General features: G+C 67.6%; 53 protein-coding genes and 1 riboswitch (1 of these 54 running past the window's edge). Of the genes, 26 read left to right on the top strand and 27 right to left on the bottom strand.

Features of this window, described 5'->3' with window-relative positions; translation table 11 throughout:
• The first annotated feature begins 8 nt into the window (after positions 1–8).
• The 5 genes from QX204_RS30305 (at position 9) to QX204_RS30285 (ending at position 3566) form a co-directional block, all read left to right on the top strand.
• Positions 9–572 (top strand): TetR/AcrR family transcriptional regulator, encoded by a 564-nt coding sequence (locus tag QX204_RS30305; protein WP_301903886.1) that lies wholly within the window; start codon positions 9–11, stop codon positions 570–572.
• Positions 573–693: 121 nt separating this feature from the next.
• Positions 694–2214 (top strand): MFS transporter, encoded by a 1521-nt coding sequence (locus tag QX204_RS30300; RefSeq protein WP_301903885.1) that lies wholly within the window; start codon positions 694–696, stop codon positions 2212–2214.
• A gap of 78 nt (positions 2215–2292) precedes the next feature.
• Positions 2293–2724, top strand: coding sequence for an SRPBCC domain-containing protein (locus QX204_RS30295; RefSeq protein ID WP_301903884.1), 432 nt, complete (start codon positions 2293–2295; stop codon positions 2722–2724).
• Positions 2714–3043, top strand: coding sequence for an ArsR/SmtB family transcription factor (locus QX204_RS30290; protein ID WP_301903883.1), 330 nt, complete (start codon positions 2714–2716; stop codon positions 3041–3043). Before QX204_RS30295 ends, QX204_RS30290 begins: the two co-directional genes overlap by 11 nt.
• A 16-nt stretch (positions 3044–3059) precedes the next feature.
• Positions 3060–3566 carry an SRPBCC family protein gene (locus QX204_RS30285; protein WP_301903882.1) on the top strand — a complete coding sequence of 169 codons (507 nt, stop codon included), beginning with the start codon at positions 3060–3062 and terminating at the stop codon, positions 3564–3566.
• Here QX204_RS30285 and QX204_RS30280 read toward each other — a convergent pair whose 3' ends face one another.
• The 8 genes from QX204_RS30280 to QX204_RS30245 form a co-directional block, all read right to left on the bottom strand.
• Positions 3567–4361, bottom strand: a complete 795-nt coding sequence (locus QX204_RS30280; RefSeq protein ID WP_301903881.1) for a thioesterase family protein — start codon at positions 4359–4361, stop codon at positions 3567–3569.
• A 115-nt stretch (positions 4362–4476) separates the two neighbouring features.
• A complete protein-coding gene (thiC, locus tag QX204_RS30275) occupies positions 4477–6120 on the bottom strand; it encodes a phosphomethylpyrimidine synthase ThiC (protein WP_301903880.1) in 1644 nt (547 codons plus the stop codon).
• Positions 6113–6239, bottom strand: a riboswitch (TPP riboswitch). It overlaps the preceding gene by 8 nt.
• A gap of 73 nt (positions 6240–6312) precedes the next feature.
• Entirely contained in the window at positions 6313–8568 is a 2256-nt protein-coding gene (locus tag QX204_RS30270; RefSeq protein ID WP_301903879.1) for an MMPL family transporter, read from the bottom strand.
• Positions 8569–8704: 136 nt separating this feature from the next.
• Positions 8705–9883: a fumarylacetoacetase gene (gene fahA / locus QX204_RS30265; RefSeq protein WP_301903878.1), complete on the bottom strand. Its 1179-nt coding sequence runs from the start codon at positions 9881–9883 to the stop codon at positions 8705–8707.
• On the bottom strand, positions 9880–11082 hold the full coding sequence (locus QX204_RS30260) for a homogentisate 1,2-dioxygenase (RefSeq protein ID WP_301903877.1): 1203 nt from the start codon (positions 11080–11082) through the stop codon (positions 9880–9882). Before QX204_RS30260 ends, fahA begins: the two co-directional genes overlap by 4 nt.
• A gap of 73 nt (positions 11083–11155) precedes the next feature.
• Entirely contained in the window at positions 11156–11965 is an 810-nt protein-coding gene (locus QX204_RS30255; protein WP_301903876.1) for an exodeoxyribonuclease III, read from the bottom strand.
• A 22-nt stretch (positions 11966–11987) separates the two neighbouring features.
• Complete coding sequence (locus QX204_RS30250; RefSeq protein ID WP_301903875.1) at positions 11988–12947, bottom strand: N-acetylglutamate synthase, CG3035 family; 960 nt, start codon at positions 12945–12947, stop codon at positions 11988–11990.
• Positions 12937–13527, bottom strand: coding sequence for a peptide deformylase (locus QX204_RS30245; RefSeq protein ID WP_301903874.1), 591 nt, complete (start codon positions 13525–13527; stop codon positions 12937–12939). Before QX204_RS30245 ends, QX204_RS30250 begins: the two co-directional genes overlap by 11 nt.
• Before the next feature lie 172 nt (positions 13528–13699).
• Here QX204_RS30245 and QX204_RS30240 point away from each other — a divergent pair, with 172 nt between their 5' ends.
• From QX204_RS30240 to QX204_RS30220, 5 genes are all read left to right on the top strand, one after another.
• The gene (locus QX204_RS30240; RefSeq protein ID WP_301903873.1) at positions 13700–14035 is read left to right on the top strand and encodes a nucleoid-associated protein NapA; all 336 of its coding nucleotides are present in this window, start codon (positions 13700–13702) and stop codon (positions 14033–14035) included.
• A 42-nt stretch (positions 14036–14077) separates the two neighbouring features.
• Positions 14078–14635: a LytR C-terminal domain-containing protein gene (locus tag QX204_RS30235; protein ID WP_301903872.1), complete on the top strand. Its 558-nt coding sequence runs from the start codon at positions 14078–14080 to the stop codon at positions 14633–14635.
• 89 nt (positions 14636–14724) lie between these two features.
• On the top strand, positions 14725–15420 hold the full coding sequence (locus QX204_RS30230) for a superoxide dismutase[Cu-Zn] (RefSeq protein WP_301903871.1): 696 nt from the start codon (positions 14725–14727) through the stop codon (positions 15418–15420).
• 12 nt (positions 15421–15432) lie between these two features.
• Positions 15433–16575: a glutamate--cysteine ligase gene (locus QX204_RS30225; protein ID WP_301903870.1), complete on the top strand. Its 1143-nt coding sequence runs from the start codon at positions 15433–15435 to the stop codon at positions 16573–16575.
• 50 nt (positions 16576–16625) lie between these two features.
• Positions 16626–17978, top strand: coding sequence for a phosphatase PAP2 family protein (locus tag QX204_RS30220; protein WP_301903869.1), 1353 nt, complete (start codon positions 16626–16628; stop codon positions 17976–17978).
• Here QX204_RS30220 and mnhG read toward each other — a convergent pair.
• From mnhG to QX204_RS30180, 8 genes are all read right to left on the bottom strand, one after another.
• Positions 17975–18277, bottom strand: coding sequence for a monovalent cation/H(+) antiporter subunit G (gene mnhG, locus QX204_RS30215; RefSeq protein ID WP_056814841.1), 303 nt, complete (start codon positions 18275–18277; stop codon positions 17975–17977). The genes QX204_RS30220 and mnhG overlap by 4 nt on opposite strands.
• Positions 18274–18534 (bottom strand): monovalent cation/H+ antiporter complex subunit F, encoded by a 261-nt coding sequence (locus QX204_RS30210; protein WP_301903868.1) that lies wholly within the window; start codon positions 18532–18534, stop codon positions 18274–18276. The genes mnhG and QX204_RS30210 overlap by 4 nt, the downstream gene beginning before the upstream one ends.
• Positions 18535–18536: 2 nt before the next feature.
• Positions 18537–19073, bottom strand: a complete 537-nt coding sequence (locus tag QX204_RS30205) for a Na+/H+ antiporter subunit E (protein ID WP_301908155.1) — start codon at positions 19071–19073, stop codon at positions 18537–18539.
• An 8-nt stretch (positions 19074–19081) separates the two neighbouring features.
• On the bottom strand, positions 19082–20677 hold the full coding sequence (locus tag QX204_RS30200) for a Na+/H+ antiporter subunit D (protein ID WP_301903867.1): 1596 nt from the start codon (positions 20675–20677) through the stop codon (positions 19082–19084).
• Complete coding sequence (locus QX204_RS30195; protein ID WP_301903866.1) at positions 20674–21057, bottom strand: Na(+)/H(+) antiporter subunit C; 384 nt, start codon at positions 21055–21057, stop codon at positions 20674–20676. Before QX204_RS30195 ends, QX204_RS30200 begins: the two co-directional genes overlap by 4 nt.
• Positions 21054–23843 (bottom strand): Na+/H+ antiporter subunit A, encoded by a 2790-nt coding sequence (locus QX204_RS30190; RefSeq protein WP_301903865.1) that lies wholly within the window; start codon positions 23841–23843, stop codon positions 21054–21056. Before QX204_RS30190 ends, QX204_RS30195 begins: the two co-directional genes overlap by 4 nt.
• Before the next feature lie 114 nt (positions 23844–23957).
• Positions 23958–25235 (bottom strand): hypothetical protein, encoded by a 1278-nt coding sequence (locus QX204_RS30185; protein WP_301903864.1) that lies wholly within the window; start codon positions 25233–25235, stop codon positions 23958–23960.
• A 76-nt stretch (positions 25236–25311) separates the two neighbouring features.
• Positions 25312–27561 (bottom strand): AAA family ATPase, encoded by a 2250-nt coding sequence (locus tag QX204_RS30180; RefSeq protein WP_301903863.1) that lies wholly within the window; start codon positions 27559–27561, stop codon positions 25312–25314.
• Positions 27562–27638: 77 nt separating this feature from the next.
• On the opposite strand from QX204_RS30180, the gene QX204_RS30175 reads away from it, so the two are divergent.
• A complete protein-coding gene (locus QX204_RS30175) occupies positions 27639–28103 on the top strand; it encodes a hypothetical protein (RefSeq protein ID WP_301903862.1) in 465 nt (154 codons plus the stop codon).
• 4 nt (positions 28104–28107) lie between these two features.
• Here QX204_RS30175 and QX204_RS30170 read toward each other — a convergent pair whose 3' ends face one another.
• The 5 genes from QX204_RS30170 to QX204_RS30150 form a co-directional block, all read right to left on the bottom strand.
• Positions 28108–28455, bottom strand: coding sequence for a UBP-type zinc finger domain-containing protein (locus tag QX204_RS30170; protein ID WP_301903861.1), 348 nt, complete (start codon positions 28453–28455; stop codon positions 28108–28110).
• On the bottom strand, positions 28448–29914 hold the full coding sequence (locus QX204_RS30165; protein ID WP_301903860.1) for an ATP-binding protein: 1467 nt from the start codon (positions 29912–29914) through the stop codon (positions 28448–28450). The genes QX204_RS30170 and QX204_RS30165 overlap by 8 nt, the downstream gene beginning before the upstream one ends.
• 3 nt (positions 29915–29917) lie before the next feature.
• Entirely contained in the window at positions 29918–31585 is a 1668-nt protein-coding gene (locus QX204_RS30160) for an NAD(P)/FAD-dependent oxidoreductase (RefSeq protein WP_301903859.1), read from the bottom strand.
• A 160-nt stretch (positions 31586–31745) separates the two neighbouring features.
• On the bottom strand, positions 31746–31937 hold the full coding sequence (locus QX204_RS30155; RefSeq protein WP_301903858.1) for a hypothetical protein: 192 nt from the start codon (positions 31935–31937) through the stop codon (positions 31746–31748).
• 191 nt (positions 31938–32128) lie between these two features.
• Positions 32129–33154 carry a beta-ketoacyl-ACP synthase III gene (locus QX204_RS30150; RefSeq protein ID WP_301903857.1) on the bottom strand — a complete coding sequence of 342 codons (1026 nt, stop codon included), beginning with the start codon at positions 33152–33154 and terminating at the stop codon, positions 32129–32131.
• 237 nt (positions 33155–33391) lie between these two features.
• Here QX204_RS30150 and QX204_RS30145 point away from each other — a divergent pair, with 237 nt between their 5' ends.
• The 5 genes from QX204_RS30145 to QX204_RS30125 all read left to right on the top strand — a co-directional run bounded on the left by QX204_RS30145 (position 33392) and on the right by QX204_RS30125 (position 37382).
• Positions 33392–33664 (top strand): GlsB/YeaQ/YmgE family stress response membrane protein, encoded by a 273-nt coding sequence (locus QX204_RS30145; RefSeq protein ID WP_301903856.1) that lies wholly within the window; start codon positions 33392–33394, stop codon positions 33662–33664.
• A gap of 70 nt (positions 33665–33734) precedes the next feature.
• Positions 33735–34448, top strand: coding sequence for a phosphatidylserine decarboxylase (locus QX204_RS30140; protein WP_301903855.1), 714 nt, complete (start codon positions 33735–33737; stop codon positions 34446–34448).
• Complete coding sequence (locus QX204_RS30135; protein ID WP_056814803.1) at positions 34445–35314, top strand: CDP-alcohol phosphatidyltransferase family protein; 870 nt, start codon at positions 34445–34447, stop codon at positions 35312–35314. Before QX204_RS30140 ends, QX204_RS30135 begins: the two co-directional genes overlap by 4 nt.
• 25 nt (positions 35315–35339) lie before the next feature.
• Positions 35340–36215, top strand: a complete 876-nt coding sequence (locus tag QX204_RS30130) for an RNA polymerase sigma-70 factor (RefSeq protein ID WP_301903854.1) — start codon at positions 35340–35342, stop codon at positions 36213–36215.
• An 84-nt stretch (positions 36216–36299) separates the two neighbouring features.
• Entirely contained in the window at positions 36300–37382 is a 1083-nt protein-coding gene (locus tag QX204_RS30125; protein ID WP_301903853.1) for an NAD(P)/FAD-dependent oxidoreductase, read from the top strand.
• On the opposite strand, the gene QX204_RS30120 is transcribed toward QX204_RS30125, so the two are convergent.
• Positions 37363–38622: a hypothetical protein gene (locus QX204_RS30120; RefSeq protein WP_301903852.1), complete on the bottom strand. Its 1260-nt coding sequence runs from the start codon at positions 38620–38622 to the stop codon at positions 37363–37365. The genes QX204_RS30125 and QX204_RS30120 overlap by 20 nt on opposite strands.
• A 72-nt stretch (positions 38623–38694) precedes the next feature.
• Here QX204_RS30120 and QX204_RS30115 point away from each other — a divergent pair, with 72 nt between their 5' ends.
• The 3 genes from QX204_RS30115 to QX204_RS30105 all read left to right on the top strand — a co-directional run bounded on the left by QX204_RS30115 (position 38695) and on the right by QX204_RS30105 (position 41902).
• Positions 38695–39426 carry a Clp protease N-terminal domain-containing protein gene (locus QX204_RS30115; protein WP_301903851.1) on the top strand — a complete coding sequence of 244 codons (732 nt, stop codon included), beginning with the start codon at positions 38695–38697 and terminating at the stop codon, positions 39424–39426.
• Between the two features lie 243 nt (positions 39427–39669).
• Positions 39670–41298 carry a chaperonin GroEL gene (gene groL, locus QX204_RS30110; protein ID WP_056816261.1) on the top strand — a complete coding sequence of 543 codons (1629 nt, stop codon included), beginning with the start codon at positions 39670–39672 and terminating at the stop codon, positions 41296–41298.
• 166 nt (positions 41299–41464) lie between these two features.
• Positions 41465–41902, top strand: a complete 438-nt coding sequence (locus QX204_RS30105) for a hypothetical protein (RefSeq protein WP_301903850.1) — start codon at positions 41465–41467, stop codon at positions 41900–41902.
• Positions 41903–42134: 232 nt separating this feature from the next.
• Here the strand turns inward: QX204_RS30105 and QX204_RS30100 are convergent, their stop codons facing one another.
• The gene (locus QX204_RS30100; protein ID WP_301903849.1) at positions 42135–42935 is read right to left on the bottom strand and encodes a DUF6585 family protein; all 801 of its coding nucleotides are present in this window, start codon (positions 42933–42935) and stop codon (positions 42135–42137) included.
• A gap of 243 nt (positions 42936–43178) precedes the next feature.
• Here QX204_RS30100 and QX204_RS30095 point away from each other — a divergent pair, with 243 nt between their 5' ends.
• Positions 43179–43958: an alpha/beta fold hydrolase gene (locus tag QX204_RS30095; RefSeq protein ID WP_301903848.1), complete on the top strand. Its 780-nt coding sequence runs from the start codon at positions 43179–43181 to the stop codon at positions 43956–43958.
• Here QX204_RS30095 and QX204_RS30090 read toward each other — a convergent pair.
• Positions 43945–44889: an SMP-30/gluconolactonase/LRE family protein gene (locus QX204_RS30090; RefSeq protein ID WP_301903847.1), complete on the bottom strand. Its 945-nt coding sequence runs from the start codon at positions 44887–44889 to the stop codon at positions 43945–43947. The genes QX204_RS30095 and QX204_RS30090 overlap by 14 nt on opposite strands.
• A 115-nt stretch (positions 44890–45004) precedes the next feature.
• Between QX204_RS30090 and QX204_RS30085 the strand changes: the two genes are divergently transcribed.
• Positions 45005–45454, top strand: coding sequence for a MarR family winged helix-turn-helix transcriptional regulator (locus tag QX204_RS30085; RefSeq protein ID WP_301903846.1), 450 nt, complete (start codon positions 45005–45007; stop codon positions 45452–45454).
• A 49-nt stretch (positions 45455–45503) separates the two neighbouring features.
• Here QX204_RS30085 and QX204_RS30080 read toward each other — a convergent pair whose 3' ends face one another.
• Together QX204_RS30080 and QX204_RS30075 are read right to left on the bottom strand one after the other, a co-directional pair.
• The gene (locus QX204_RS30080) at positions 45504–45956 is read right to left on the bottom strand and encodes an SRPBCC family protein (protein ID WP_301903845.1); all 453 of its coding nucleotides are present in this window, start codon (positions 45954–45956) and stop codon (positions 45504–45506) included.
• 253 nt (positions 45957–46209) lie between these two features.
• Positions 46210–46662, bottom strand: coding sequence for a hypothetical protein (locus tag QX204_RS30075; protein WP_301903844.1), 453 nt, complete (start codon positions 46660–46662; stop codon positions 46210–46212).
• Positions 46663–47567: 905 nt separating this feature from the next.
• Here QX204_RS30075 and QX204_RS30070 point away from each other — a divergent pair.
• The gene (locus QX204_RS30070; RefSeq protein ID WP_301903843.1) at positions 47568–48200 is read left to right on the top strand and encodes a TetR/AcrR family transcriptional regulator; all 633 of its coding nucleotides are present in this window, start codon (positions 47568–47570) and stop codon (positions 48198–48200) included.
• Positions 48200–49069: an alpha/beta hydrolase family protein gene (locus QX204_RS30065; protein WP_063054515.1), complete on the top strand. Its 870-nt coding sequence runs from the start codon at positions 48200–48202 to the stop codon at positions 49067–49069. Before QX204_RS30070 ends, QX204_RS30065 begins: the two co-directional genes overlap by 1 nt.
• Before the next feature lie 3 nt (positions 49070–49072).
• Here the strand turns inward: QX204_RS30065 and QX204_RS30060 are convergent, their stop codons facing one another.
• A complete protein-coding gene (locus QX204_RS30060; protein ID WP_301903842.1) occupies positions 49073–51133 on the bottom strand; it encodes a prolyl oligopeptidase family serine peptidase in 2061 nt (686 codons plus the stop codon).
• A gap of 190 nt (positions 51134–51323) precedes the next feature.
• Here QX204_RS30060 and QX204_RS30055 point away from each other — a divergent pair, with 190 nt between their 5' ends.
• The 3 genes in view from QX204_RS30055 to narH are tightly spaced (at most 52 nt apart) and all read left to right on the top strand, a layout consistent with a single transcriptional unit that may run on beyond the window.
• Complete coding sequence (locus QX204_RS30055; RefSeq protein WP_301903841.1) at positions 51324–52520, top strand: MFS transporter; 1197 nt, start codon at positions 51324–51326, stop codon at positions 52518–52520.
• A gap of 52 nt (positions 52521–52572) precedes the next feature.
• Complete coding sequence (locus tag QX204_RS30050; protein ID WP_301903840.1) at positions 52573–56259, top strand: nitrate reductase subunit alpha; 3687 nt, start codon at positions 52573–52575, stop codon at positions 56257–56259.
• On the top strand, positions 56259–57671 hold the 5' portion of the coding sequence (gene narH, locus QX204_RS30045; protein ID WP_301903839.1) for a nitrate reductase subunit beta. The gene runs 237 nt beyond the window's last position; 1413 of the gene's 1650 nt are visible here — the first part of the coding sequence; its start codon is at positions 56259–56261; the stop codon falls past the right edge of the window. The genes QX204_RS30050 and narH overlap by 1 nt, the downstream gene beginning before the upstream one ends.

Raw genomic sequence — 57671 nt, 5'->3', positions numbered from 1 at the left:
GTCAACCCATGGCCCGTCCTCTCGACCACCGCAAACGCGCCGAATTGCTGGCCGGCGTCGTCACCTTCATCGCGTCGCGCGGGTTGGCCGAGCTGTCGCTGCGCCCGCTCGCCGCGGCGCTCGGAACCAGCTCGCGCATGCTGATCTACTACTTCGGCACCAAGGAGGAACTGCTGGTCCAGGCCTTGGCGACGCAGCGGCCGGATCTGGCCGCGGTCTTCGCCGACGTCACCGACCCCGGACAGCTGCGTGATCGACTCATCTCCTTCTGCGAACTGAACACCGCGGGTGCCGAGTCGGAGAGTGTGCGCGTGTTGTTGCAGGTGCTCGGAGCGGCGTGCGCGCCGGATTCGCCCTATCAGGGCTACGCGAACGACGCGATCGCCGCCTTTGTCGCAGAACTCGCCGCGGCGCTACGGCGAGCCGGCCTGGTGAGGGATCCGGAGGTAGTCGCCACGCTGCTCATCTCCGGGCTGCGCGGAATCATCCAGGACCATGTGATCACCGGTGACCGCGAGCGCACCCAGCGTGCCGCGCGTGCGCTCGTCGATCTGGCGCTACCCGCGCGCTGAAAGTTCGCTGCCGCGCTGCGCTGTCGGTGCTGGTAGCCCGGATCGCTCGGTAGGTTGAGTGGCGGATCGAGTGCCACGGATCCGAAAACCGGTCACGACCAGGAATCGGCGGTGAGGCGGCATGGTGGACGAGGGCACGCAGACCTACGGGTCGGTGCGTTGGCTGATGCTCGGGGTGTTGTGCGCCAGTCTGTTGCTGGTGGCGATGGATGCCACGATCCTCAATGTGGCGCTGCCGTCGCTGATCGACGACCTCCAGGTCGGCCCGCTGGAGCAGTTGTGGATCATCGACATCTACGGGCTCGTGCTCGGCGGGCTGCTCATCACCACCGGTGCGCTCGGTGATCGGGTGGGGCGAAAGCTGTTGTTCATCAGCGGTTTCGTGCTGTTCGGTATCGCCTCGGTGGTCGCCGCTACCGCGGGGAGCGCGGCGCAGTTGATCGGTGGGCGGGTGCTGCTCGGGATCGGCGGTGCGATGGTGATGCCGTCGACGCTGTCGCTGATCCGCAATATCTTCACCGATGTGCGCGAACGCACCATGGCCATCGGGATCTGGGCGGCGGTCGCGGGCGTCGGTGCGACGGTGGGGCCCATCGTCGGCGGGTTCCTCGTCGAGCATTTCGGGTGGTCGTCGGCATTCTGGCTCAATGTGCCGGTGGTCGTCGTGACGGTGGTGGTCGGGCTGTGGGTGTTGCCGGAATACCGCGCGCCACAGGCGGGCAGCCTGGACTGGTTCGCCGCGGCGCTGTCGGTGGCGGGCATCGTCTGCCTGGCGTGGGGCGTCAAGCATCTCGCGAAAGGTGAAGCGAGCACGGTCGACTGGACCATCCTGGTCGTCGGCATCGCCGCGCTGACCTGGTTCACCCGGCGTCAGCTCACCGCCACCGACCCGCTGCTCGACGTGCGCCTGTTCCGCAACGGCGCGTTCACCGCGGCGGCTGTCGCGACCCTGCTGGCCATGATGGCGATCGGCGCGGCCATGTTCCTGATCTCGCTGTGGCTGCAATACGTCCACGGCTACAGCCCCTCGCAGGCGGGAATCCGGATGTTGCCCGCCGCGCTCACGCTCCTCACCGCCTCCCTGCTCACGCCGATGCTGATGGAGAAATTCGGTGTCCGCGCGGTGCTCGGCTTCGGGCTCGGCGCGGTCGCGCTCGGCTTCCTGCTGCTGGCGATGAGTCCGGAACCCACCACCTATCCGGTGGTCGCGCTGGTCCTGGTGTCCTTCGGCCTCGGCGACGGGATGGCCGTGACCGCGGCGGCCGCGGTCCTCGTCGGCGCCGTTCCGGCGGACCGCGCCGGTCAGGCGGGCGCGGTGGAGGAGACCAACTACGAGGTCGGAGTCGGTTTCGGCGTCGCGCTGCTCGGCAGCCTGCACGCCAGGATCTTCAGTCAGCACATGACAGGCCTGCCCGTCCCCGCCGACAAGCAGGAGCAGGCGAGCGGTTCGATCGGCGGGGCGGCCGAGGTGGCCACCGAGCTGCCCGAACCCGCCCGCGACCAGCTCGCCCACGCGTCGAGCCACGCCTTCGACGTAGCGCTCACCACCACGTCCTATATCTCGGCCGCGGTCGTCGCGGTGGTGGCCGTCGGAACGGTCTGGCTGGTCCCGAAAGGCTTTCGCGTCACCGGCGACCATTGACGCTTCACCCTTGACGCAACCAGTAGGTTGCAATACTCTGAGTTGCAATCAGTCAGTTGCAATACATGAGGAGGCGTCATGGGATTCCCTGATCAGATAGTCCGGACCGTCGAGCTCGCGCATCCGCCCGCCAAGGTGTGGGCGGCGATCACCACCGCGGAAGGGCTGGGGAGCTGGTTCGGCAACACCGCCGAGATCGACCTGCGCCCCGGTGGCGACATGCGGATGACCTGGAAGGAAGGGTTCGCCGCGGACATGCGGGTGGAGCGGGTCGAGGAGCCCTCGGTGTTCGGCTACACCTGGCCGATCAACGGTCTGCCCGACGACGACCCGCGACGCACCTATGTCGAGTTCAGCCTCGAGCCCCACGGCGACGGAACCCGGCTGACTGTCACCGAGACCGGCTTCGCGCAGCTGCCCGACGAGGCGCACAAGGAAGCGTTCGAGGGCAATGTCGGCGGCTGGAAGAGCGAGCTGGGCGAGCTCGTCGAGTACCTCGATGCGGCCTGAGCTGGAGGCCACCGCCGAACGGGTCTTCGTCGCGCTGGCCGATCCGAGCAGGCGGTCGGTCTTGGCCGCACTCGCCGCGCACGGTCCGGCCACCGCGACCGACCTCGCCGATCGCCTGCCCATCACCCGGCAGGCGATCGCGAAACACCTTGTCCTGCTCGCGGACGCGGGCCTGGTGATCGCGGAACCGGGGGAGCGGCGTCGCGTGCGCTACCGCCTCGATTCCGCCCCGATGCAAGTGGCACAACAATTCCTGGCCGCCCTGTCCCGTGACTGGGACGGCCCCCTCGACGCGCTCCGCCGCCATCTCGACGGCTGAACCGGAAGGAAACGCAATGAGCGACAACGACTTCACCGCGACCATCACCGTCGACAAGACTCCCGACGAGGCCTTCGCGGCCATCAACAACGTGTGGGCCTGGTGGTCGGAGACCATCGAGGGCAGTACCGGCGCGGTCGGCGACAGCTACCTCTTCGAGGTCCCCGGCCTGCACCGCTGCACCATGACCACCACCGAATCGATCCCCGGCGAGCGCCTGGTCTGGCACGTCACCGACTCGCACCTGTCGTTCATCACCGACACCGCCGAGTGGGAAGACACCGACGTCGTCTTCGAGATCACCGAGAACGCGCACGGCACCGACATCCGTTTCACCCATGTGGGTTTGGTCCCCGCCGGAGAGTGCTTCGAGGTGTGCGCCAACGCCTGGGGCGCCTACATCACCAGCAGCCTGCGCGGCCTGCTCACCACCGGCGAAGGTGATCCGTTCCGGCGCACGAGCACCGGGGAGTCGGAGTTGCTCAAGCACGGCAACGCCGATTTGGTGAAGCCGCGTCCCTGATCAGCCCCGCGGCGCGATGAGCAGCGTCTGGGTGCTGCGCCCGATCGGCCCGGTCTCGTCGAACAGCGCGGATTCGGCGAGGCCGATGCCGTGCGGCTGCGGATGGGTCACCGCGTCGAGGCACACCCACTCGCCGACCGGCTGACGATGCAGGGTGACGATGAGGTCGGTATTGATGAACAGGTATTTCGCCCAGTCGAGGACCGAGCTGACCCCGTTGCCCGAATCGGCGGCGGCAAGTGCGCGTTCCAGCGGACTCGGGGTGGTGCCCGCGACAATCGGGTACTTCAACCTGATCCAGCAGACCGCAGGGCCCGGCGCGGCGAACGAGCCGGCGCTGAAACGGTATTCGATTCCGGTGTGGAAACCGATCTCCTGATCGGACGGAAACCGCTCCGGCTCGGCCGCCGTGGGCAGCGGCCTGGTCCCGGTCGGCAGGAACTCGGTGGGCAGATCGAGCGGCGTCTCGGCGAGCTTGAGCCGCCACGCGTTGGCCTGCATCACCGGCCCGCGCTCCGACGACAAGGTCGCCTCGATCAGCTCGACACTGCGCCCCGACCGCACCACCCTCGCCTGCGCGGTGAGCGGAGCCAGCGGCACCGGCCCGAGAATCTCGACGGCGACCCGTCCGACCTGGAATCCCGGCCGCGGCTCGCATCGCTCGATCACATGCCCGAGCAGAGCTGACGGCGGTCCGGCATGCTGCGCGTCCGGCGACCACGGCCCTCGGGTCAGCTCGGTCGAGAGGTACCGGTTCGGGTCCGCGGGGTCTTGGCGGTAGAAGGCATCGGCCACCCGGCCGACGTTACCCCGCGCGTCGATGCGGGGCAGCCGCGGTGCTCGGAGTGAGCGGTCGACGCCCGTCCGATCTGCGAGATCGGGCGGGCGTCGACGATGGTGGAGCGGTGGGTCAGGAGACGACCGGGAGGTACACCTTGCTGCCATGGTCGGCGAACTCGGCGGACTTCTCGGCCATGCCCGCCTCGATCGCGGCCACATCGGTGAGTCCCTGCTTCTCCGCGTACTCGCGCACGTCGGCGGAGATGCGCATCGAGCAGAACTTCGGACCGCACATCGAGCAGAAGTGGGCGGTCTTGGCGGGCTCGGCGGGCATCGTCTCGTCGTGGTACTCGCGGGCGGTGTCGGGATCGAGCGAGAGCGCGAACTGGTCGTGCCAGCGGAATTCGAAACGGGCCTTGGACAATTCGTTGTCGCGGTCCTGGGCGTGCGGGTGCCCCTTGGCCAGGTCGGCGGCGTGGGCGGCGATCTTGTAGGTGATCACGCCGACCTTGACGTCGTCGCGGTTGGGCAGGCCGAGGTGCTCCTTGGGTGTGACGTAGCAGAGCATCGCGGTGCCCGCCTGGGCGATGATCGCGGCGCCGATGGCCGAGGTGATGTGGTCGTAGGCGGGCGCGATATCGGTGGCCAGCGGGCCGAGGGTGTAGAACGGCGCCTCTTCGCAGAGCTCTTCCTCGAGCTTCACGTTCTCGACGATCTTGTGCATCGGCACGTGGCCGGGGCCTTCGATCATCACCTGCACGCCATAGGATTTCGCGATCTTGGTGAGCTCGCCGAGCGTGCGGAGTTCGGCGAACTGGGCCTCGTCGTTGGCGTCGGCGATGGAGCCGGGACGCAGGCCGTCTCCGAGGGAGAAGGTCACGTCGTACTTCGCCAGGATCTCGCACAGCTCACGGAAGTGCGTGTACAGGAAAGATTCCTGGTGATGCGCCAAACACCAAGCGGCCATGATGGATCCACCGCGCGAGACGATGCCGGTGACGCGCTTGGCGGTGAGCGGGATATAGCGCAGCAGCACGCCCGCGTGCACGGTCATGTAGTCCACGCCCTGCTCGCACTGCTCGATCACGGTGTCGCGGTACATCTCCCAGGTGAGCTTGGTGGGATCGCCGTTCACCTTCTCCAGCGCCTGATAGATCGGAACGGTGCCGATCGGGACCGGGGAGTTGCGCAGGATCCACTCGCGGGTCTCGTGGATGTTCTTGCCGGTGGACAGGTCCATGATGGTGTCGGCGCCCCAGCGCGCGGCCCACACCATCTTCTCGACCTCTTCGGCGATCGACGACGACACCGCCGAGTTGCCGATATTGGCATTGATCTTGACCAGGAACTTCTTGCCGATGATGGTCGGCTCCAGCTCCGGGTGGTTGTGGTTGGCCGGGATCACCGCGCGTCCGAGGGCGACCTCGTCACGCACCAGTTCGGGCGAGACACCCTCGCGGGCGGCGATGAACCGCATCTCGGGGGTGATGATGCCCTGGCGTGCCCAGGCGAGCTGGGTCGGCGGGCCGTCGACGGCGGGGGTGTCCCATTCGTCACGCAGTTTCGGCAGGCCCGCTTCGAGGTCGATCACCGCGTTGTCGTCGGTGTAGGGGCCTGAGGTGTCGAAGACATCGAAGCTGTCCCCGTTGGTGAGGTTGATGCGACGAACCGGGATGCGCAGGCCGTCTACCTCCTGGTAGTGCTTGACGCTGCCCTGGATCGGACCGGTGGTGACGGTGTCGACCGTTCTGTCAGAAGACGTGTTCGAGCCCACGGTAGTTCCTCCCTACGCCGGCATTACCCGGTCAGGTTCATACGGTCGACGGCCCTGAGCGCCCGATATGGGCTAGCCATCCTCTCAGCCCGCTGGTGCGAGCCCCCGTTGGTGTGAATTGCCCCGCCGACGTTACCCGCCGGGGATCGCGACCCGCCCGGGGACAGCCGGACGGGTCGCGCGCGAGGCTCGCTACACCGACGCCGAGTCGAGCTGTTTCGGCGCGTCGGGTGTGCTGTCCTCGGCCTCGTCGAGCCCGAACTTGTTGTGCAGCACCACGAGCGGCTTCGGCGCCCACCAGTTCCAGGTGCCCATCATCCGCATGAGCGCGGGGGCGAGCAGGCCGCGGATCACTGTCGCGTCGCTGATCACCGCGAGCGCGCAGCCGAGGCCGAACAGCTTCATCATCGACACACCCGAGGCGGCGACGCCGAGGAACACGATGCTCATCAGCAACGCGGCGGCGGTGAAAATTCGCCCGGTGCGGGCCACGCCCATCGCGACGGCCTCGGTATTGCCCTCGGTGGTCTTCGGCCCGGCCAGCCATTCCTCGCGAATCCGCGACAGCAGGAAGACCTCGTAGTCCATGGACGCGCCGAAGGCCAGGCTGAACATGAGGATGGGCATGGCCAGGTTGAGGGTGCCGGTGGCGGTGAAGCCGAGCAGCCCCGACAGGTGGCCTTCCTGGAAGATCCACACCATCGCGCCGAAGGTCGCCGCCAGCGACAGGATGTTGAGGATCAGCGCCTTCACCGGCAGCACCACGCTCCCGGTGAACAGGAACAGCAGCACCAGCGTGGTGAGCGCGATCAGCGCGCCCGCCAGCGGCAGTTTGCCGGTGATTGCGTCGACCGAGTCCTGGTTCAGCGCGGCCGGGCCGGTGATCAGGGCTTTCGACGGGGCGGGCACGGTGCGCAAGGTGTCGAGCTGGGCGCCGCCCGCGTCGGAGTAGGGGTCGAGTGTGGTGGCCACCGACAGGTAGGCGCCGTGCTGGGCGTCGGTCATCTCCGGCACGCCCGCCGCCACCCGCAGCCCGTTGCGATACACCGCCGCGCTGCTGAGAACGGCCGGTACGTCGGGCACCTTGGACAGGTCGCGGGCGTAGGTCTCGAGTTCCGCTGTACTGCCACGGAATTCGGGCAGCACGATGGTCGCACTCGACGCGAGGTCGGCGTCGAATTCGGTGCGAAGGATGTCGCCCACTTCGCGACTGGCGACATCGGTGGGCAGCGACCGGTCGTCGGGATAGCCGAACTGGACACCGAGGAACGGCGAGCCGAGCAGCAGCAGGAACGCGGTGGTGGCCAGCGCGATCGACAGCGGCCGTTTCATCACGCCGGTGACCAGGCCGTACCAGAACGTCTGACGCGGCGCCTTCTCCGTGCCCGGAGCCAGCCGGAACAGTCGGCGCATCGGCGCGCGCAGGTCGCCCGCGTCGATGCGATCGCCGACCAGGATGAGCAGGGCGGGCAGCACGATCACCGCGGCGGCCGCCGCCGCGGCGACCACGGCGATGCCCGCGTAGGCGAAGGACTTGAAGAAGTACTGCGGGAACACCAGCAGTGCCGACAGCGACAGCGCGACGACCAGCGCCGAGTACACGACCGTGCGACCGGCGGTCTGGATCGCGCGGGTCACCGCCGCGATCGGGGTAGCGCCTCCGGTCAGTTCCTCGCGATAGCGGCTGACGATGAACAGGCTGTAGTCGATCGCCAACGCCAGTCCGAGCGCGGTGGTCATGTTCAGCGCGAAGATCGACACGTCGGTGAGGGCGGTCAGCACGCGCAGAATGCCCAGCGAGGCGGCGATGGCGAACAGCCCGATCGCCACCGGCAACGCGGCGGCCATGAGGCTGCCGAACACCAATGCCAGCAGCAGACCGGTGATCGGGATCGCGATCGCCTCGGCGATGATCAGATCCTTGCTGATCTGGGTGTTGATGTCGGCGAAGGTGGCGGCGAGCCCGCCCGCCTTGATCGTCACCGGACCGCTTTCGACCTGCAGTTCTTCGGTCAGCTTCGCCGCCCGAACGGGCAGTTCGGCGTCGTCGCCCTCGATGCTCGCCAGGATCAGCGCATGGTTGTGATCCTTGCTGAGCATGGCCTGTTTGAGATCGGGCCGCGCGGTCCAGTACGACTGCACCCCGCTCACCTCGGGATGCGCGCGCAGGACGGCGATCGCCCGGTCGGCGGCCTCGCGCGCGGCGGCGGAGTTCGCGACATCGTCGGTGGAGACATCGAGGACGTAGTTGGGCTCGCTACCGGGGAAGTGCTCGCTCAGGTATTGGCTGGCCTGCACGGAATCGAGATCGGCGGTGACGAACCCGCCCGATTTCATGTGCGAGTGCACCGTGGCGCCGATCGCGCCACACAACACCATCAGTAACACTGCGACCGCGACCACCAACCGTGGTCGGGCAACGGCGGTGCGGGCGATTCTCGTCAACATCGTCGGGTGCCCTCTGTTCGGAAACGTTCGAACCGTCACCGTAACCCTGATCGATTCCGCCCGATACCGCCTCGGGGTGGAGGTGTGTCAAGTATCATCTCCGCCCCAGGGTGGACGCGCGACAGATCCGCTGGGGCTAGCCGGAAGTGGGCAGGATTCGGCCACCGACCTCGCCGAGGCCGATCCGTCGTCTCTCGGTGCCCGGCGCGGTGGCGGTGATCGTCACCTGGTCACCGTCGGCCAGGAACGTGCGTGCCTGGCCGCCGACGGTGATGGATTCGGTGCCACCCCAGGATAATTCGATGAAAGACCCGCGTTGCGACGGCTCCGGTCCGGAAATCGTGCCGGAGGCGTAGAGGTCACCGGTGCGGATCGACGCGCCGTTGGCGGTGAGGTGGGCCAGCATCTGGGCGGGGGACCAGTACATGCGCGAATAGGGCGGGCGCGCTACGACTTCGCCGTTCCAGGCGACCGTGAGGTCGATATCGAGGCCGTAGTCGTCGGCGCCGCGCAGGTACGGCAGCGGCTCGGGATCCTGTGCCGGGAGCGGCACCCGTGCCCGCGTCAGCGCGGAAAGAGGCGTGATCCACGCCGACATCGACGTGCTGAACGACTTGCCGAGGAACGGCCCGAGCGGCTGGTACTCCCAGGCCTGGATATCGCGGGCCGACCAGTCGTTGACCAGGGCGACGCCGAAGACGTGCTCGGTGAACTCGTCGACGGTGACCGGTACGCCGAGCGTGGAGCCGGTACCGACGACGAAGCCTAATTCGGCCTCGATGTCCAGGCGCTCGGACGGTCCGAAATCAGGTGTGCCGGACGCTGCGCGGCGCTGTCCTCGCGGCCTGATGACCGGCGTCTCCGAGACGACGACGGTGCCCGCCCGGCCGTGGTAGCCCACCGGTAGGTGGCGCCAGTTCGGTAGCAGCGGTTCACTATCCGGACGGAAGAGTTTGCCGAGGTTGGTGGCGTGGTCGATGCTGGCGTAGAAGTCGACGTAATCGCCGATCCGCACCGGCAACGCCATCCGCACCGAGGACACGGGGTGTACCGCATCGACCGGCAGCGCGGTGTCGGCGAGTTCGCGCAGCCTGTCGCGGACTTCGCGCCATCGGTGACGACCCTGTGCGAGAAAGGCATTCATGTCCGGACGGGCGAACACCGAATCGTCCAGCAGTGCGGCCAGATCGAGCACAGCATCGCCCAATCGGGCCCCGACCCGGAATTCGCCGCCGGGCGGTGCGAAAACGCCGTAGGGCATGTTCTCCGCCCCGAACAGGGAATCGTCGGGGACCTCCACGCGCAGCGGACTCATCCGAGCCCCGGCCCACGACCCGACCAGGTCCACGCGTACGCCGGATCTTCGCAGGCCAGCGCGCCCTCGCCGAGTTGCAGCGGCCGGAACGTGTCCACCATCACCGCCAGTTCGTCGAAGAACTCCGCCCCGATACTGCGTTCGTACGCGCCGGGTTGTGGGCCGTGGGCGTAACCGCCCGGATGCACCGACACCGAACCCTGGGTGATGCCGGAACCTTTGCGTGCCTCGTAGTTTCCGCCGCAATAGAACATGATCTCGTCGGAATCCACATTCGAGTGGTAGTACGGCACCGGAATCGACAGTGGGTGATAGTCGACCTTGCGCGGTACGAAATTGCAGACGACGAAATTGGTGGCCTCGAAGGCCTGATGTACCGGCGGCGGCTGATGGACGCGGCCGGTCAGCGGTTCGAAATCGGCGATATTGAAGGTGTACGGATACAGACAGCCGTCCCAGCCGACGACATCGAACGGATGCCTCGCGTAGGTCATCCTGGTGCCGATCACCTCGTTGCCCGCACGATGTTTGACCAGTACCTCGACGTCGGTGTCGCCGACGAGCAGCAATTCGAGTGGTCCGTGCAGGTCCCGCTCGCAATACGGCGCATTCTCCAGCAGCTGACCGAATTTCGAGAGATAGCGTTTGGGCGGGGTGATGTGGCTCGACGCCTCGATCACGTACGCGCGCAACGGTTCCTCGCCCATCGGCAGCCAGCGATGGGTGGTCGACCGCGGCATGAGTACCTGATCGCCCTGGTGTACCGGCAGGATGCCGAACACGCTCTCCACCACGGCCGCACCGGATTCCACGTACACCAGCTCGTCGCCGATCGCATTGCGGTACAGCGGTGACGCGCCCTTGGCGACCACGTACGAGATCCGCACATCGGCATTGGCCAGTAGCAACCTGCGTCCGGTCACCGGGTCGACCGTCGTGGCCGTATCGCCGGGGAACAGCAGAGGTAGCCGCAGATGGCGGTGGTGCAGTGGGTGATTCGGCGTCAATGTCTGGTCGGGCAGTTCCCAGACGGTCGCGTCGACGATGGCGGGCGGTAGACCACGGTGATACAGCAGCGAGGAGTCCCCGGAGAACCCCTCCTCGCCCATCAGCTCTTCGTAGTAGAGGTTGCCGCGCTCATCCCGATGCTGCGTGTGCCGCTTCGGCGGCACCGTTCCGACCCGGCGATAGAACGACATAGAGCCCACCTCCCGCTACGTTGCAGGCTGAAACTTCTCCCTCCAACGTAACCGAGAACGCTCGGCAGGTCCGTCAGAATTCGGCGATCACCGGCGCGTGGTCGCTGGCGCCCTTTCCCTTGCGTTCCTCGCGGTCCACCGAGGCGTCCTTGATCCGGTCGGCGAGGGCGGGGGAGGCGAGGATGAAATCGATGCGCATGCCCTCCTTGCGGGGGAAACGCAGCTGGGTGTAGTCCCAATAGGTGTAGACGCCGGGGCCGGGGGCGAACGGGCGCATCACGTCGCGGAAGCCGATATCGAGCATGGCCTGGAACGCCTCGCGCTCGGGGGCGGAGGTGTGGGTCTTGCCGACGAACAGCTCCGGCGCCCAGACATCGTCGTCGGTGGGGGCGATATTCCAGTCGCCGACCAGCGCGATCTCGGCCTGTGGGTTCTCGGCCAGCCAGCCCGCCGCCTTCGCGCGCAGGGTCGAGAGCCAGTTCAGCTTGTAGGTGTAGTGCGGGTCGGCGAGCGTGCGGCCGTTGGGCACGTAGAGACTCCACACCCGCACCCCGCCGCAGGTCGCGCCGAGCGCGCGCGCCTCGACCACCGGCGATTCGATCAGCGAATCGCCGGCGTCCTTGTCGAAGCCGGGCTGATCGGGGAAGGCGAGCTCGACATCGGTGAGCCCGACCCGTGACACGATCGCGACCCCGTTCCACTGATTGAGCCCCACGTGCGCCACCTCGTACCCGGCGGCCTCGAACTGCTCGAAGGGGAACTGATCGTCACGGCACTTGGTCTCCTGCAACGCCAGCACGTCGATGTCGTGGCGGTCCAGGAAGGCGATCGCCCGATCGACGCGGGAGCGGATCGAGTTGACGTTCCAAGTGGCGAGACGCACGGAAGTGACGGTCCTTTCGAGACTAATGACTCTGGGGGGCGGCGTAGCGATAGGCGTGGTGTTCCAGGAAGCCGAGTTCGCGGTAGAGGGCGAGCGCGCCGGAGTTTCCGATCTCTACCTGGACGTAGGCGTGGCTCGCGCCCTGCTCGGCACCCCACCGGATCAGTTCGGCGCACAGCAGCGCGCCGAGTCCGTTGCGGCGGTGCGCTGACGCCACGGCCACGCAGGTGAGGCCCACCCAGCGCCGGCCGTCGGGGGCGGTGGTCACCGCGCCGCGGCCGATGGCCAGGGGCTCGGGCAGGCCGAGTGAGGCGAAGCCGAGGGTGCCGTCGAGGACCGAGGTGAGCACGGCCCGGTCCGGTTCGCGCACGGCGGGGTCGAGGGGGATCTCGCCGCGGTAGCGGTGTGTCCGCAGCCATCCTTCCTCGGGCTCGGTGCTGATCCGGACCATCGACGGGCCTTGTGGCAGGACGAAATTCGCGATGTCGAGCCCGAGGACCACGGTCTCGCTCCAGGTGTTCCAGGTCGGCGGGACAGGGGCGAGCCGGTCGGGCAGTTGCAGCAGCAGCGGCAACCCCTGACTCGTGTACCAGTCCGCGATCTTGTGCATGGTGTCGATCGACAACACCGCGGGCATACCCGACTCACCCAGCGGCACAGCCGAATTCGCGCGCCCGGTGTAGCCGTTACCCGCTCGCACCAGCCAACCGTCGATCCACAGGTGAGCGCTGCCCGGCCACGCCATGGCCGCCGCGGTCTCCAGCGACCGGATCTCCTTGGTTCGAATAGGCCGGGGCCCCAGTGCTTTCAACGCGACGACGCGATCGGCGGCCACCGACACCAGCTCACCCTCGGCGGTGCGCACCGCCGGCGGCTCCAGTGACACCAGTTCGCCGATCACATCGGTGAGCGGTTGGGGATAACCCGCGGGCAGCTGGTACCGCATCACCACCCGCCGCCCGAGCGGAATGTCAGTCGTCATGACCGAACGGATCCGGAACTGTTCCCGGGATCCAGCTCAAACCCGGTGTGCCCCAGCCATTTCGCTTGATCGCCTTCTTGGCGGCGCGGGCATTGCGGCCGATCAGCACGTCGACGTAGAGGAAACCGTCGAGATGACCCACCTCGTGCTGCAGCATGCGCGCGAAGAAGCCGGTGCCCTCGAGTTCGACGGGCTCGCCGTTCTCGTCGGTCCCGGTGACCTTCGCCCAGTCCGCGCGACCGGTCGGGAACTGCTCGCCGGGTACCGACAGGCAGCCTTCCTCGTCGTCATCGGGGTCGGGCATGGTCTCGGGGATCGCGGAGGTCTCGAGCACCGGGTTCACGACTGTGCCCTTGCGGCGAACGGGGTTGCCGGTCGCGTCGAAGTCGGGGCAGTCGTAGACGAACAGCCGCTTGCCGACGCCGACCTGATTCGCCGCGAGGCCGACACCCTTGGACTCCGCGAGAGTGTCGTACATATCCGCGATGAGCTCGGCCAGCTCCGCGGGGGTCTCCGTCACCTTCGCGGTGGGGTTGTGGAGAACGGGGTCACCGACGATCACGATCGGGAGAATTGCCATGCCCGCCATTATCGCCGCTCGGGTGGGCCGATGATCGGCGGACCCCTGTGGGCCGCGCCACCTCTACTGGCCTTCAGTCAACACGCCGTGACATGGGTCGAAGGATCGGGCGAACCCATGGTTGAATGACGACGGTATTCACCCATCTCGTGATACTCGGCGAGGGAGCAAGATGGACGGCGCAGCAGCTCGGGATGTCTCCGGGATCTCCGACGGCCCCACTGCGGGCGAACAGGATTCGGCGGCTGACGAGAGCTCCGGTCTGAGTCGCCGCGAACTCGACATCCTGGACTTCGAGCGCAAATGGTGGAAATACGCCGGCGCCAAGGAAGACGCGATCCGCGAACTGTTCGCCATGTCGGCCACCCGGTATTACCAGGTGCTCAACGCGATCGTCGACTCCGAGGCAGCGCTGGCGGCCGATCCGATGCTGGTCAAGCGGCTGCGCAGGCTGCGGGCGAGCAGGCAGAAGTCGCGTGCCGCGCGCAAACTCGGTTTCCAGGTCTGACATGCGGGCCACACACCCGCCGTTGCGGCTAGGGTTGGGCGGGTGAGCAACCCGAACCCCACTCCCGGCGGCCCGCCGTTGCGCGCGCTGGCGATGGTGTTGATCGCGCTGGCCATCGTCTTCGCCGGTCTGGGTGCGATGTCGCTGTCGAACTCCGATGCCCAGGCATCGGATACGGAGACCGAGACCACCACCTCCAGCGCGGTCGCGCAGGCGCCGGCCACCACCAAGCCCGCGCCGACCACCACCAGCGCGGCCGCCCCGACCACGACGACCTCCGCCGCCCCGACGACCACGACCGCGATCACGACTCCCGCGGCGGGTACGGCGGATCAGGCGGTGTCGGTGCGGGTGCTGAACAACAGCCTGGTCGCCGGCTTGGCGGCGCGCACCGCGAGCGAGCTGACCGCCGCGGGCTGGACCAATGTGAGCACCGGCAACTACAACGGCGCGAACCTCACCACCACCACCGTGTACTACGGCGGCGGCGCGGACGACAAGGCCGCGGCCACCGCGATCGCCGAGCAGGTCGGCGGGACGGTCGCGCCGAAGACGGGGGACACCGCACCCGGTGTCGTCGTCGTGCTGACCGGTCGCTGAACGAGGCGCGGCACGCGGTGCCGTAGGCCGTGTCGCCGCTGTGGCATCATCTTGAGCGGTATAGCCCCAGTCCGATAAGGAGTCTCCTGATGGCCACGTCGACAACACGTCGCCCGTCCTGGCGCATTGTGACCCCGGTGCTCGCGGTCGCCGCGCTCGGGCTCGCAGCCTGCACCAACAGCCAGGAGTCGAGTGACGTCAAGGGCACCACGCCGCCGGTGTGGACCAGCTCGGCGGCGCCCGCGGGTGAGAGCGGCGGCCACGGTGGCGGTCACGCCGCATCGTCGGCGACCGCGGCCCCCGGCCACAGCGACGATCACGGTGGCGCGGCAGGCGGCCTGAAGGCCCCGCTCAAGAACAGCGCGGGCGCCGAGGTCGGCACCGCGACCATCGTGCAGGAGGGCAGCCACTTGGTCGTCACCGTCGAGGCACGCGGCCTGACGCCGGGCTTCCACGGTCTGCACTTCCACCAGAACGGTACCTGCGAGGGCGACTTCGCCTCGGCAGGCGGGCATCTGCAGGTCGGCGCCGCCACCGCGCACCCGGCCAGCGGCGACCTCACCTCGCTGCAGGTCGGCGCCGACGGCACCGCGAAGCTGGTCACCCGGACCGACACGGTCACCCTCGACAACGTCAAGGGCAAGGCCCTGATCGTCCACGGCGGCGCCGACAACTTCGGCAACATCCCCCCGCGCTACACGCGTGAGGGTGGCACCGGCCCGGACGAGACCACCCTGAGCACCGGTGATGCGGGCGCCCGCGTGGCGTGCGGCGTCGTCGGTTAGCGAGGTACACCCATGGCCGGGGCATTCGAGTCGGTTTCGTTTCGCGGTTCGCCCCGGCCGACCATCGGCATCGAGTGGGAGATCGCGCTCGTCGACAAGGTGACGCGTGATCTGTCCAACACCGCCTCGACGGTGTTCGAGGCGGTCGGTGACCTGCGCGCGCACGACGGCACGCAGCAGGTCACCAAGGAATTGCTCCGCAACACAGTCGAATTGGTGACCGGGGTGCACGACACGGTCGGCGGCGCGGTGGAAGACCTGCACGGCACCATGAACGCGGTGCGGCGCGCGGCCGATCCGCTCGGTGTGGACCTGTTCTGCGCGGGCACCCACCCCTTCGCGCAGTGGTCGACCCAACAGCTCACGCGCTCACCGCATTACGACGAACTGATCGAACGTACCCAGTGGTGGGGCCGCCAGATGCTCATCTGGGGCGTGCACGTGCATGTGGGAGTGTCGCACCGGGACAAGGTCTTTCCGATCCTGAACTCGCTGTTGCTGTCGTATCCGCATCTGCTGGCGCTGTCGGCGTCCTCGCCCATGTGGTCCGGGGACGACACCGGGTACGCGAGCAACCGGGCACTGATGTTCCAGCAGTTGCCGACGGCCGGTCTGCCGTTCCAGTTCGAGAACTGGCGTCAGTTCGAGGGTTTCGTCCACGACCAGATGAAAACCGGCGTGTTCGAACAACTCGGCGGCATGCACTGGGACATCCGGCCCGCGCCCAAATGGGGCACGATCGAGGTGCGGGTGTGCGACGGCCTGTCCAGCCGGGCCGAACTGGCTTCGGTGGCCGCGCTGATCCACTGCCTGATCGTCGACCTGGACCAGCGCCTCGAGAACGGTGAGGACCTGCCGACGCTGCCGCCATGGCATGTGCAGGAGAACAAGTGGCGGGCCGCGCGCTACGGGCTCGACGCGATCGTGATCGTCGACGACGCCAGCAATGAGCGCTTGGTCACCGACGATCTGACGGACCTGCTCACCCGGCTCGAGCCGACCGCCAAGCGTCTCGGCTGTGTCGACGAGCTGGCCGCCGTGGGCGACATTCTCCGCCACGGCGCCTCCTACCAGCGGCAACGCCGGATCGCCGCGCAGACCCAGGGCGATATGGTCGCCGTCGTCGACGCGCTGGTGCGCGAGCTGGATCAGTAGCGTTCAGCTGCGCGGGGAGTAGGCGTTAACCCGCCGTTTACGATGGCTGGATGCTTGTCGAACATCCGCGCGCCGTTGCGGGGGGTGCCACCCTCGGTTCTCGTCTGCGCGAGCCACGCGCACTCGCCGTGATCGGGGTGGGCGCAGTGCTCGCGCTGCTGGTCGGATTGCAGATCGTCGCCTCGGTGAACGGTTTCGACGGTCCATTGGCCAGCCTGGCTCGTGACTTCGTCGGTACGCCCAAGTCGATGTCGGTGCCGTGGGCCGGGCTCGTGCTCGCCCTCGTCGGGATCTCCACGCGCCGCCGGGTGATCGCGCTGGCCGCCGCGATCGGGATCGACGCGGTGTGGGTCGCGCTGCGACTCATCGACGGCAAGCCGTTCACCGTCGGCAACGGGCCGACGATCGTGCTGGCCGCGCTCGCGGTCGTCGCGGCGGTGCGGTGGCGGGGTCGTGAGCGCGGTGACGCGTTGAAGGCCGTGGCACTCGGTGCGCTGCTGGTGTTGGCCACCAAGGTCGGCGATGTGTGGTTGCACCTGACCTCGGCGCTGCGGCCGACCGTGCTCGACGAGTACGCGCTGCTCGCCGATCACGCGCTCGGTGACCCGTCGTGGGTGGTCGGGCGGGTGCTGGATGTGCTCGGGCCCGAGGTGTACGCGGTGCTGCACTGGGTCTACATCGAACTGCCGGTGGCCGCGATCGCGGTGGCGGTGTGGCAGCTGCGCAAGGTGGTCACGACCGGACAGTGGCCGAGCCACTATCTGGTGCGCACCTTCCTCGTGCTCGGTCTGGTCGGACCGCTGTTCTATGTGCTGTTCCCGATTGTCGGGCCGATGTTCGCGTTCGGGGCCGACGGGCACGGTTTCCAGGTGGGCAACTTCTGGCCCACCGCGCTGCCTCCGCTCGACTCGAATCCGGCCGCGCTGCCGTTCGACGAGTTCACCCCGCGCAACTGCATGCCCTCGATGCACACCGCGTGGGCGCTGTCGCTGTTCATCCATACCCGCCGCGATGTCGACGGCTCGCGCGCGCCGATCTGGATGCGCTGGGGCGGGGCGTTCTGGCTGGCCGCCACGGTGACCGCGACGCTGGGGTTCGGCTATCACTACGGCGTCGACCTGGTGGCGGGCGCGGTGCTGTGCCTGACCGTCGAATCGGCGTTGCGCGCGCCCGAGCGGGGCTGGGGCGCGTTCCGGATCCGGTTGGTCGGTTTCGGCACGGCGGTGTTCGCGGCGCTGCTGCTGTCCTACCGCTATCTGGCGGTGCCGATGGCGGAGTACCCGGTGGCCGCGGGCGCGATCGTCATCGGGCTGTTGGCCGCGGTGGCCGTCGCCTTCCACAACACCTGGTTCGCCAACGCCCCCGAACCCGCCATCGAACGCATCGCGACGCCCGCCGTTTAGAACAACCCGTCGCGGTGGCGCTGTTCTCGGTAGGCGGTGCGGCCGATGAGATGGGCGACGACCGGGGCCGTGATGATCGTGAACAAGCCTGTGAGGACGAGCATCCAGACGTTGATGTCGTCGCGGATGTCGATGCCCGTGCCGACGAGCACCAGCAGCAGGCCGACTACCTGCGGTTTGGTGGCCGCGTGCATGCGGGTGAGGGTGTCGGGGAAGCGGACGATGCCGATCGACGCCGTGAACGCGAGTGCGCAGCCGGTCAGGATCAGGACCGCCGATACCCATTCCCACCCGCTCACCGGTCGTCCCTGACCCGGAATCGGGTGACCGCGGACGAGCCGAGGAAACCGACGAGCGCGAGTGCCACGATCGCCGGGATCACCGTGGTGTCGTCGCTGTAGGCGGCCCAGACCGCGAGCCCGGAGGCGGCGATGGCCATCAGCGAATCGATGCCGACCACCCGGTCGAGGGTGCTCGGTCCCGCGAGTACCCGGTAGCTGGTGATCACCGCGGCGGCGGTGAGCAGGACGGCGGCGATGACGGCGACGACGGTCATGGTTACACCTCCGGTAGGGGGTCGACGCGGCGGCGTTCGTTCGGTCGTTCGAAGGCCTTGATCATCAGGTGTTCCAGACGCCGGGTGGTGCGGTAGAACTTCGCGACCGCTTCGTCGCTGCCCACATCGAGCACATGGACGTAGACCACGCAGCGCTGGCGGTCGAGTTCGAGGACCATGGTGCCGGGGATGAGATTGAGCAGGTCGGTGCACATCACCAGCACCAGATCGGACTGGATGCCCAGATGCACGCGCAGCACGCCCGAAACCGGCGGTCCGCTGGGCCGCAGCGCGAACCAGGCCACCTGCAGACTCGATTCGAGCGAGTAATAGACGCTGACAGCGATCAATTCGAGGAACGAGAGCGGATGGAAGCGCCCGGCCACCGGGACCGACGGCAGTGGCAGCGCGACGATCACGATCAATGCGACCACGACACCGGCGAGCGCGTTGGCCAGACTCCAATCCCCCCAGAGCGCCACCCAGACGGCGGTGAGCCAGAGCAGTACGCCGAGGCGGAGAGCGTTGTCGCGGTGAATGAATCGGCTCATCGTTGCTCCGGTCCGAGCACCGAGTCGATGTAGACCGACGGGTGGTCCAGGTCGACGGCGGCGCGTTCGGCGATGCCGAGGATCGGCCCGGCGAACACGGTGAGCGCGAGCCCGGCGCTGACGAGCCCGACGGTGGCCAGCACCATCAGTACCGGCATCCGACCGGGATCGGTGCGGTCCTCGTAGTGCACATCCTGTGAATCCTCCACCAGCGTCGGCAGATTCGCCGCGGTGAGATGGCCCTCGGGCGCCTCTTCGCGCGGTCGCCAGAACGCTTTGCTCCAGACCCGCGCCACCGCGTAGAGCGTGAGCAGGCTCGTGACCACCGAACCCCCGACCAGCACCCAGGCCAGGACGCTGCCGTCGGCGGCGCCGGCTTCCAGGAGCGCGACCTTGCCGATGAATCCCGAGAACGGCGGGATACCACCCAGATTCAGGGCGGGGAGCAGGAACAGCACGCCGAGCAGCGGACTCGCGGTGGCCAGGCCGCCGATCCGTCGTAGCGACACCGAACCGGCTTGGCGTTCGATCAGTCCGACCGCGAGGAACAGCGCGGTCTGCACCAGAATGTGGTGTGCCACGTAGAACACCGCGCCGGTGAGCCCGGCGGTGGTGGCCAGGCCGATGCCGAAAACCATGTAACCGATGTGGCTGATCAGCGTGAACGAGAGCAGCCGCCGGATATCGGTCTGCGCGATGGCGCCGAGGACGCCGATGAGCATCGTCGCCAGCCCGCACACCAGCAGGATGTCGTCGAACGCGCCGTCGGGGAACCAGAGCGTGTGGGTGCGGATGATCGCGTACACACCGACTTTGGTGAGCAGACCCGCGAATACCGCGGTGACCGGCGCCGGCGCGGTGGGATAGGAGTCGGGCAGCCAACTCGACAGCGGGAACACCGCCGCCTTGATCCCGAACGCGACCAGCAGCACCGCGTAGCAGGCGGTGCGCACGCCACTGGGTGTCGCTTCCAGACGCAGGGCCAGCTGCGCGAGATTCAGGGTGCCCGTCGCCGCGTAGGTTAGGCCGATGCCGATCAGGAAGATCAGCGACGACAGCATCGACACCATCACATAGGCGATGCCGGTGCGGATGCGTTCCTCGGTGGCGCCGACGGTGAGCAGCACGAACGAGGCGACGAGCAGGATCTCGAAGCCGACGAACAGGTTGAACAGGTCACCGGCCAGGAACGCGGTCGACACGCCCGCGGTCAGGATCAGGTAGGTGGGACGGTAGATCGAGGTCGGCTGGTGCTGGTCACCGTCGGAGATATTCTGTCCCGCACCGTAGATGGACACCACGAGCAGCACGAAGGCCGAGACCAGCAGCATGGCGGCGCTGAGCCGGTCGACGACGAGGGTGATGCCGATCGGGGTCGGCCAGCCGCCCACCTGTACGGCGGTGGTGCCGTCGCGGTCGGCGAGGTACAGCAGCAGCCCGCTGATCACCAGCACCACCGACAGTGCCGTCAGCGTGATCATCGCCTGCAGGCGCGGGCGTCGGCCGAACACCAGGGTGGCCGCGGCGGCGAGCAGCGGAACCAGCACGGGCAGTGCGGCGACGGCGGGCAGCAGATCCGGGGACAGGGTCACTGTTCGGGATCCTCGCGTTCGCGCCGAGCGGCGACCTGGGCGTCCTCGGGGTCGTTGCTCACGTCTTCGGTGGTGGTCAGCATGTATGCGCGATAGGCCAGCGCGAGGACGAAAGCCGCCAAGCCCATGGTGATCACGATCGCGGTGAGCACCATCGCCTGTGCGAGCGGATCGGCCATGCCGTCGGGGGAGGTGTCGGGGCTGCCGAGGATCGGTGGTTCCCCGTCCGGGCCGCCCATCGTGAGGATCAGCAGGTTCACCGCGTTGCCGAGCAGGATCATCCCGAGCAGCATCTTCGACACCACCCGCTCGAGCAGCAGGTAGACACCGCACGCGGTGAGCACGCCGATCGTGACGAGAAGAACGAGGTTCGCGCTCATCCGAGCTCCTTGTCCAGGCGGGCGCCGAGGCTGCGCAGCACGTCCAGCACCAGCCCGACGACCACCAGATAGACGCCGAGGTCGAAGAACAGGGCGGTGACCAGTTTGATGTGGCCGAGCAGCGGCAGCGTCACCTCGATGATCGCCGAGGACAGCGGAGGCGCGCCGAGCAGCAGCGATGCGGTGGCGGTGCCCGCGGCGAGGGCCAGGCCCGCGCCGAGCAGGTGTCCGGCGTCGACCGGCAGGGCCTCGCCCAGTTCGTATCGGCCGCCCGCGAGGTAGCGCAGGGTCAGGGCCAAACCGGCGACCAGACCACCGGCGAAACCGCCGCCGGGCGCGTTGTGGCCGGAGAAGAAGAAGTACACCGACAGCACCATGATGGTGGGGAAGACCAGGCGAGTGGTGATCTGCAGGACCATCGAACGGTCGCGCCGGTCGAGCAGGCGCGCCGCGGGCAACCAGCTCACCGCGTCGGGGTCGTAGTTCGGTGAGTCGGCGGCGCGCGGCGCGCTGCCGAAGCGGCGGCTGCGGAAGACCAGCGACGCCACGCCGGTCGCGGCGACGACGAGCACCGAGATCTCGCCGAGGGTGTCCCAGGCGCGGATGTCGACCAGCAGCACGTTGACCGCGTTCTTGCCGCCACCCATCCGGTAGGCCGCGTCGGGGATGGCCTGCCAGATCGGGTTGCCGTGTCTGGCGGCGATGGCAAACGCGGCGAGCACGGGGACGGCGATGCCGACGCCGATGGCCAGCAGTGCCCGGCGGAATTTGAACGCCGTGCCCTGGCTTTCGGCGATCTCGGCGGGGAACGCGCGCAGCACGAGCACGAAGACCACCAAAGTCAGTGTCTCGACCAGGAATTGGGTCAATGCGAGGTCGGGGGCGCCGTGCAGCGCGAAGATCACGCCGCAGCCGTAACCGGTCACTCCGACCACGAGCACGCTGGCCAACCTGTTGCGCAGAACGGTGGCGGCCAACGCCATCGCGATCATGATCGCGCCGATCGCGGCCTGCAACGGGGAATCCCACAGTCGCAGTTGCACTCCCGTCCGCGTACCGACGGCGAGCAGGATCGTCGGCAGCACGATGAGCGTGCCGAGGATGGTGGCCTGGCTGGCAGGCAGCGAGCCGGACTGCACAGTTCCGGTGATGCGCAACGAAAGCCGGTCCATCGCGCGCAGGGCCGCGTCGTAGTTGCGATCGGCATTGCCCAGGCGCGGGTGTGCCGGTTCACCGATCCGGCCGCGGATCAGGAACAGCGCGACACCGGCCGCGACGATGACCACCGTCAGCGCGAGCGGCCCGGTGAAGCTGTGCCAGAGGGCGAGATGGGTGTCGAGGACGCCGGGCAGCGACTCGGCGTAGGGGCTCAGCCATCGATCGACGGCCTTGGTGTCGAGGCCGCCCGCCAGCCCGGCCACCGCGAGCACCGCGGGCGGACCGAGCAGCAGCGCTCCGGGCGCGTGCCAGGTGATCTCGCGCTCGGGATCGGCGGTGATGCCGAAGGCGCCCCAGACGAATCGGATGCTGTAGGCCACGGTGAACGCCGAACCGACCGTGACCCCTGCCAGCAGGGCGAATCGGACCGTTGGGCTCAGCACGTCGGCCGACCACAGCGCGCCGAGCGCCGACTCCTTGCCGACGAATCCGAGCAGCGGTGGCAGTCCGGCCATGCTGAGTGCGGCGAGCACCGCGATCGCGCACAGCACCGGCGCGCGCTGCCCCAGCCCGGACAGCCGGCGCAGATCTCTGGTGCCCGCGCCGTGGTCGATGATGCCGACCACCATGAACAGGCACGCCTTGAACAGCGCGTGCGCCACCAGCAGCGTGAGCCCCGCCAGCGCCGCGTCGGGGGTGCCGATACCGACCATCGTGATCATCAGACCCAACTGGCTGACGGTGCCGAACGCGAGGACCAGCTTCAGATCGTGCACCTGGATCGCCCGCCACCCGGCGAGCAGCATCGTGACGATGCCGAGCGGCAGGAGCATCAGATGCCACGGCGGTGTCTGCGCGAGCGCGGGCGCCAGCCGGGCCACCAGGTAGATACCGGCTTTCACCATCGCGGCGGCGTGCAGGTACGCGCTCACCGGCGTCGGCGCCGCCATCGCACCGGGCAACCAGAAATGCAGCGGCACGATCGCCGATTTGCTGATCGCCCCGAGCAGTACCAGGCCGATCGCCACCGACACCGCGCTCCCCGACGGAACAGCGTCGGCCGCGAGCACGTCCGAGAGCAGGAAACTGTCGTAGCGGAGCCCGAGGATCACGATCCCGACCAGCATCGCCAGCCCGCCCGCACCCGTCACCAGCAGCGCCTGGATCGCGGCCCTCCGGCTGACCGAACGTTCGGCGTAGTGGCCGACGAGCAGGAACGACAGCACCGTCGTGATTTCCCAGAACACGTACAGCAGCAACATGTTGTCGCTGGTGACCAGCCCGAACATGGCGCCGGCGAATCCGGTCAGCTCGGCCGCGAACACGCCGAGCCGGGCTTCGTCACGCTCGAAGTAGCGGCCGCAGTAGGCCAGGATCAACGCGCCGATGCCGAGCACCAGCGTGCACATCACCGCGGCGAGGGAATCGAAACGCAGATCGATGTTCATCGAGATCTGCGGCGCCCACTGCACCTGCGTGCGCACGGTGTCTCCCCAGTGCGCGATCACCCAGCCGAGGCTGCCCAGTGGGACGAGCGCCAGCAGATAGAAAGCGTTGCGGCCCAGCACTCGTACGCACAGCGGGGCCAGCAGGGCGGCCAGTGCGTGAACGAGCAGAACGGCTAGCAACTCCCCCTCCGTCGGGTAGGTAGCGGTCGAGTAGCGCGCCCCGATCCTACGGGCGCGAGCGGGGTGTTCGGCGACACCGAGGTTGTCGCGTCGGCCATGTCGCGTGCGGTGTGGCTATGGCTGACTCACGCGCGGCGGCGTGGCGGGCCGGATCTGGTACAGCATCGCGAGTCCGACGGCGGAGCCGACGGTGACGGCCAGCGCGACCTGGCCGGGCACCCGCTCCGACACCGCGACGGCGCTGGTCGGCCAGTGTCGCCGATCGGTGGGAATCGCCCACAGGATCGACGGCAGATACAGCGCACCGAGCCCGAGCATCGCGCTCGGCAGGTAGCTGACCCGCAGCGAGCCGATGGCGAAACCGGCCACACAGGTCAGCAGCATCACCCCGGCCGTCCATACGAACGCCCAGGGAAGGTATTCGGTCAGCGCGGCGAAACCGCAGATCACGGCGGCGCCGAGCAGCGCGCCCCACGGTGACGGCCAGCGCAGGCCCGCCAGGATGGCTCCGACACCGACGACGAGAACAAGGAGGAGATGCCAACCGAGACTCGGCGCGTCACCGAGCGAATCGGCGGCCGCGGCCACGCTCACGGCGACGAGGACGCCGGCGCCGTCACGGGCGGGCAGCAGCGCGGCGGCGGCGAACGCCGCCACGAGCGTGACGACCACGGCGAGCGCGATCCGCCACGAATTGCCCTGACGTTCGTCGAACTCGCGGCTGAGCCAGTCGGTGGCGATCAGCAGCGACAGCGACAGCACGGTGGTGGCGATGATCGGGGTGATCGGCAGATCCGCCGCCATCCGCGGCACCGCGGGCAACATGATGCCGTGCCGGTGTCGCGCGGTGTTCACCGCGAGCAGCACGACCGCGGCGCCGATGAGCCAGTACGGGGTGTGCACGGCTTTGTCCGCCGTCGCCGTGGTGTTCGTGGTGAACACCGCGACGACTTGGCCGTAGACGAACACGACAAGGACCCCGAGCCCGAAACCGACCGCGGACCAGCGCATCCGCCACGCGCAGATGCACAGCGCGCCGAACAGCACCCCGCCACACAGCGAATCGATGTAGTTCTGGGTGGTGAGTACATCGGCGGAGGTCATCGCCCGCCCGATGAAGTAGTTGATCGCCAGCGCCGCCGCCCCACCCGCCGCGGTGAGCCAGATCAGCCCCGGCCGGGTGATCGGCCTGGACAGCACGGCGACCACGACAGCCACGATGAGACCGAGCGCGGCCGCGCGGGGAACGCTGTTGATCAGGCTGGTGACGCGGTAGGGGGAGTCGATCGCCGAATCCTCACCGAAGCTGAACGGGAGGAACAGCGACATCCCCGCGGCCGCGGCCCCGGCGAACGCCGTGACCGCGTCCAGACCATCACCGATCTTGGGCACCGTGCCGACGATACCGGCGACTACCCCTCCCACCTGGGATGTCGTGTCCGGACACCAAGGCGGCGAGTTACCGAGATCAAGCCCTGCTCTCGGCGTAGCGGCGCAGCGATTCGACCTGCGCGGGGTCCAGGGACGGGCGCACGGTGGCGCGGGCGGCGGCCACGTCCTCGGCGGTGACGTCGGCGGCGGCCATATCGCGGCGCAGCGCCGAGAGCGCGGCTTCGCGGAGCAGGGCGGCACAGTCGGCGGCCGAATAGCCGTCGAGATCCTCGGCCAGGGCGGCCAGGTCGACGTCCTCGGCGAGCGGAACCGAGCGGCCCGCCGTGCGTAGGATCTCGAGCCTGGCCGGGCCGTCCGGCGGTGGGACGAAGACGAGGCGGTCGAGTCGGCCCGGGCGCAGCAGTGCCGGGTCGATCAACTCGGGGCGGTTGGTCGCGCCGACCACCACCACATCGCGCAAGGGCTCGACACCGTCGAGCTCGGTGAGCAGGGCGGCGACCACCCGGTCCGACACCCCGGAGTCGCTGCTCTGGCCGCGGCGAGGCGCGAGCGCGTCGACCTCGTCGAGGAAGATCAGCGACGGCGCCGAGTCACGGGCTCGCTGGAACAGTTCGCGCACCGCGCGTTCCGAGGAACCGACCCACTTGTCCATCAGCTCAGCACCTTTCACCGAATGCACGCTGAGCTGACCCGTACCGGCCAGTGCCCGCACGAGGAAGGTCTTGCCGCAGCCGGGCGGCCCGTAGAGCAGGACGCCGCGCGGCGGTTCGACGCCGAGGCGGGCGAACGAGTCGGGGTGGCGCAGTGGCCACAGCACCGTCTCGGTGAGCGCCTGTTTGGTTTCGACCATGTCGCCGACGTCGTCGAGGTCGAGCGATCCGATCGCCAATTCCTCTGTCCCCGAACGAGACAGCGGACGGATCACATCGAGTGCGCCGATCAGGTCGTCCTGGGTGAGCGCCGGTTCGGTGTGTTCGCGGCTGGCTCGGCCTGCCGCGCGCACTGCCGCTTCCCGGCACAGCGCGGTCAGGTCGGCCACCACGAAACCCGGTGTGCGCGCGGCGATCACCTCGAGATCGAGTTTTCCCGCGGGTACTTTGCGGAGCAACTGTTCGAGCAACGCCCGTCGAATCGCGGCGGTCGGCAGCGGAAGTGCCAGTTCGCGGTCGCACAGATCCGGTGCCCGTAGCCGCGAATCCACCTGTGTCGGATGGGCGGTGGTGGCCAGCAGGGCAACGCACGGCGCACGCACCGCGGCCCGCAGCTGGTCGAGAATGAGAGTGGCGACGGGGTCGGCCTCGGCGGGCAGGAGTGCGTCGATATCGGTGATCAGCAGCACGCCGCCCTGTCCGGTGGCGACATCGGCCACCGCCTCGGCGACCTCGCGCAGCCGGGTGCCGCTCTCGGTCGCGCCGACGCTCGGACCATCGAGTTCGATGATGCGACGTGGTGCGGCAACAGCTTTGGCGAAGGTGGCCTTGCCGCCGCCGGCCGGACCGGTGATGAGCACGCCGAGGTGCGCCGGTGCGCCGAGGGTCTTGAGCAATTCGGGTTCGTCGAGCGCCAAGCTCAGCCATTCGGCCAGCTTGGCCGCCTGGCTCTGCACCCCCGCGAGGTCCTCGATCTGGACCGGCGTGCTCCCCGAACTCGCGGCGGCGGAGTTTTGCTGATCCGACCCCGGAACCCCTTGCTGCCCAGCCGCGCCGGACCCGGTTCCCGCAGGCTGTCGCGTGTCGCCGTCGCGTTCCAGGGTGTGCTGGATCGCGGCCGCGCCCGCACCCCAGCCGACGGCCGAATTCGTTTGCACGCTCACCGGTCCCGGCATCGGCTCGATCGCCGTCACCGTGAGCAGTTCGGTGGTCCAGGCGATGCCGAAGGCACGCGAGAGCGCCTGCGTGGCCGCCGAGGAGCTGATGTCGGGTCCGAGATCGCGCGGCAGCAGCGACACCGTGTCACCCACGGTCACCACTTTGCCGAGCAGCGCCTGCCGCAGTGTGGCCGCCGCGATGCTGGCCATCGCGTGCGCCGAGCCGCTCAACGAGATCTGTCTGGCGCCGAAGACCGTCACCGGGGCCACCGTCACCGCCGCGTTCTCCCGCAACCCCACGTTCGACAGCGTCACGTCATCGAGCAGGGCCACTCCCGGCGGACTGTCCGCGGGCGCCTTCGCCACCACCGCCGCGGTCCTGCGCGCGCCGATCAGGGCGATGCCGTCCCATTCGCGCAGACCGAGCGCGGTGAGCGTCTCGGGGTGCAAGCGCACCACCCCGCGGCGGGCATCGGCTGCGGAGGGGTTGAGCCGGGCGGTGAGCGAAAGTTCAGCCACCGCCCCATTCTGCCGCGTTGCGGCGCGATCAGGAATCGATAGGCAGACCGCAAGGTCAGACGGCCATTCTGGCTGGCATGACGAACTATCGCCGCAAGTCGGTACGCTGCACCGGACGCGCCGGAGGTGCCGGCGCCGCGATCTACCGGGGAAAGCAGCAGATGAACCGAATCTCCCTCGCCGTTCTGGCAGCCGGGGCACTGACCCTGACACTGGTCGGGTGTGGTTCCGGCGACGACTCCGCCGACGCGAACGGGCTGCGCAAGGGCACGCCGAGCTCCAGCGCGCCCGCCACCACGCCAGCGCCCTCCTCGAGCGCGGCGCCGACCTCGGCCACCCCGAGCGCCGACATCACCTGCACGCAGTTCAAGTCGCTGGACGCGGACGGTGAGAAGAAGGCGATCGACAAGCTCCTCGCGGAGAATCCCGGTGGGCCGTTCGAGGGCAGCCCCAATGTGGCGCTCAGCACCGTGAAGCTGGTCTGCCTCGTTCCGTCCAATGCCGACAAGCCGGTCGCCGACGCCGCCGGGATGAAGCCTTAGTCGCTCAGCTCATGAGTGATTGCCAGTTCGCCGGCACGCGGGAGGCGGGACCGGGCACGGACTGATCAGTCGGATGGTTGGTCGGCGGGGCCAGTTCGGGACCGTCGCTGTACATCTCTCCGGTGGAGAAGTTGTAGAACCAGTCCTCGCCCGGTTCGTAGCTCTGCATGAACGGGTGCGCGGTGGCCTCGAAATGCTTGGTCGCGTGCTTGCTGGGGGAGCTGTCGCAACAGCCGACGTGCCCGCATTCGGCGCAGCGACGCAGGTGCACCCACCAGCCGCCGCTCTCGTCGCACTCGACGCAACCGGCGCCGCTGGGCGGCACGCTCGGATCGATCCCCGCTTCAGACATCCAGACCTCCTGTAGTAGGTGTGCTGACATCCTCCGCCGCCGGTCGCAACGGCAGGCGGACGATGAACCGTGTGTTGCCGGGTTCCGACTCGACCCGGATGTCACCGTTGTGCTTATTGGCCACGATCCGGAACGAGATGTCGAGGCCGAGGCCGGTGCCGTCGCCGACCGGTTTGGTGGTGAAGAACGGCTCGAAGATGCGACCACGCGCCTCGGGCGCAATGCCAGGGCCGGTGTCGCCGATTTCGACGGCGGCGCAGTCGTTCTCCTTGAAGGTGCGGATCGTCAGGGTGCCCTCGCCGCCCATCGCGTAGACGGCGTTGTCGATCAGGTTGGTCCACACCTGATTGAGTTCGGCGGCGAAGCAGGGGATCGGCGGCAGGCTGCGGTCGTAGTCCTTCACCACGCGGACGCCGTCACCGAGTTTGCGGTTGAGCATCACCAGGGTGGAATCGAGCAGTTCGTGCAGGTCGACGACCTGATACGGCGCGCGATCCATCTGCGAATACTGTTTGGCCGCACCGACGAGGGTGGAGATGCGGGTGGTCGAGTCGAAGATCTCGTTCATCAGCAACTCGGTCTCGATGGTGTAGTTCAGCCAGCGCACGGCGCCCTCGAACACCGGGGCCTGGCAGGCTTCCAGCGTCGCGTGCACGCCCTCGAGCCAGTCGGTGTCCAGGCCCGCTTGTACGAAGGTCGGCGCCAGATTCCAGCCGTCGGCGATGCCGCGCTGCTCGAACCAGTCCGCCAGCGCGTCCTCACGATCGGCGGCTTCCAACGGGCTGAGGTCGGGTGCCTTCGCGACCTGGTCGGCGGCCTGCTCCTGCATCTCGACGAGCTTGACCAGCGCGTCGGCGGGGAATTTGCCCTCGGCCATCATCTTGAGTTTGTGCCGCATCCCGGCCACGCGTTCGCGCAGGCCGGAGGTGGCGCGCACCGCGGCGGCGGCGGGATTGTTGAGCTCGTGGGTGAGCCCGGCCGAGAGCGAACCGAGGGCGAGCAGCCGTTCCCGCTCGGCGATCCGCTGGCTCGACTTCTGTCCGCCGAAGAACGCGCCCTCGAGCAGGTGCACGGCCATCGGGAACCACTCGTGCATGATCCTGGCGAAATCGGCCGCGTCGATGACCAGGAACCGGGAGCGGCGCAGCACGTACATCGAGCCGTTGTAGTCCTGGTTCGCCCGATCGCCCAGATAGGCCATCCAGGCGCCCGCGTACACCCCGCGATGGTCGGTGCGGTTGATCTCGATCTCCACGCCACCGGACAGCTTGGTCAGCCGCACCTCGCCGTCGATCAGTACGTAGAAGCAGGTGGCCGGTTCGCCCTCGCGGAACACCGGGCCCGGGTCGACGTACTCGATGCGCCCGATCTCGCATAGTTCGGCGAGCTGGGTCTCGTCGAGTTTCTCGAACAGGAACAGCGTGCGCAGTTCTTCCGGATCGCAGATCAACGAACTCATCTCCTAGGCCAGGTACCGGTGGACGAGCATGACCGCCATCGCGCCCTCGCCGACCGCCGAGGCGACCCGCTTGGCGGATTCGGCGTGCACATCGCCCGCGACGAACACGCCGGGGACGCTGGTCTCGAGGTGCTGCGGCGGGCGTGGCAGTTCCCAGCCGGGTGGTCGCGCGCCGTCGACCATCAGGTCGGGTCCGGCCAGCACGTATCCGGCCGCGTCCCGGGTGACGACCCCGTCGAGCCAGGCGGTCTGCGGAGCGGCGCCGATGAACAGGAACAGGCGTTGCGCGTCGACCTTGTCTTCGGTGCCGGTGCTGTTGTCGCGCAGGATGATCCGTTCCAGATGTGTGTCGCCGTCGGCGCCGACCACCTCGGTCTCGGTGTGCACCACGATGTTCGGAATACCCGTGATCTGCTGGACGAGATAGTGCGACATCGACCGCTCCAGCGAGTCGCCGCGGACAACCAGGTGCACGCGACGGGCATTGCGGGACAAGAACACCGCGGCCTGCCCGGCCGAATTGGCCCCGCCGACGATGTAGACCTCCTGCTCGGCGCACTCGGCCGCCTCGGTCATCGCCGATCCGTAATACACACCGCGCCCGGTGAATTCGTCCACACCCGGCGCCGGATGACGTCGATAGTCCACGCCCGTCGCGATCAGCACCGTGTGCGCGCACAGCTTTCCGCCATCGGCGAACCGCACCGTGCGCGCCGAACCGTTGACTTCGAGCGCGACCACATCGCGCGTGGTGATGATCTCCGCGCCGAACTTCGCCGCCTGCCGCCGGGCCCGGTCCGCCAGCTGCGACCCCGACACCCCGTCGGGGAATCCGAGATAGTTCTCGATCCGCGAGCTCTGACCCGCCTGTCCGCCGGTGGCCGTGCGTTCCACCAGCACCGTGCGCAACCCCTCCGAGGCGCCGTACACCGCCGCGCCGAGCCCGGCGGGCCCGCCGCCCACCACGATCAGATCGTAGAAATCCCCACTGGGTTCGACGGTGAGCCCGACATTCTCGGCGAGCTCGCTGTCGGTCGGCTGGACCAGCGCGACGCCCGCGGCCGTGATCACCACCGGGCAGGTCAGCGGATCGGCGCCCGCCGCCTCCAGCAGCCGGGTGCCCTCCGGTTCGTCGACCGGGTACCACCGATACGGCAACTGATTGCGCGCCAAGAACTCTCGCACCTGCGAGGACCGCGGCGACCATCGATCGCCCACGACCTTGGTCTCGTACACCGGCCGTTGCTCGGCACTGCGCCAGACCTCGAGCAGCCCGTCGATCACCGGGTACAGCTTCTCCTCCGGCGGATCCCACGGCTTGAGCAGATAGTGGTCGAGATCGATGACATTGATCGCGTCGATCGCGGCATCGGTGTCGGCGTAGGCGGTGAGCAGCACCCGGCGCGCGTACGGGTGCAGGTCCATCGCCTGCTCGAGGAATTCGATCCCGTCCATGCCGGGCATCCGGTAGTCGGCGATCAACACCGCCACGGGCTGTCCGCGCAGTTTCATCTCCCGCAGCGCCTCCAGCGCCTGCTGCCCCGATTCGGCCCGCAGAATCCGGTAGTCGGCGCCGTAGCGGCGGCGCAGGTCGCGCACGACCGCCCGGGAAACGCCGGGGTCGTCGTCAACGCTCAGAATGGCCGGTTTGGTTACCGAGGGAGTGCTCACGTTTCGAGTATCCCCCTGCGTCGTGTCGGGCACCCGACGTGTGTCTGTCCGAGGGGCCCGCCCTGATCTGGACTGAGTGGAGGGTGCGACGAAGGAGTGCCCGGAGGGAGGGAAGATCAGGGGCCCGAAGGGCCCCGCTCGAGCGCGCCAGCGCTCCAAATTACAGCTGGTGGTGCAGGACCAGGTCGAGTTCGCTCGGGGTGAGCAGACGTTCGAGGCGTTCCTCGCGTTTGAGACGGGTGCCCCGCGGCACGAGCGCGCTGGGGAGCGCGAAAGCGTCGTCCGGTCCGATGCTCGGCAGGAGCGGGACCTCGTTGGTGTGCCTGCGTGGCAGGAGTGAGCGCAGTTTCACGGCCGATCACCTCGAATTGACGACGGGAACGCTGGAGGCTGAGCTTCGTCGATCAGCAGAACGTCGGTAGCGAAAAGTTTGCCAGCATGTCCGAGGTGGTGCAAGTGGGACAAGGTGGACACGGCGAGCCAACCGGTCGGTGGCCTGCGTCGGCGCAGGCCACCCCGGGTTGTGTGGGATTTGCTGATCGGTTATTTCCAGGCGGGCAGCGTGACAACCTGTGCCGCGTAGGACAGCCCGGCGCCGAAGGCGATCAGCAGCGCGGTGTCGCCCGGCTTCGATTCGCCCTTGCGCAGCAGCGCCTCCATCGCGAGGGGGACCGATGCCGCTGAGGTGTTGCCCGCGTCCTCGATATCGTTGGCGAGCGCGCAGTGCTCCGGGAGCTCGAGCACCCTGGCCATGATCTCGATGATGCGGCCGTTGGCCTGATGCGGGATCATCGCGTCGAGGTCACCGGCCGTCAGACCCGCACGGTCGATCGCGTCGCGGCAGACCTTCTCCAGCGAATGCGCGGCCCAGCGGAACACCGCGGTGCCCTCCATCGTGAGGTAGGGGCGCACCGCGTCGGTGCCCTTCTCCTCGATCTCGTCGAAGAACTCCACCCAGTCCTTGGTCTGGCGGATGGCGTGGTGCTGGGTGCCGTCCGAACCCCACACGGTCGGGCCGATGCCCGGTTCGTCCGATGGGCCGACGACGACCGCGCCCGCGCCGTCGGCGAACAGGAAGGCCGTCGCACGGTCGGTGAAGTCGATGGTGACGCTGAGTTTCTCGACGCCGATCACCAGCACGTGATGGGAGGTGCCTGCGCGGACCAGGTCCGAGGCCATGCCCAGCGCGTGGCAGAACCCGGCGCAGCCCGCCGAGATGTCGAAGGCGGCCGAGCCGGTCATGCCGAGCTCGGTCGCGATGCGTGGGCCGATCGCCGGGGTGAGCACCAGATGGGTCGACGTCGCCACGATGACGCAGTCGATCTGGTCGGCCTGTACCCCGGAGGCGGCGATCGCGTCGCGCGCGGCGGCGACGCTCATGGATTGGATGGTTTCCTCGTCGGAGGCGAAGCGCCTGGTGTGGATGCCGGACCGGGTGCGGATCCACTCGTCGCTCGAGTCGATCGGCCCCGCTAGCTCGTCGTTGGTGACCACTCGGGCCGGGCGGTAGACGCCCAATCCGAGGATCGCGGTGTGCTCTGCACCCGTCGTCTGGGCGATTCGAGCCATTGTGAGTCTCCTATGTACCTGTCAACCTGCGGCAGCACCGCTGGGTGTACCCGAAGCATCGAAATCTGTCCCTCATCGCCCGTGGCCCGTGCGTGGACGCCATGTGAACGCTCAGACATGAGGCATCCTCATATTACGCCTCGGATCGTGATCTGAGTGTCGATTGTCACAAGGGAGCCGGGGGTATCTTGGTGACAAGGCGTTTGCTCGCCGGCCCATCGAGGGATCGAGGACATCATGCTCGGACTCGGCATCATCAGTTGGATCATCATCGGCGGTCTGGCCGGTTGGATCGCGAGCAAGTTCATGAAGACCGACGCACAGCAGGGCATCCTGCTCAACATCGTCGTCGGGGTCATCGGCGGTCTGCTCGGCGGGTTCGTGCTGAGCCTGTTCGGCGTCGATGTGGAAGGCGCGGGCTGGATTTTCAGCTTCATCACCTGTCTGGTGGGCGCCTGCGTGCTGTTGTACCTGGTGAAGCTGTTCACCGGGCGTAAATCGGTCCACTGACCACGGGTGCTTGCCCCGGGCTTCCCGTAAGGTGTGATCGCTTGTAGTCATCACACGAAAGAGGGAGCCCGTGGCACGCCGCCCCACCCCGCCCGGCACGCCCGATACCACCGGAGTCGGACATGTCGTCGACCTGGTGCGGGCCGCTGTACCCCCGCTTCATCCCGCCGGATTGCCGTTCGTCGCGGTGCCGTTGGCGGTGGCGGTCGTCGGCGGACGTAATAAATGGGTGCGTCGGGCCGGTCTGACCGCTGCCGCCGCCTGCGCCGCCTTCTTCCGGCACCCGCATCGCGTGCCGCCGAACCGGCCGGGCATCGTGGTCGCGCCCGCCGACGGTGAGGTGGCCTTGGTCGACACCGCGGTGCCGCCCGTCGAGCTCGGACTCGGCGACCAGCCGTTGCCGCGCGTGAGCATCTTCCTGTCCGTGCTCGATGTGCACGTGCAGCGCGTTCCGGTGTCCGGAACCGTGCGCGAGGTGCTGCATCAGCCGGGCAAGTTCCTCTCGGCCGATCTGCCGGAGGCCTCCGACGCCAACGAACGCAACAGCATGGTCATCGATACCCCCGACGGCAAGCAGGTCGTCGTGGTGCAGATCGCCGGACTGCTGGCTCGGCGCATCGTCTGCGATGCCCGCGTCAACGACCTGCTCACCATCGGTGACACCTACGGCCTGATCCGGTTCGGGTCCCGCGTCGACACGTACTTCCCGGTCGGCACCGAACTGCTCGTTGCCCCCGGGCAGCGCACGATCGGGGCCGAAACCGTCCTGGCTGTCCTGGGATGATCGAACAGGCCCGTAAGCGTCCCCGCTCCGTGCGGCTGCTCCCGAGCGTCGTCACCATCCTCGCCCTGTGTGCGGGCCTGTCGGCAGTGAAGTTCGGTCTCGACGGTGAGCTCGGTATCTCGTTGGCGATGGTCGGTGCGGCCGCCGTGCTCGATACCCTCGACGGCCGCCTCGCGCGCATGCTCGACGCCACGTCCAAGATGGGCGCCGAACTCGATTCGCTGTCGGACGCCATCTCCTTCGGCGTCGCGCCCGCGCTGGTCATCTACGTGACCCTGCTCGACAGCTACAGCGCGGGCTGGATCGTCGCGCTGCTGTTCGCGGTGAGCCTGGTCCTGCGCCTTGCCCGCTTCAACACCCTGCTAGACGACGATTCCCGCCCGACGTGGGCGCGTGAGTACTTCGTCGGCGTGCCCGCGCCCGCCGGTGCGTTGATCGCGCTGGTGCCGATCGCGTTGAAGGTGCAGTTCGGCGACGGCTGGTGGGACAGTTTCGCCTTCGTCGCCGCGTGGACGGTCTTCGCCGCACTGCTGTGCGTGAGCACCATCCCGACCCTGGCGATGAAGTCGGTGTCGGTCGCCCCGCAGGCGGCAGCGGGCCTGCTCGTGCTGACCGCCCTGGCCGCGGCGCTGCTGGTCACCTTCCCGATCGTGTTGCTGCTGATCTTGGTCGCGCTGTACCTGGCGCACATCCCGTTCGCCTGGCGGTCGGCCCGCTGGGTGGCCGCGCGGCCGGAAACCTGGCAGCACAAGCCGGCTGAGCGGCGTGCGCAACGGCGTGCGCAGCGGCGGATGCCCGCGATCCGCCGTCCGGCGATCCGTGGATCCGCGCGCCTGCGGCTGCGTCGACCGCGCAACGACGACTAGAACGCGGCCGAGTAAAGGGGCACAGGTGGAATCCGACGGCGTCGTCGAGTTCATGGAGCATCGGCAGCGGCTGTTCTCGCTGGCATATCGGATGTTCGGCGCGGCGACCGAGGCCGAGGACGTGGTGCAGGAGGTCTATCTGCGGTGGGCGCTGGCCGACCGGGGCGAGATCGCCAATGCTGAAGCATGGTTGACCACGGTCACCGTGAATCTGTGTCGCACCCAGCTCGTTTCGGCCCGTGCCCGCCGCGAGACCTATGTCGGGCAGTGGCTGCCGGAGCCGGTGCCGACCGGCGCCGGCGCGCTCGGTCCGTTGGGGACCGTCGAGGAACGCGAGTCGGTCTCCCTGGCCGTGCTCACCGCGATGGAACGGCTCAGCCCGATCGAGCGCGCCGTGTTCGTACTGCGCGAGGCGTTCGGTTACCCGCATGCCGAGATCGCGCAGATGCTCGATCTCACCGAGGCCAACACCCAGCAGATATTCCATCGGGCCGGTCAGCGCGTGCGCACCGGCAAACAGCGCTACGTGGTGTCGGCCGAGCACGCGCGCACGATGATCGAGAAGTTCCTGCAGGCGGCGACGACCGGCGATGTGGGCGGTCTGCGCGCACTGCTCGCCGACGACGTGGTGTCGGTCGCCGATGGTGGCGGCCGGGTGGTCGCGGCCAAGATCCCGGTGGTCGGCGGCGATGTGGTCGCGCGCTACCTGTCCAACCTGCGGCGCTTCCTCGGTCCCACGTCGCGTTTCGAATTCACCGAGATCAATGGCGACGTGGCTCTGATCCTGGTCCAGGACGAGGTCCCGGCCGGTGTGTTGGTCTTCGACTTCGACGAAGCGGGTTCGATCGCGGCCGTGCGCACGGTCGTGAACCCGATCAAATTGGCCGCCGTAATCATGTGATGCAGGTCACTTGGAGAAGCTGTCAGGAAGTCGGCGGCTGATCAGTCTGGTGTGTGTAGGCATTTCGAGAGAAGGAGCCACACCATGACCGGTCAGCATCGGATCGTCGTCCTCGGCGCCGGGTACGCGGGACTCACCGCGGCTCGCGCCCTCGCGAAGAAGACTCGCGACACCCAGATCACCGTCGTGGACGCCCGCGCCGAATTCGTGCAGCGGGTGCGTCTGCACCAGGCCGCCGCGGGTCAGCCGGTGAAGCGACTCGACCTGCGGAAGTCGCTGGGACGCAAGGGCATCGAGTTCGTCCAGGCGCGGGTCACCGACCTGGACCCGGAACGCAAGATCGTCGCCGTCGACGGTGAGTGGACGCTGCACTACGACACGCTCGTCTACGCGCTCGGCAGCCAGGCCGACCGCAACGCCGTGCCAGGCGCCGCCGAGCACGCGAAGTTCGTCGCCACCGCCGAGGACGTGACGGAGCTGTCGGGTCAGATCGTCATCGTCGGATCGGGCCCGACCGGCATCGAACTGGCCACCGAACTCGCTGAATCGCACCCGGATTCGCAGATCAGCCTGCTCGGCTCCGAAGACCCCGGCGCCTGGCTCTCGCCGCGCGCACACCAGACGATCCGTGCCGCGCTCACCCGTCTGGGCGTCGAAATCCGTTCCGGCGTCAAGGTTGTGGAGGTGCTGCCCGATGCTGTCCGGCTCGCCGACGACACCCTGGTGCCCGCCGCCACCACCGTCTGGACCACCGGTTTCACCGTCCCCGACCTGGCTCGCCGCGCGGGCCTCGAGGTCGCGGACGACGGTCGCATCCGCACCGACGACACGCTGCGCTCGGTGTCGCACCCCGACATCTACGCCGTCGGCGATTCCGCGCTGATGACCGGGGTGGACGGTCGTCCGCTGCGGATGGCTTGTGCGACAGCGATTCCCGCCGGGCAATATGTGGTGGGGGCGATCACGGCGCGGGCGCGCGGTCGCGAACCGCAGCCGATGGAGGGTCGCTACGTCGCGCAGTGCATCAGCCTCGGCCGCCATGACGCGGTGCTGCAGCTCGTGAAGGCCGATGACACCCCGACCGACAGGGTGTTCACCGGTCGGATCGGTGTGGTGATGAAGGAGCTGATCGTGCGGGGGACCGCCTTCACCGTGGGGTTGCGGTAAGTCCGGTCGCGTGGCGCTCGGCCCGACCTCTGACGAGGCGGGCCGACGTCCATGCCCAGGGCGCGACGGCGATCAGGCCGAGCACGCCCAGCCACGGCAGCCGCCACCACCAGCGCACATCGTGCTCGACTGCCATCGGGGCCGTTGTCAGCAGCCGTGCCGTCGAGGACCACACCACGAAGGCGTCGCCGATCGGCAACAGCCCGAACGCATAGCGTTTGGACCACGGCAGTTCGATCGGCAACCCGAGCAGCTCGCCCGCTGATCCGATCGCGGCAGCCAGGTCCCGGTCACCGTTCACCCTGGCCGCGCCGACGGCGACGACGGTCGCGGACAGGCTGATTCCGGCGACCAACGGGCCGGAGTCGACATCACCGCTCCCGTCGACCCCTTTCGGATACTCGCGAACGGCGGGACCGAAACCTCCTGGGTAGGAGAGGAACTGGTCGCGATACAGCGCGTACTGGTTCTGCGCGAACGCTGGATCGATCTCGGGCAGAAACCGGAGGATCACTGTCTGCGAGGTCGCCCGCGCACCGGTCGTCATCGATCCGTCGGTCGGTGAGACCTGATGCGGTAGGAGACCGGTCGCGGGATCGAGTCGGGTCTTCGCCTGCGTGACCCAGCGGTCGATCACCGGGGTGAACTGCGCGCCGAACAGTGTGTCGTGCAGGCGAAGTGATGCCATCGCGACTGTTGAATCGACGGGCCATGCCTGGCCCTGATAAGCCTGGAGAAATGGCGTATCGGCCGCCGAGAACGCCTGTGCGAGCTCGGCGCTGTGCGTGGAGAACTGTTGAACCGCAGCGGTATCGGAGCTGTCGAGCGACAAGATCGCCCCGCGCAACCAGTTGGTCCACCCCGCCCAGAACACCCCGTACGCGGGCTGCAACCGAGGGCTGAAAACAGCGCGACCCTCGTCGGACTCCAATCGTGCCAGCGCCCGACGTGATTCACGCAGCGCGTCCTCGCGCAGTCCGGAATCGGTGTGCGCGGCCTGCACCCAGGCCAGTCCGTAGAGCACGTTCGAAAAGACGTACCCCTCCGGAAACAGTTCTTGCGCAGCCGTATCCGCCCCTTCGTCGAGCGCGCCACGCACGAAAGCCAGCTGCCGCGCGGTCGACCCCGGCTGTTCGTCCGAACCGGGCTGTGGCCACAGCAGTTGTCCGGCGCCGACCAGGCACGCCATCGTCACGACAATCCCCGCCACGCGCGGCGCCCAGCGCCGGATTCTCCCCATGACGCCACTTTGCCAGGAATTCACCGTCAACCAACCGTTGACGCTCGCGCATCGTCAACCTAAAGTTGACGCATGAGCACTCCGAACTTCCGCCTCGACGACCTCATCGACGGCATCAAAAAAGCCCGCCCCGACAATGTCCTCGACCAACTCTCCGACGCCGTGGTCGCCGCCAATCACCTCGGCGAGACCGCTGATCATCTGATCGGCCACTTCGTCGACCAGGCACGCCGCTCCGGCGCGTCCTGGACCGATATCGGCGCCAGCATGGGCGTCAGCAAGCAGGCCGTCCAGAAACGGTTCGTGCCCAAGGGGCCGAGCGACACGGCCGCGATGGATCCGCAGGCCGGTTTCGCCAAGTTCACCGACCGGGCCCGGCAGGTGGTGGTCGGCTCCCAGGAGGCGGCTCGCGACTCGGGGAGCAGCCAGATCGCGCTCGGGCACCTGATTCTCGGCCTGATCGGTCAGTCGGAAGGTCTGGCCGCCAAGGAGATTGTCGCCAGGGGCGTCACGTTGGACGCGGTGCGCGATGCCGCGATCGCCTCGCTGCCCGCCGCCGACGGCGACGTGCCCGCTCTCATCCCGTTCGACGGCGACACGAAGAAGGTCCTCGAGCTCACCTTTCGCGAGGCGCTGCGCCTCGGCCACAACTACATCGGCACCGAACACATCCTGTTGGCTCTGCTGGAACAGGAGAACGGCGCGGGCGTACTCAGCGGTCTGGGCCTTGACAAGGCCGTCGTCGAGGCCGAGCTCGTCGAGTTGCTGAATCAGTTTCTGGCTTCGGTGCAGGACCAGCCCTGAGCCTGCGGTCGCGCCCGGTATGTCCTCCGTGCCGGGCGCGACCTTGCACTCTCGTCACCCGAGTGCTAAAAATGGCTTGGCACTCGTGACTGTTGAGTGCCAGGTCGGGGTGGTGAGATCGGGTTCCATCGACACCCTCGGTCGTCCGTCGCGGGCACCGCACCTGGCCAGCGTAACTTTGGGGCGATCCAACCTGTGGTCGTCTCGTGTGTCAGCCATAGACATGTGGAGGATCTCAACGCAATGGCCAAGACAATTGCGTACGACGAAGAGGCCCGTCGCGGTCTCGAGCGGGGTCTGAACGCCCTCGCCGACGCTGTCAAGGTGACGCTGGGCCCGAAGGGTCGCAACGTCGTGCTCGAGAAGAAGTGGGGCGCCCCCACGATCACCAACGATGGTGTTTCCATCGCCAAGGAGATCGACCTCGAGGACCCGTACGAGAAGATCGGCGCCGAGCTGGTCAAGGAAGTCGCCAAGAAGACGGATGACGTCGCAGGCGACGGTACGACCACCGCTACCGTGCTCGCCCAGGCGCTCGTGCGTGAAGGTCTGCGCAACGTCGCGGCCGGCGCGAACCCGCTCGGCCTGAAGCGTGGCATCGAGAAGGCCGTCGAGGCCGTCACCGCCAAGCTGCTCGACACCGCCAAGGAGATCGACACCAAGGAGCAGATCGCTGCTACCGCTGGTATCTCCGCGGGCGACCCGGCCATCGGCCAGCTCATCGCCGAGGCGATGGACAAGGTCGGCAAGGAAGGTGTCATCACCGTCGAGGAGAGCAACACCTTCGGGCTCCAGCTGGAGCTCACCGAGGGCATGCGCTTCGACAAGGGCTACATCTCCGGTTACTTCGTGACCGACCCCGAGCGTCAGGAAGCGGTCCTCGAGGATCCGTACATCCTGCTGGTGTCGTCGAAGATCTCGACCGTGAAGGACCTGCTGCCGCTGCTGGAGAAGGTCATCCAGGCCGGCAAGCCGCTGCTGATCATCGCCGAGGACGTCGAGGGTGAAGCCCTGTCGACCCTGGTCGTGAACAAGATCCGTGGCACCTTCAAGTCTGTCGCCGTCAAGGCGCCCGGCTTCGGTGACCGCCGCAAGGCCCAGCTGGCCGATATCGCCATCCTCACCGGTGGCGAGGTCATCAGCGAAGAGGTCGGCCTCTCCCTGGAGACCGCCGGCATCGAGCTGCTCGGCACCGCGCGCAAGGTCGTCATCACCAAGGACGAGACCACCATCGTCGAGGGTGCGGGCGACGCGGAGGCCATCAAGGGCCGCGTGGCGCAGATCCGCGCCGAGATCGAGTCCTCGGATTCGGACTACGACCGTGAGAAGCTGCAGGAACGTCTGGCCAAGCTGGCCGGCGGCGTCGCGGTGATCAAGGCCGGTGCCGCTACCGAGGTCGAGCTCAAGGAGCGCAAGCACCGCATCGAAGATGCTGTGCGCAACGCCAAGGCCGCCGTCGAAGAGGGCATCGTTGCCGGTGGTGGCGTCGCGCTGCTGCAGGCCGCGCCCGCGCTCGACGGCTTCAGCGGTCTGACCGCTGACGAGGCGACCGGTGTCAACATCGTGCGCGTCGCGCTGTCGGCTCCGCTCAAGCAGATCGCCTTCAACGCGGGCCTCGAGCCCGGCGTCGTGGCCGAGAAGGTCTCCAACCTCCCCGAGGGCGAAGGCCTGAACGCCGACACCGGTGTCTACGAGAACCTGCTGGCCGCCGGCGTTGCCGACCCGGTCAAGGTCACCCGCTCGGCCCTGCAGAACGCGGCCTCCATCGCCGCGCTCTTCCTCACCACCGAGGCAGTAGTCGCCGACAAGCCGGAGAAGTCCGCCCCCGCAGGCGGCGACCCCACCGGCGGCATGGGCGGCATGGACTTCTGATCTCCTGATCAGTAAGTTCCCCGCAAGCCACGAAGGCCGGTCCACCATTAGGTGGACCGGCCTTCGTCATGAAAGGGGCGGACCGGTTGCACGGGTATTCACTGAACTACTTTAGAACTACGCGTACGCTGGTGACATGGCTACTCGCACCTTCCCGTTCTCGACATTGATCAACAAGCAGACCAGTGTTTTCCCCGCGCTCGCCGACGCCGATGTCATCCTCGAACGCCGTGATGCCGAGAATTTGGTGCTGATGCGGTCGGAGCGGTTCGAGGCAATGCTGAAGGGCCTTGGGCTTGCCGCCCGCTCGCTCGCGATCATCGCGAAGGCGAACCGGCCGCTGGCGGAAGAAGTCTTCGCCGAGGAGCTCCCGTGGCTGACGTGGTTGCCGGCCGAAGCCCGGCCCGAATGCATCAGCGAGCTCCTCGACCACCTCTTGGCAGGTGCGGAAACCGGCCTGCTCCTACCGTTTTCGCGGGCGCTACGGGAGTGGCAGTCGACCGCCGAGATCTACTCCGACCCGGAACTGGCGCGTCGGCTGCGCGGCCCGTTCGACACGGAGGATTCGATCGCCGTGCCGCGCCCCGGCGGTGCGGATGCCTGAGCTCCGGCGAGGCGACGAGATCCGACGCCCTACAGCAGTGGCAATTCGAGGTGACTGGCGGTGGTCGGATCTGGTACGCCGTCGATGACGAGACCCGAACCCTGTGGATCACTCACGCAGGTACAGGTCATCCCAAGCAGACCGACCGGCGTAAATAGGGCGACCAACGGGTTCATATCGAGCAGTTCGGACCGCCGACAGATCATTCGCTCACTGAAACGAGTCTGCCAAGTTAGCCGACTGGGGTGAGGCGTAGGCGCTCGGCCAGCTCGTTGAAGATGTAGAAGTTGGGGATGGTGCTGACGGGGGCCAGCGACATCCACATGCCGGAGAGTTTGATGCGGATGTGGCCGCTGCGGGCGTCGATGAGTTGGATGTCTTCCCAGGACAGGGCTTCCTCGCGGAAGGTGAGGGCGTCCAGGGAGAGGGAGAGTTCGCCGAAGGGGACGGTTTCGCCGTTGTCGATGGCGGCTACCGCGGCGGGGAGTTGGGTTGCGGTGACGGCGGATTGGATGGCGCGGGCCCATTCGCGGGCGCGGGCGAAGCCCTCTTCGTCGATGGTCGCTTCGACACCGCCGGGGCCCGACAGTTCCAGCAGGTAGGTGACGGGGGTGGTGTCGTGGAAGGGGATGGCTTGCTGGCGCACTTCGGTACTGTCCCACCGGAATCCGGCCACGCGCTGACCAGAGCGATAGACGGTGACGCCGTGGTCGAACAGGTCGATGCGGGCGGCGCGGTTCTGCCGGTTGATCACGCCGCGGCGCAGCGCGAGCAGTACGGGCGCGGCGGCGATCACGAGCAGGGAGACCCCGCCTTGCCATCCGCCGACGGCCGCGACGATGACGCCGATGGTGGCGATGCAGCCCGCCACGATGCCGCAGCCGCGCACGAAGGTGTCGTCGGCGGGGGTGGCGAGAAAGGTGTCACGGTGCGCGCCCAGATGCTGATACTCCGCCATCAGGTGTATCAGTTGGGTCAACGGCACCGCATGCCGAGTATCGGCTATGTCCTCCGGCCTGTTCGGAGTGATCACTCGTCCCTCCAAGAGGCGTTTTCATCCGCGGCGAAGCGTATGCGAACCAGCGGAATATTGCCACCGGTATGGATCGGAAATTCTGGCCACGACCGGGCGGAATGGCTCACCCGATAGCGAAAGCGACGAAGAATCCCGGTTGCCCTCGGCGCCGAATCCGCGAAACCGTTGCCCGGCAACGTCACCGCGAGGCGCCCGAAATGCCGGGACCGCTCCGTGGCTGTGCCGATTAGGGTGGTTGACGTGTTGTTTCTGGACGAGGGCGAACCCACCGCGTCGGCGATCGTGTTCATCCACGGCATCCCGGGTTCGGTCGACTGGTTCGCTGCCGCCGCCGAGCGGATGACCGCCGCCTTTCGCGTGATTCGAGTCGATATGCACGAACTCGGCGCCGACGGCGACTTCAGCGCCGCGGCCCGCGTCGCCCCGCTCATCACACTCATGGACGATCTGGACCTCACCGACGTGACCGCGGTCGGCCATTCGTTCGGCGCCGAGATCGCCTTGGAACTCGCCGCCGTCTCTCGCCGCGTCGCCCGTGTGGTGGTCGTCGGCCAGGCCCCTGACTACCGGGCCGCCCGGATCCCGACGGCCGCGAAATGGGTTGTCCGCCCGTGGGCGGTGCGCCTGGCGCAGCGATGGACGCCCGGACCGGTGATCCGCCTGGTGAGCCGGTCGGCCTTCGCGCCCCGCTTCCGCTACGACTCGGCGCCCGGGCTGGCCGAGGCGCTGGTGCGCGACTTCCGCGCCACCCTCCCCACCAGCCTCGCCTACGCGGTGGGCGCCCGCGCCGACGACTTCGCCGAGAAACCTCTCGATACCCGCATGCGAGCCCTCGACCAGCCCGTCCTCGCCATCCACGGCCGCCACGACCACCTCTACGACAGCGCCGAAACCCTCGCCCGCTTCGCTGCCGCGGGCGCCGACACCCACCTCGTCGAACACGCGGGCCACTCCCCGCAAGTCGAGCAACCGGACGAATTCGTCTCCGTCCTCGGCGAATTCATCGCTAGAACCCGGTGACCGCCGAAACCACGAATGTCCCCGGCGTGCCCGTCTGACCCAGTGGCCCGCCCTTGTCGAACTGCGACGACACGATCAGCGCCCGCTCGCCCGAATGCACCATCGTCGTAGGAACATTCAGGGCGGAATCGTGGAATTCGCCGGTGCGGGTAGCGGTGGCGCCGTTGTCGGTGAGGTCCCAGCGGCTGATGGTGTTGTCGAGGTTGTGGACTATCCACAGCGTGTTGTCGCGTAGGTCCAGTCCGTCGCCGTGGCGCGCGTCGCCACCGGTCAGCGCTACCTTTCGGATCGGATCCGCGCCGCCGGTGAGGTCGATGCGGTACAGCTCGGCCGCCGACATGGCGACGACGATCAGGAACCTCCCGGCCGGGTCGGCGACAATACCGTTGAGCTCGAACACCTTCGGGTCGCGCGGGCCGAGCGCGGTGGTCAGGTCGTAGGCGACTGTCAGTTCGCCCCCGGCGCCGATTACCGCCTTGTAGACGGCATTGCGCACGCTGTCGGTGAGATAGGCCGACCCGTCCGCGCCGAAATCCAGGTCGTTGACGAAACGCGGTGCGTCACCGGGCACTGCGAACCGCGCGAGCAGCGCTCGTGATCCGGTGTCGTAAACGCTCACGCCCACACCCGAATCGATCACCCACAGTCGACCGCTTCGATCGACCTTCAGCCCGTTCGCCGTTTTCCTGCCGTCGGCGCCCGCGGGCAGGAACACCTCGGCGCGCGCAGCGTCGGCAGCGGTCCGATACACCGCGCCGTCCGCGAACGACCCGACGTAGGTGTCACCGTTGCGCGCGTCGATGCCGATGCCCTCCGGGTATACGGCGTTGCCGGGCAGTTCATACGCGGTGCTCAGCGTGGGTGTGGCGGGCGAGGTCCCGCATGCGGCCAGAGTCAGGCAGGCGGCGGCCGCGGCGACGGTTCTCAACATGATGAAGCCTCTCAAGGATGTAACGCCCAGCATCAATCGGTAGGCAGTAACCTAGGTTAGAGTCGTTATGATCGTCAAGGCCTTTACTAAGTGATGGGCGGATACCATGCAACGCATGACGTCCATGTCCGCCGCCGAGAGGCTCGGCACGTATATCAAGCGCGCCGAGCAAGCCCTGATCGCGACGAAGACGGCCGCGCTCAAACCCGCCGGGCTGACCGTCGCGCAGTACAGCGCGCTGCTGCACCTCGCGGAGAATCCCGGTATCTCGGCCGCCGCCCTGGCCCGGCTGGCCGGCGTCACCCCGCCGACCATGAACACCGTCCTGACCAACCTCCAGGAGCGCGGCCTGGTGGACCGGACCCCGCACGAGTGGCACAAGAACGTGCTGGAAACCCGCCTCACCGAGGAGGGGCGGACGGTGATGAACGATGCCGACGACCGCGCGATCGCGGTGGAGCGCGCCTTGGCCGAGCGATTCACCGCGACCGAACTGGCCGCGGTGCAGGAACTGCTCACCCGCGGCGCGCAGGCGCTCGACGAGATCCGCGACAACCTGGCATAACGAAAAGAGCCCGCCGGATGATTCCGGCGGGCTCACGCGATATTCGAGGTCAGCGCTCGGCGGCGACCTTCACCCTGCTCAGCGTCTCCTGCATACCCGAGACCAGATCGGTCTCGAACTGCTCCTCGCCGCCCATGGCGACCTTGATCGCTCCCCGCAACCAGCCGGGCAGACCCTTGGCGTCGACGGTGCGCGTCTCGACGACGCGGGTGCCGGTGGCGGTCGGCTCGAGCACGTAGGCCCAGACCGTACGGTTCTCGTTCATCCGGAACGCCAGCGCCTTGTTCGGCTCGAAGCGCACGATCCGCGAGGTGGTCGGGTAGACCTTCCAGCCGACCTTGTTGACGTTGACGGTGAACGCGCCGTCGCGAACGCCACCGACCGCGACCATTTTCACCGTCGTGGGGCTGAATTCGGGCATGCGGCGCAGGTCCGCGAGCACCGACCAGACTTTTTCCGGCGATGCGGCGATGTCGATGCTGGCTTCGAGAGTGTTCGGCAACGGTGCCTCCGGGGTATGCGTGACGGGCTGTCACGCTCAGCATAGGCACCGTGACCTCGGGCGACCTCCGCCCATGGTCGGATTCTTCGCAGGCTGCGCCGAAAGCTGGTCAAGATTTCTGCGCCCGAATACGTTTCGACAGACGGTGACGAGTTCCAGCGTCGAGTCCCGGATTATCGGACGGCAACCCGTTCATCGACGGCGGGACGCTCCGGGTGACGACGCTGTCGGGCGGCGCGAGCGGTACGCCGGGTCAGGTCCCGACGATGGACCCGCGCACGGCAAGGCCGCTGACGTGGCGCAGCGTCGACCGTGGGCCTGGCCGCAGCGCGACGAACACGATGAAGGCCGAGCCCGCCGCGCCCACCGCGAACACGGCCAGCCGGCCGGAGGCGTCGTCGACAAGGTGCGCGATCACGCCCATGCCGAGCAACGTCAGGTCCGGCATCGAATCCGTCGACCGTTGGGTCGCCCGCATGCCGATCCCCGCGCCCGGACTCGGCGCCGAGATCACCACAGGGTCGGACGAGTCCGTCACTGCCGGGCCCCCGACGGTCACCGGGCGTCGTTCCCAGCGGTGCGACAGTGGGCCGGTGATCGGAAACCCTGCGCCGTAGGCGAGCTCGAAAGCAGTTGTTGTCCGGATCGCCGCGGCGCGGCAGGTGTCCCACGCCGGGGCCGGGTCGCCGGGTACCGGCAGCGTCACGGAGGGCTTCCTGACGACGAGAATCCCTCCGGCACAGATCGTTGCGGCTGTTCTTACCGTCGGCGCCCACCCCCGTTCCGTCGCTTCAGTAGTCGGCGCCGAAGCCGGGCAAGCCCGGCTCGAACGGATCGAACGTGTGGACCCGCGATCCGGCAACCTTCGCGGCGAGAGTTTCGGTGAAAGTGATTGCGGTAGCACGAGATCGGCAGATTTCGCCCCGCGCGTGAGCATTGATGTGTAGCAGAGTCGTCATGGGAACAGGAGTACCGAGCCCAGCGGCTGCCGACAAGGATTTGTCGCACCCTGACGGTTACTGCCCGGTTCGACAGATGTGAGAACGGCGGTTGGGTACACTCACGTTTCACATCGCAGGTGCCCTGGCGCATCGACGACGAGTAGCAACTGCTGGACGAGGCAGCGGTGCGGATCGAAGCACGCGGAACGGAAACGGTTGCGCGCACGCGGATTCGACGCTGCCGATATTCACGGTCTCGTGCTGTCGACGCCTCGTCGGTGAATCCGCTCATGCTCGGTCCGGCGCGCCCCGAGTTCCTTGGTCTTGTGTCCCGTGACAAAAAATTCTAGAGAATTCCTTTAAAACACTTCCACTTCACATTGTGTCTGGGTATCGTCCGAGACGGCAAATGGCCCGTGACAACGAGGTCACAAAACATCGACTTGGAGTGACACATGCTTTACAACATCACTGATGACAGCAGCGACGGCAACATCCTGACCCTGCTGCTCGGTCTGCTCACCAGCTCGCTGAGCACCGGTTCGGTGCAGGGTTCGGGCAACTGAGCCGTCTGTAGCCAACTTTCGGCTAACGCGCGGTTGGCCGAATGGGCAGCCGAAGGGCCTGATCCATGACGAGGGGATCAGGCCCTTCGGTATTGTCAGCGACAATGTCACAGGATGCGAATACGGGACGAATGTATGCCGGGCAACCCGTAGAGGACCGGCAACGCCAGCGGCGTGCGCGTTTTCTGGAGTCAGGCCTTACGGTCTTCGCGCGCGACGGGTACGCAAACAGTTCGGTCGGCGCCATCTGTAAGGACGCGGGACTATCGTCTCGGCAGTTCTACGAGGAGTTCACCGGCCGCGAATCTCTGCTGCTGGAGCTGTACGAGCAGATCGACCGACTTTCGCGCGAGGCGGTGGCCACCGCGCTCGAGGACAAGGCCGAGGCGACCGTGCTCGAGCAGATCGACGCGGCGGTGCGGGCCTACGTCGAGTCGATCGGCACCGATCCGCGTAAGGCGCGGGTGGCGCTGGTCGAAGTGGTCGGAGCGGGCCCCAAGGTCGAGAAGTTCCGTCTCGAACTGCGTCGCGTGTGGGGGTCGCTGCTGGCCAGTGCGGCCGAAGACGCGGCCATGCACGGTGAAATCCCGCCCGGCGACTACGAACTGCGGGTCCTCGCGATCATCGGCGCGGTGAACTATGTCGTCGACGGCTGGAGCGGCAGCGACCCGCGGCCCCCGCTCGACGAGGTGATCAAGGTGCTGAGCCGGGTGATCCTGGGCGCGGTCGGGGCTTGATGGCCCGGGTCGAGATCGTCGAGATCCAGGTACCCGACGGCAGCACCCTGCCGGTGCGGCTCATTCCGGCCACCGGCGCGCACCGGCATCCGGTTACCCCGGACGCACCACGCCCGGTGGTGGTGATCGTGCCCGGCCTCGCGGTGCCGGGGGAGTTCTACGAGTACTTCGGACACCGGCTGGCCGCCCGCGGATTCGATGTCGCCATCGGCGAACTGCGTGGTCAGAGTGAGAGCACGCGTCGTCCTGACGCCGAAAGCACCTACGGCTACCACGAACTGGTCTCGGTGGACTTTCCGGCGATGCTGGCCGCGGTGCGCAACCGGTTCCCCGCCAGCACGCCGTACCTGCTCGGCCACAGCATGGGCGGCCAGCTCGCGTCGATGTACGCGGCCAGGGTGCGCGGCAGGCTCGGCGGCTTGATCCTGGTCGCCTCCGGCACACCGTATTTCCGTGGGTATCGCGGTGTCTTCGGGCCGGGCGTGCTGGTGGGCACCGCGGCGGTGGCGGTCGCGTCGAACCTCGCCGGGTTCTGGCCGGGGGACCTGCTGGGCAAGCGCGCGTACGGCAGGCAGTCCAAAGTTCTCATGTCGGATTGGGCGAGACTGGCACGCACCGGTCGCTTCGTGCCCGTCGGCGCCGATATCGACTACGACGAGCGGATGTCGCGGCTGAAATTCCCGGTCCTGTCGATCACCATCGCCGGTGACGACCTGGCCCCGCAGACCTCCGCCGACCATCTGCTCGGCAAGCTGCCCGGCACGCAGGTGACCCGGTGGTTCCAGCCGGAGGCCCTGGGGCACAACGGCTGGATCACCAATCCGGACTCCACCGTCGACACGGTGGAGAAGTGGCTGCGCGACCGCTGACCCTCAGGCCGAGCGGCGGCCCTCGATCAGCATCTGGATGAAGAACTCGTAGACCAGCGCGGACAGGTAGGCCGACTGTTTGTTGTCGGCGGCGCCGCCGTGACCACCCTCGATGTTCTCGTAGTACCAGACGGTGCGGTCCTGCGACTCCAAGAGCGCGGCCATCTTTCGCGCATGGCCGGGATGGACCCGGTCGTCGCGGGTGGAGGTGGCGAGCAGGATCGGTGGGTACTGCTTGCCGGGGTCGGTGTTCTGATACGGCGAGTACTCGCTGAGGTAGGCCCACTCCTCCGGCTTGTCCGGGTCACCGTATTCGGCGACCCACGACGCACCGGCCAGCAGCAGGTGATAGCGCTTCATGTCCAGCAGCGGGACCTGGCAGACGATGGCGCCGAACAGTTCCGGATAGCGGGTGAGCATCACGCCCATCAGCAGCCCGCCGTTGCTGCCGCCGATCGCGCCGAGCCGGTCGGGGGTGGTGATGCCGCGGGTCACGAGGTCGCGGGCGACCGAGGCGAAGTCCTCGAAGGCGCGGTGGCGGTGCTCTTTCAGTGCGGCGGTGTGCCATTCGGGGCCGTACTCGCCGCCGCCGCGAATGTTGGTCATCACGTAGGTGCCGCCACGTTCGAGCCAGTTCATGCCCGCGGAGCCGAGATAGGCGGGGGTCTTGGAGATCTCGAAGCCGCCGTACCCGTTCATGATCGTCGGCCCCGGCGTGCCGCGCCGGTCGCGATGGCGGATCACGAAGTAGGGCACCGCGGTTCCGTCGTCGGAGGTGGCGAAGAACTGCTCGGTCTCGATGCCGGTGGCGTCGAAGTAGCCGGGCGCCTGCTTCAAGGTCACCGCGGTTTCGCCGATGGCGCTGCTGAGCAGGGTGGTCGGGGTGGTGAAACCGGTGGTGGTGAGCATGAATTCGTCGCCACCCTCCAGCGGGTCCAGGTTGGCCACCGAGGTGGACGACATGGCGGGGGAATCGGTGAGCGCACTGGCGGCCCAGCCGTCCGGGCCGGGGGTGAGCACGCGGAATCCGGTCTGCACGTCCTGCAAGGTGGTCAGGATCAGGTGGTTCTCGGTCCAGCCCCACGATTCCAGTGAGGTGTGCGCATCCGGTGTGAAGAGGACGTCGAAGTCTCTGGCGCCGGCCAGGAAGTCGTTCAGATCGGTGACCACCAGGCTGCCGGGCGCGTAGGTGGTCTCGGCGGGAGTCCACTCGGTCTTCAAGCGCACCACCAGCCAGTCGCGGTACCAGTCGACGTCGGCGTCGGTGGGGGTTTCGATGAGGCGCCACGCGCCGTCCTCGAGCAGGGACACCTCGCTGTTGAAGAAGTCCGTCGACCGATGCAGATAGTGCCGCTCGTAGCCGGGGTGGCGGTCGTAGCCCGCGCCGATCGAGACATCGCTGGGCTTGCCCTCGTACACCGTTTCGGCGGTGGACAGTGCGGTGCCGCGTCGCCAGCGCTTGGTGATGCGCGGGTAGCCGGAGTCGGTGAGCGATCCCGGCCCGAAATCGGTGCCGACGTAGACGGTGTCGGCATCGATCCAGCCGATGCGCGACTTGGCCTCCGGCAGGAAGAAGCCGCCATCCTCGGGGGCGATGAATTGCCTGGTGGTCAAGTCGAATTCGCGTTCGACGGTGGCGTCGGCCCCGCCCCTGGACAGGTGGATGATGGCGCGTTCCTGCGACGGACGCAGCACGGCGGCGCCTGCCCACACCCAGTTCTCGCCGTCCGCCTCGGCCAGCGCGTCGACGTCGATCAACACGTCCCAGTCGGGCTCGTCGGTGGCGTAGGACTCGAACGTCGTGCGCCGCCACAGCCCGCGCTGATGCTGCGCGTCACGCCAGAAGTTGTACAGCCACGGCCCCCGTCGGCCGGGGTAGGCGATCTTGGTGTCGTCGTCGAGCATCGCCAGTACGCGACGCTCCATATCGGCGAACCGGTCGGTGGTCGCGAACCGCCGCCCCACCACTTCGTTGCGGGCGCGCGCCCAGTCCAGCGCGCCCTCGTCGGTCACGTCCTCGAGCCAAAGATAGGGATCGGTCACGTTCTGCTCAACGCCGCTCATCCCCACATTGTTGCCGATGTGGGCGATCGTCTTCACACCCGTCGCGGTCTGTTGTTTGCTGCATCGGAATTCGGGCCGTGCCAACTCGATCTATTGTCCTGTATGTACAGGTAATGATCGGGTGTTCGATAGTTGCCATTTTGTTGCGTGTTGCCCGGTACGGGGTTGCGGAGTGTGTTCTCCTGAATCGGTGACCTCGCTACAGGCAGCGGTACGCACCGGGTCCCCGACCCTCAATCTCGCCCTGGCCACCTGGGTTTCGGCCATCAATTTCTGGGCGTGGAACCTCATCGGCCCCCTCTCGCCGAACTACGCCGACAAGATGGCGCTGAGCAGCATGGCGGCCTCGGTCATGGTGGCGATGCCGATTCTCGTCGGCTCGCTGGGCCGGATCGTGTCCGGCGCGCTCACCGACCGGATCGGCGGCCGGACCATGTTCATCGCGGTCTCGCTGGCCTCGATCGTGCCGGTGATCGCGGTCGGCATCGCGGGCAGCATCGAGTCCTACCCGTTGATGCTGGTATCCGCCTTCCTGCTCGGTATCCCCGGCACCATCTTCGCCGTCGGCATCCCGTTCGCGAACTCCTGGTACGTGCCCGCGCGCCGCGGTTTCGCGACCGGGGTGTTCGGCGCGGGCATGGTCGGCACCGCGGTCTCGGCGTTCTTCACACCCCGGTTCGTCCGTTGGTTCGGGCTGCTGCCCACCCACCTGATCGTGGCGGCGGCGCTGGCGGTGACCGCGGTGCTGTGCATCCTGTTCATGCGGAACTCACCGGATTTCACCCCGAACACCGACCCGGTGGTGCCCAAGCTGCGCGCCGCGATGAAGCTGGGCGTCACCTGGGAGATGTCGTTCCTGTACGCGGTGGTCTTCGGTGGTTTCGTCGCCTTCAGCTCGTATCTGCCGACCTATATCAAGCACATCTACGGTTTCTCCGCGGTCGACGCGGGCACCCGCACCGCGGCTTTCGCGCTCGCCGCGGTGATCGCCCGCCCGATCGGTGGCGCGCTGTCGGACCGCATCGCGCCCAAGTACATCGTGATCGTCTCGCTGGCGGGCACCGCGGTGATGGCGGTGGTCGCCTCGTTCAAACCGCCCGCCGATGTGGCCTCGGCGATCACGTTCATCGCGCTCGCCCTGTTTCTCGGGATCGGCACCGGTGGCGTCTTCGCCTGGGTGGCGCGGCGAACGCCCGCGCAGAAGGTCGGCAGCGTCACCGGCATCGTGTCGGCCGCGGGCGGGCTCGGCGGCTACTTCCCGCCGCTCATCATGGGCATGACCTACGACGAGGCGAGCAACAGCTACACCGTCGGTCTGCTGCTGCTCGCCGCGACCGCGTCGGCCGCGCTGCTCTACACCGTGTTCAAGCTGCACGCCGTCGAGTAGCGGTTCTCCGCGCGCCATCCCTGATCGGACCTCGTCGAAGGAGAGACACACAGTGGCATCTCGAGCGCGGATCGGTGGACCTGTCGAAGACCTGTTGGTACGCAGCGGCCGGTTCTTCACCCCCGGTGTGGAATCCGCGGACCTGCGCACTGTCAGCCGCGCCGGTGGCCGTGAGGGCGACATCTTCTATCGCAGCCGTTGGAGCCACGACAAGGTGGTGCGTTCGACCCACGGGGTGAACTGCACCGGGTCGTGTTCGTGGAAGGTCTATGTCAAAGACGACATCATCACCTGGGAGACCCAGGACGTCGACTACCCCTCGGCGGGCCCCGATCGCCCGGATTACGAGCCGCGCGGCTGCCCCCGCGGCGCCGCCTTCTCCTGGTACACCTACTCGCCCACGCGGGTGCGCTACCCGTACGCGCGCGGCGTGCTGGTGGAGATGTATCGCGAAGCCAAACGGCGGCTGGGCGATCCCGTGCTGGCCTGGGCCGATCTGCAAGCCGACCCGGATCGGCGGCGCACGTATCAAAAGGCCAGGGGGATGGGCGGTTTGGTGCGGGTGAGCTGGGACGAGGCGGTCGAGATGATCGCCGCGGCGCACGTGCACACCATCGCCGAATACGGTCCGGATCGGGTGGCCGGGTTCTCGCCGATCCCGGCGATGTCGATGGTCTCCTTCGCCGCCGGGTCGCGGTTCGTCGAGATGATCGGCGGGGTCATGACCTCGTTCTACGACTGGTACGCCGATCTGCCGGTGGCCTCGCCGCAGGTCTTCGGCGATCAGACCGATGTGCCGGAGTCGGGTGACTGGTGGGACGCCTCGTATCTGATGATGTGGGGATCCAATGTGCCGGTGACGCGCACGCCGGACGCCCACTGGATGGCCGAGGTGCGTTACCGAGGTACGAAGGTCGTCACGGTCAGCCCCGACTACGCCGACAACACCAAATTCGCCGACGAATGGATGCCGTGCGCGGCGGGCACCGACGGCGCGATGGCGATGGCGATGGGGCACGTCATCCTCACCGACTACTTCGTGCGCAAACGGGAGCCGTTCTTCGTCGACTATGTCCGTCAGTTCACCGATCTGCCCTTCCTGATCAGCTTGGTGGAACGCGACGGCCGCCTGGTTCCCGGCAAGAATCTCACCGCCGCCGATCTCGGCTCCGACGCCGAGAACGCCGCCTTCAAGCCGGTGTTCATCGACAGCGTCACCGGCGAGCCCGCGGTGCCGCACGGCTCGCTGGGCTTCCGGTTCGGGCCGGAAGGAGTCGGGAAATGGAACCTCGACCTCGGTGATCTGCAACCCGCGCTGACCGTCGCCGATGGGGGCGACAGACGGTCGGTGGTCGTGACGATGCCGCGCTTCGACACCGTCGACGGCCACGGCGAGACGATCGATCGTGGCGTGCCGGTGCGGATGGTCGCGGGCCGCCCGGTCTGCACGGTCTTCGACCTCATGCTCGCCCAGTACGGCGTGGCCCGGCCCGAACTGCCGGGGGAGTGGCCGAGCGGGTACGACGATCCCGGTTCGCTCTACACCCCCGCCTGGCAGGAGCCGATCACCGGTGTCTCGAGCGCGCAGGTGATCCGGATCGCCCGCGAATTCGCCGACAACGCCGTCGATTCCGGCGGTCGCACCATGATCATCATGGGCGCGGGCATCTGCCAGTGGTTCCACGGCGACGCCACCTATCGCGCGATCCTGGCGATGCTGCTGCTCACCGGTTCGATGGGCCGCAACGGCGGCGGCTGGGCGCACTATGTCGGGCAGGAGAAGTGCAGGCCGGTGACCGGCTGGTCCACCCTCGCGATGGGCACCGACTGGTCGCGCCCGCCGCGCCTGATGGCGGGCACCTCCTACTGGTACGCGCACACCGACCAGTGGCGTTACGACGGTTACCGCGCCGACGTGCTCGCCGCGCCGACCGGGCGCGGTCTGTTCCGCGACAAGCACACGATGGACGTGATGAGCTCGGCCGTGGCGATGGGCTGGACGCCGTTCTACCCCCAGTTCGACCGTTCGTCGCTGGACCTGGCCGACGAGGCGGCCGCCGCCGGCATCGACCCCGTGGCCTACACCGTCGACCAATTGCACAGCGGCAAGCTGCGATTCGCGGTGCAAGATCCGGACAGTCCGAAGAATTGGCCACGGGTGCTGAGTGTGTGGCGGTCGAATCTGCTCGGCTCGTCGTCCAAGGGCAACGAGTACTTCCTCAAACATCTGCTCGGCACCGGTTCCAATGTGCGCAACACCCTCGCGGGACAAGGGCAGCGGCCGGTGGATGTGGTCTCGCCCGATCCGGTGCCGGAGGGCAAGCTCGATCTGCTGATGTCGATCGACTTCCGGATGACCTCGACGACCCTGTTCTCCGATGTCGTGCTGCCCGCGGCCACCTGGTACGAGAAGGCCGACCTGTCCAGCACCGATATGCACCCCTTCATGAACGCCTTCACCCCCGCCATCGACCCACCGTGGGAGACCAGGTCCGATTTCGACGCGTTCGCCACGATCGCCCGCGCGTTCTCGGCGATGGCGGCGGTGCACCTGGGCACCCGCACCGATGTCGTACTGGGCACGTTGCAGCACGACACTCCCGGTGCGATGGCCTATCCCCATGGCATCCAGTCGGATTGGCGCGATACCGGCGAGGTTCCCGTGCCGGGCAAGACGATGGGGCCGCTGGTGGTTGTCGAGCGGAATTACGCCGCCGTCGCGGAGAAGTGGGCGGCACTGGGCCCGCTGGTCGAGAAGGCGGGGCTGACGACCAAGGGCATCACACTGTTCCCGGAGCAGGAGGTCGTCGAACTGGGACGACTGCACGGGGTAATGAATTCCGGTGTGGCGGTAGGACGTCCGGCGTTGGAGACGGCGGAGAAGATGGCCGAGACCATCCTCATGCTGTCGGGCACGTCCAACGGCAGGCTCGCGGTGGCAGGGTTCGAGGAACTGGATCGGCGCACCGGCAGGCACATGGTGGAATTGGCCGAGGGCAGCGAGGAACGTCGGATCACGTTCGCGGAGACGCAATCGCGGCCGGTTCCGGTGATCACGAGCCCGGAGTGGTCCGGCAGCGAAACAGGTGGACGCCGCTACGCGCCGTTCACCCAGAACATCGAATTCCTCAAGCCTTTCCACACCCTCACGGGGCGCATGCATTTCTACGTCGACCACGATTGGCTGGAGGAACTCGGCGAGGCGCTGCCGATCTACCGTCCGCCGCTGGATATGGGGAAACTGTTCGGCGAACCCGGAATCGGGGAATCCCGCGACGGCGTCGGTTTGGCCGTGCGCTATCTGACCCCGCATTCGAAGTGGTCGATCCACTCCGAATACCAGGACAACCTGCTGATGCTGTCGCTCTCGCGCGGGGGACCGACCATGTGGATGAGCCCCGGCGACGCGGAGAAGATCGGCGTGCGCGACAACGAATGGGTCGAGGCGGTGAACCGCAACGGTGTGCTGGTGTGCCGGTCGATCGTTTCCCAGCGCATGCCCGACGGCGTGGTGTACGTGTACCACGCGCAGGAACGGACCATCGACGTTCCGCTGTCGGAAACCACCGGAACCCGTGGCGGCATTCATAACTCGATCACCCAATTGCTGATCAAACCGACGCACCTGGCCGGCGGCTACGCCCAGACCTCGTTCGCGTTCAACTATCTCGGCCCGACCGGAAATCAGCGCGACGAAGTCACCGTGGTCCGTCGCCGTAGCCAGGAGGTGACGTACTGATGAAAGTCATGGCGCAGTTGGCGATGGTGATGAACCTGGACAAATGCATCGGCTGCCACACCTGTTCGGTGACCTGCAAACAGACGTGGACCAACCGCACCGGCACCGAATACGTGTGGTTCAACAATGTGGAAACCCGGCCGGGACAGGGCTATCCGCGCACCTATGAGGATCAGGAGAAGTGGCGCGGCGGCTGGACCATGAAGAAGGGCCGGTTGCGCTTGCTCGGCGGCGACCGTTTCAGCAAGCTTGCCAATATCTTCGCCAATCCGAAGATGCCGTCGATCGGCGACTACTACGAGCCGTGGACCTACGACTACGCGAACCTGACCAATGCCCCACTGGGCGATCAGGTTCCGGTGGCCGCGCCGCGCAGCCTGCTCACCGGCGAGCCGATGACGATCAAGGGCTCGGCCAACTGGGACGACGATCTGGCCGGGTCGCCCGAGATCCTCCCCGGCGACCCGGTGCTGGCGAAGGTGAGCGAGAAGGTCAAGGCCGATCTCGAACAGACCTTCATGTTCTATCTGCCGCGCATCTGCGAGCACTGCCTCAATCCGGCGTGCGTGGCGTCGTGTCCCTCCGGCGCGATGTACAAGCGCACCGAGGACGGGATCGTGCTCGTCGACCAGGACAAGTGCCGTGGCTGGCGGATGTGTATCTCCGGATGTCCTTACAAGAAGGTGTATTTCAACCACAAGACGGGCAAGGCCGAGAAGTGCACCTTCTGCTACCCGCGCGTGGAGGTCGGTTTGCCGACGGTCTGCGCGGAGACCTGCGTCGGTCGGTTGCGCTACATCGGGCTGATCTTCTACGACGTGGACAAGGTGCTGGAGGCGGCCTCCGTCGCCGATGAGCGAGATCTGTACGAGGCGCAGGTGAACGTGCTGCTCGATCCCGCCGATCCGGAAGTCGTCGCGGGAGCGCGTGCCTCGGGCATCCCGGACAGCTGGATCGACGCGGCACAACGGTCCCCGATCCATGCGCTGATCAAGGACTTCCGGGTCGCGCTGCCACTGCATCCGGAATACCGGACGATGCCGATGGTCTGGTACATCCCGCCGCTGTCGCCGGTGGTCGACGCGGTCAGCCGGGACGGGCACGACGGCGAGGACGTGGGCAACCTGTTCGGTGCGCTCGAATCGCTGCGCATTCCACTGGAGTACCTGGCCGGACTGTTCACCGCCGGGGATACCGAGGCGGTTGCCGTGGTCTTGCGCAAGCTGGCCGCGATGCGGTCGTACATGCGCGATATCAACCTCGGTCGTGAGCCAAGGGCGGATATCCCCGCGGCGGTCGGGATGACCGAGGAGAAGATGTACGAGATGTACCGGCTGCTGGCGCTGGCGAAAATCGAAGACCGCTATGTGATTCCCTCGGCCTACGCGGATCAGGGGCACCAGCTCGAGGAA

This window comes from Nocardia sp. PE-7, assembly GCF_030486425.1.
In the GTDB taxonomy this organism is placed as follows: domain Bacteria; phylum Actinomycetota; class Actinomycetes; order Mycobacteriales; family Mycobacteriaceae; genus Nocardia; species Nocardia salmonicida_A.
This window is presented reverse-complemented; position numbering and strand designations above follow the sequence as displayed.

Coding starts and splice junctions, on each gene's coding strand:
- QX204_RS30305 (WP_301903886.1), top strand. CDS start 9: ATGGCCCGTCCTCTCGACCACCGCAAACGCGCCGAATTGCTGGCCGGC.
- QX204_RS30300 (WP_301903885.1), top strand. CDS start 694: ATGGTGGACGAGGGCACGCAGACCTACGGGTCGGTGCGTTGGCTGATG.
- QX204_RS30295 (WP_301903884.1), top strand. CDS start 2,293: ATGGGATTCCCTGATCAGATAGTCCGGACCGTCGAGCTCGCGCATCCG.
- QX204_RS30290 (WP_301903883.1), top strand. CDS start 2,714: ATGCGGCCTGAGCTGGAGGCCACCGCCGAACGGGTCTTCGTCGCGCTG.
- QX204_RS30285 (WP_301903882.1), top strand. CDS start 3,060: ATGAGCGACAACGACTTCACCGCGACCATCACCGTCGACAAGACTCCC.
- QX204_RS30270 (WP_301903879.1), bottom strand. CDS start 8,568: ATGTTGACGAGAATCGCCCGCACCGCCGTTGCCCGACCACGGTTGGTG.
- fahA (WP_301903878.1), bottom strand. CDS start 9,883: ATGAGTCCGCTGCGCGTGGAGGTCCCCGACGATTCCCTGTTCGGGGCG.
- QX204_RS30260 (WP_301903877.1), bottom strand. CDS start 11,082: ATGTCGTTCTATCGCCGGGTCGGAACGGTGCCGCCGAAGCGGCACACG.
- QX204_RS30250 (WP_301903875.1), bottom strand. CDS start 12,947: ATGACGACTGACATTCCGCTCGGGCGGCGGGTGGTGATGCGGTACCAG.
- QX204_RS30245 (WP_301903874.1), bottom strand. CDS start 13,527: ATGGCAATTCTCCCGATCGTGATCGTCGGTGACCCCGTTCTCCACAAC.
- QX204_RS30240 (WP_301903873.1), top strand. CDS start 13,700: ATGGACGGCGCAGCAGCTCGGGATGTCTCCGGGATCTCCGACGGCCCC.
- QX204_RS30230 (WP_301903871.1), top strand. CDS start 14,725: ATGGCCACGTCGACAACACGTCGCCCGTCCTGGCGCATTGTGACCCCG.
- QX204_RS30225 (WP_301903870.1), top strand. CDS start 15,433: ATGGCCGGGGCATTCGAGTCGGTTTCGTTTCGCGGTTCGCCCCGGCCG.
- QX204_RS30220 (WP_301903869.1), top strand. CDS start 16,626: ATGCTTGTCGAACATCCGCGCGCCGTTGCGGGGGGTGCCACCCTCGGT.
- QX204_RS30210 (WP_301903868.1), bottom strand. CDS start 18,534: ATGACCGTCGTCGCCGTCATCGCCGCCGTCCTGCTCACCGCCGCCGCG.
- QX204_RS30195 (WP_301903866.1), bottom strand. CDS start 21,057: ATGAGCGCGAACCTCGTTCTTCTCGTCACGATCGGCGTGCTCACCGCG.
- QX204_RS30175 (WP_301903862.1), top strand. CDS start 27,639: ATGACGAACTATCGCCGCAAGTCGGTACGCTGCACCGGACGCGCCGGA.
- QX204_RS30170 (WP_301903861.1), bottom strand. CDS start 28,455: ATGTCTGAAGCGGGGATCGATCCGAGCGTGCCGCCCAGCGGCGCCGGT.
- QX204_RS30165 (WP_301903860.1), bottom strand. CDS start 29,914: ATGAGTTCGTTGATCTGCGATCCGGAAGAACTGCGCACGCTGTTCCTG.
- QX204_RS30150 (WP_301903857.1), bottom strand. CDS start 33,154: ATGGCTCGAATCGCCCAGACGACGGGTGCAGAGCACACCGCGATCCTC.
- QX204_RS30145 (WP_301903856.1), top strand. CDS start 33,392: ATGCTCGGACTCGGCATCATCAGTTGGATCATCATCGGCGGTCTGGCC.
- QX204_RS30135 (WP_056814803.1), top strand. CDS start 34,445: ATGATCGAACAGGCCCGTAAGCGTCCCCGCTCCGTGCGGCTGCTCCCG.
- QX204_RS30125 (WP_301903853.1), top strand. CDS start 36,300: ATGACCGGTCAGCATCGGATCGTCGTCCTCGGCGCCGGGTACGCGGGA.
- QX204_RS30120 (WP_301903852.1), bottom strand. CDS start 38,622: ATGGGGAGAATCCGGCGCTGGGCGCCGCGCGTGGCGGGGATTGTCGTG.
- QX204_RS30115 (WP_301903851.1), top strand. CDS start 38,695: ATGAGCACTCCGAACTTCCGCCTCGACGACCTCATCGACGGCATCAAA.
- groL (WP_056816261.1), top strand. CDS start 39,670: ATGGCCAAGACAATTGCGTACGACGAAGAGGCCCGTCGCGGTCTCGAG.
- QX204_RS30090 (WP_301903847.1), bottom strand. CDS start 44,889: ATGTTGAGAACCGTCGCCGCGGCCGCCGCCTGCCTGACTCTGGCCGCA.
- QX204_RS30085 (WP_301903846.1), top strand. CDS start 45,005: ATGACGTCCATGTCCGCCGCCGAGAGGCTCGGCACGTATATCAAGCGC.
- QX204_RS30070 (WP_301903843.1), top strand. CDS start 47,568: ATGTCACAGGATGCGAATACGGGACGAATGTATGCCGGGCAACCCGTA.
- QX204_RS30065 (WP_063054515.1), top strand. CDS start 48,200: ATGGCCCGGGTCGAGATCGTCGAGATCCAGGTACCCGACGGCAGCACC.
- QX204_RS30060 (WP_301903842.1), bottom strand. CDS start 51,133: ATGAGCGGCGTTGAGCAGAACGTGACCGATCCCTATCTTTGGCTCGAG.